The organism is Rhodococcus sp. 7Tela_A2 (assembly GCF_049311045.1).
In the GTDB taxonomy this organism is placed as follows: Bacteria; Actinomycetota; Actinomycetes; order Mycobacteriales; family Mycobacteriaceae; genus Rhodococcus.
Window position 1 is genome coordinate 57,672 of sequence record NZ_JAXION010000001.1, and the last position, 57,671, is coordinate 115,342.

General features: G+C 63.9%; 26 protein-coding genes and 2 pseudogenes (1 of these 28 only partly in view). 10 read left to right on the forward strand and 18 right to left on the reverse strand.

Annotated elements, in window-relative coordinates; translation table 11 throughout:
- Positions 1-69: 69 nt before the first annotated feature.
- From TVH25_RS00210 to TVH25_RS00255, 10 genes and pseudogenes are all read right to left on the reverse strand, one after another.
- Positions 70-1,006 (reverse strand): annotated as a pseudogene (locus TVH25_RS00210) (IS481 family transposase).
- Between the two features lie 74 nt (positions 1,007-1,080).
- Complete coding sequence (locus TVH25_RS00215; protein ID WP_422423060.1) at positions 1,081-3,324, reverse strand: 3'-5' exonuclease; 2,244 nt, start codon at positions 3,322-3,324, stop codon at positions 1,081-1,083.
- Positions 3,325-9,771: a DEAD/DEAH box helicase gene (locus tag TVH25_RS00220; protein ID WP_422423061.1), complete on the reverse strand. Its 6,447-nt coding sequence runs from the start codon at positions 9,769-9,771 to the stop codon at positions 3,325-3,327.
- An 83-nt stretch (positions 9,772-9,854) separates the two neighbouring features.
- Positions 9,855-10,511 carry a DUF6308 family protein gene (locus TVH25_RS00225; protein ID WP_422423062.1) on the reverse strand — a complete coding sequence of 219 codons (657 nt, stop codon included), beginning with the start codon at positions 10,509-10,511 and terminating at the stop codon, positions 9,855-9,857.
- A 5-nt stretch (positions 10,512-10,516) separates the two neighbouring features.
- On the reverse strand, positions 10,517-11,617 hold the full coding sequence (locus TVH25_RS00230; protein ID WP_422423063.1) for a hypothetical protein: 1,101 nt from the start codon (positions 11,615-11,617) through the stop codon (positions 10,517-10,519).
- Positions 11,614-13,755, reverse strand: a complete 2,142-nt coding sequence (locus TVH25_RS00235) for a hypothetical protein (RefSeq protein WP_422423064.1) — start codon at positions 13,753-13,755, stop codon at positions 11,614-11,616. The genes TVH25_RS00230 and TVH25_RS00235 overlap by 4 nt, the downstream gene beginning before the upstream one ends.
- Positions 13,746-15,293, reverse strand: a complete 1,548-nt coding sequence (locus TVH25_RS00240; RefSeq protein WP_422423065.1) for a competence protein CoiA family protein — start codon at positions 15,291-15,293, stop codon at positions 13,746-13,748. The genes TVH25_RS00235 and TVH25_RS00240 overlap by 10 nt, the downstream gene beginning before the upstream one ends.
- Positions 15,294-15,329: 36 nt before the next feature.
- Positions 15,330-17,174, reverse strand: coding sequence for a DUF262 domain-containing protein (locus TVH25_RS00245; RefSeq protein WP_422423066.1), 1,845 nt, complete (start codon positions 17,172-17,174; stop codon positions 15,330-15,332).
- A gap of 48 nt (positions 17,175-17,222) precedes the next feature.
- Positions 17,223-21,809, reverse strand: coding sequence for an Eco57I restriction-modification methylase domain-containing protein (locus tag TVH25_RS00250; protein WP_422423067.1), 4,587 nt, complete (start codon positions 21,807-21,809; stop codon positions 17,223-17,225).
- Positions 21,810-21,811: 2 nt separating this feature from the next.
- The gene (locus tag TVH25_RS00255) at positions 21,812-24,658 is read right to left on the reverse strand and encodes a helicase-related protein (protein ID WP_422423093.1); all 2,847 of its coding nucleotides are present in this window, start codon (positions 24,656-24,658) and stop codon (positions 21,812-21,814) included.
- 959 nt (positions 24,659-25,617) lie between these two features.
- Here TVH25_RS00255 and TVH25_RS00260 point away from each other — a divergent pair.
- From TVH25_RS00260 to TVH25_RS00270, 3 genes are all read left to right on the forward strand, one after another.
- On the forward strand, positions 25,618-29,031 hold the full coding sequence (locus TVH25_RS00260; RefSeq protein WP_422423068.1) for a hypothetical protein: 3,414 nt from the start codon (positions 25,618-25,620) through the stop codon (positions 29,029-29,031).
- A complete protein-coding gene (locus TVH25_RS00265) occupies positions 29,031-33,935 on the forward strand; it encodes a DEAD/DEAH box helicase (protein ID WP_422423069.1) in 4,905 nt (1,634 codons plus the stop codon). Before TVH25_RS00260 ends, TVH25_RS00265 begins: the two co-directional genes overlap by 1 nt.
- 64 nt (positions 33,936-33,999) lie before the next feature.
- The gene (locus tag TVH25_RS00270) at positions 34,000-37,440 is read left to right on the forward strand and encodes a hypothetical protein (protein ID WP_422423070.1); all 3,441 of its coding nucleotides are present in this window, start codon (positions 34,000-34,002) and stop codon (positions 37,438-37,440) included.
- Here the strand turns inward: TVH25_RS00270 and TVH25_RS00275 are convergent.
- Positions 37,437-37,787 carry a hypothetical protein gene (locus TVH25_RS00275; protein ID WP_397517129.1) on the reverse strand — a complete coding sequence of 117 codons (351 nt, stop codon included), beginning with the start codon at positions 37,785-37,787 and terminating at the stop codon, positions 37,437-37,439. The genes TVH25_RS00270 and TVH25_RS00275 overlap by 4 nt on opposite strands.
- Before the next feature lie 76 nt (positions 37,788-37,863).
- Here TVH25_RS00275 and TVH25_RS00280 point away from each other — a divergent pair, with 76 nt between their 5' ends.
- Positions 37,864-38,628, forward strand: coding sequence for a hypothetical protein (locus tag TVH25_RS00280; protein WP_397517130.1), 765 nt, complete (start codon positions 37,864-37,866; stop codon positions 38,626-38,628).
- Positions 38,629-39,270: 642 nt separating this feature from the next.
- On the opposite strand, the gene TVH25_RS00285 is transcribed toward TVH25_RS00280, so the two are convergent.
- Positions 39,271-45,285, reverse strand: a complete 6,015-nt coding sequence (locus tag TVH25_RS00285; RefSeq protein WP_422423071.1) for a DUF4011 domain-containing protein — start codon at positions 45,283-45,285, stop codon at positions 39,271-39,273.
- 154 nt (positions 45,286-45,439) lie between these two features.
- Here TVH25_RS00285 and TVH25_RS00290 point away from each other — a divergent pair, with 154 nt between their 5' ends.
- Positions 45,440-46,801, forward strand: a complete 1,362-nt coding sequence (locus TVH25_RS00290) for a T3SS (YopN, CesT) and YbjN peptide-binding chaperone 1 (protein WP_422423072.1) — start codon at positions 45,440-45,442, stop codon at positions 46,799-46,801.
- 37 nt (positions 46,802-46,838) lie between these two features.
- Here TVH25_RS00290 and TVH25_RS00295 read toward each other — a convergent pair whose 3' ends face one another.
- Entirely contained in the window at positions 46,839-47,708 is an 870-nt protein-coding gene (locus TVH25_RS00295; RefSeq protein ID WP_422423073.1) for a hypothetical protein, read from the reverse strand.
- A gap of 280 nt (positions 47,709-47,988) precedes the next feature.
- Between TVH25_RS00295 and TVH25_RS00300 the strand changes: the two genes are divergently transcribed.
- Positions 47,989-48,648 carry a hypothetical protein gene (locus tag TVH25_RS00300; RefSeq protein ID WP_422423074.1) on the forward strand — a complete coding sequence of 220 codons (660 nt, stop codon included), beginning with the start codon at positions 47,989-47,991 and terminating at the stop codon, positions 48,646-48,648.
- An 8-nt stretch (positions 48,649-48,656) separates the two neighbouring features.
- Here TVH25_RS00300 and TVH25_RS00305 read toward each other — a convergent pair whose 3' ends face one another.
- The gene (locus tag TVH25_RS00305; RefSeq protein ID WP_169652721.1) at positions 48,657-49,067 is read right to left on the reverse strand and encodes a hypothetical protein; all 411 of its coding nucleotides are present in this window, start codon (positions 49,065-49,067) and stop codon (positions 48,657-48,659) included.
- Positions 49,068-49,281: 214 nt separating this feature from the next.
- On the opposite strand from TVH25_RS00305, the gene TVH25_RS00310 reads away from it, so the two are divergent.
- Together TVH25_RS00310 and TVH25_RS00315 are read left to right on the forward strand one after the other, a co-directional pair.
- Positions 49,282-50,541 carry a hypothetical protein gene (locus TVH25_RS00310; protein ID WP_422423075.1) on the forward strand — a complete coding sequence of 420 codons (1,260 nt, stop codon included), beginning with the start codon at positions 49,282-49,284 and terminating at the stop codon, positions 50,539-50,541.
- Positions 50,528-53,341: an FtsW/RodA/SpoVE family cell cycle protein gene (locus TVH25_RS00315; RefSeq protein WP_422423076.1), complete on the forward strand. Its 2,814-nt coding sequence runs from the start codon at positions 50,528-50,530 to the stop codon at positions 53,339-53,341. Before TVH25_RS00310 ends, TVH25_RS00315 begins: the two co-directional genes overlap by 14 nt.
- Positions 53,342-53,361: 20 nt before the next feature.
- Here TVH25_RS00315 and TVH25_RS00320 read toward each other — a convergent pair whose 3' ends face one another.
- Together TVH25_RS00320 and TVH25_RS00325 are read right to left on the reverse strand one after the other, a co-directional pair.
- Positions 53,362-54,351, reverse strand: coding sequence for a rod shape-determining protein (locus TVH25_RS00320; protein WP_422423094.1), 990 nt, complete (start codon positions 54,349-54,351; stop codon positions 53,362-53,364).
- Between the two features lie 204 nt (positions 54,352-54,555).
- On the reverse strand, positions 54,556-55,107 hold the full coding sequence (locus TVH25_RS00325) for a helix-turn-helix domain-containing protein (RefSeq protein WP_422423077.1): 552 nt from the start codon (positions 55,105-55,107) through the stop codon (positions 54,556-54,558).
- Positions 55,108-55,189: 82 nt separating this feature from the next.
- On the opposite strand from TVH25_RS00325, the gene TVH25_RS00330 reads away from it, so the two are divergent.
- Together TVH25_RS00330 and TVH25_RS00335 are read left to right on the forward strand one after the other, a co-directional pair.
- A complete protein-coding gene (locus TVH25_RS00330; protein WP_169622394.1) occupies positions 55,190-55,549 on the forward strand; it encodes a hypothetical protein in 360 nt (119 codons plus the stop codon).
- Positions 55,550-55,686: 137 nt separating this feature from the next.
- Positions 55,687-55,873 (forward strand): annotated as a pseudogene (locus tag TVH25_RS00335) (MFS transporter); the annotation flags it as partial.
- On the opposite strand, the gene TVH25_RS00340 reads toward TVH25_RS00335, so the two are convergent.
- Positions 55,858-57,294 carry an NAD-dependent succinate-semialdehyde dehydrogenase gene (locus TVH25_RS00340; protein ID WP_422423078.1) on the reverse strand — a complete coding sequence of 479 codons (1,437 nt, stop codon included), beginning with the start codon at positions 57,292-57,294 and terminating at the stop codon, positions 55,858-55,860. The pseudogene TVH25_RS00335 and the gene TVH25_RS00340 overlap by 16 nt on opposite strands.
- Positions 57,291-57,671 carry the final stretch of a 4-aminobutyrate--2-oxoglutarate transaminase gene (gene gabT, locus TVH25_RS00345; RefSeq protein WP_422423079.1) on the reverse strand. The gene runs 999 nt beyond the window's last position, so only the last 381 of its 1,380 coding nucleotides appear in the window; the start codon falls outside the window, past its right edge — the gene reads right to left on this strand; its stop codon occupies positions 57,291-57,293. Before gabT ends, TVH25_RS00340 begins: the two co-directional genes overlap by 4 nt.

Below are 57,671 nucleotides of genomic sequence, written 5' to 3' on the forward strand. Positions count from 1 at the left end.
ATCCGTTTGATTCTGAATCGAAAATATGTCCCCTCCGTGTCGCTTCCGCCATGGGTGTCCCGTTTGCAACTAGGTGTATGAGCTCATGACGTTGGCGACGCCTGCGTGGAGTCGGACGATGGTGGCTGTTTCCGGCGGCAGTGTGAGGTCGATGGTAGTTGTGGACATTCCAGACCGCGAGGGCCTCGGAGCGGTGTTGCTCGGAGGTCCATTCGCGGGCGTAGAGAACCTCTCGGCGAGGATGCGGTTGTAGCGCTCGACCTTGCCGTTGTGGCGCGGGGTGTAGGGCCGGATGAACTGGTGCCACATCCCGGCGAGGGTCCGGGGCGAACACGGTCGAGCGGTAACAGGAACCGTTGTCGGTGACCACGCGAGTGAACCGGGCGATGCCGTGCACGGCGAAGAACGCTCGGGCCCGGTTGATGAAACCTACTGCCGTAACACCTTTCTCGTCCGGTAAAGCTTCGGCGTAGGCCAGACGGGAGAACCCGTCGACGATCGAATGCAGAAAGACGTAGCCGGTGCGGGTGCCGCGCTTCGTACCGCGATCGACGGTCTTGGCGCGCTCGCTGACCCGGACGTGGATACGCCAACCGCCGCCGTCGGGGATCCCGCCGACTTTCTTGATATCGACGTGCACCATGTGGCCGGGGTACCGGGCGACGATGGCGATCGCAGGTTTGTGGTTCTCGGCGCCGCTCGGGTCGAGGAAGCGCCGGCGGTTGATGCCCAGACGCACCAGCCATCGTCCGACGGTCGAGACCGACACCCGATGTCCCCCGGCGGCGAGTTCGCCAGCGATGCGGCGGGCGGTCCATTTCTTGTCTCGGCGCAGCTTCTCGATCGCGGTGACCAGCTCCGGTGCGAGGGTGGTGGCCTGGTGGTGCGGGACGCTCGTCCGGTCGAGCAGGCCGGCTTCGCGGCTGGTCCGGTACCGTTTCACCCACTTCGGCAGACACTGGCGGGAGATGCTCGCCTCGGCTATGACATCGCCAACTGTCGACAGACACCGCCAACCGCGGGCAGACTTGCTGGCCGCAGACCCTCAATGGAGCGCGGAGTCCCCACGTCGTTGTTGTGTCATTCGTTACCTACACGGAGCAGTGCTGAGCACTTGCCGCTCCAGGTCGCTACCAGTTCATCCCGCGCCCGGCTTGCCGCAACATATAGCAACGACCGTTCCCGAAGCAGCGCTTCGTCCTTCTCATCTTCCGGCACCAATCGGAGTGAGGCGAGAGACGGGACGTGGGCCTCGTCTACGCCGGCGAGGATGACGCGAGAGAATTCCATCCCCTTGGCTCGGTGCATGGTCAATACCTGAACGTGGCCGGAGGAGGGTTGGTTGTCTTCGAGCGCGCGGGCGTCGATGCCTCGTTCTCCGAGCGCACGGACGAACCGACCGCGCTCGTCCAATCCTCGGGTGAGCACGGCGATGGTTTCAGGTTCGATGCCGTCATCGATCCACTGTCGTACCTGTGCTGCTACTCTCTCGAGTTCTTCTGTCTGGGAAGAGCATTCGACCAGGCGTGGGTTGGGTCCGAGACGAGCGGAGCGATACTCGGTGGTGGATTCCTCACCCTGTTCAAGATCTTTGTATTCGGCGCCGGACAGAATCCCGACAGCGAAATGCAGGTTTTGCGCCGTGGTGCGGTAGTTCAGTGTCAACCGCCGGGACCGACCCACGATCTTGATGCCGAGCCGGCCGAGCACGACGGGCTGGCCGTAGATCCGCTGGTGGGAGTCCTCCGCGATGAACAGGTCGTTCGGCCCCTCGGGCACCAGTGCGCGCAGCAGCGCCCAATGTGTGGCGTGTAGGTCTTGGGCTTCGTCGACGATGACGTGGTCGGCGATATACCCGCGGCCTGCTTCGTGTTGTATGCGCAGGTGTTCGGCAGCTACTGCGAGCACCTCTGGGAAGCTGAGGGTGCCGTCCATGCGGCTGTGTCGCCGGTACCCTTCGATGAGCTTCCACACGGCAAGACGCTGCGGCCGGCTCAAACGAACTCCGCGCCCCGGCCTCGCTACTTTGGCGTACTGCTCGAGTGTGGTCACCTTGTTGGCGAGAACTACCGCGACGTATTCGTTTTCGAGGAAGTTCGGCGTGGACAGTTTGGCGTCGAGACCACTGTCGGTTGAATCGATGACCTCGCGCCACACCACGTCGGAGCGAGTGCGGGCATGGCCGAAGTGGTACGCCGCACCCAGGACGGCTTCACTGGCCGGACCTAGATCATCAGCCTGGTCCAGCACAGCCTTCGCGAGAGCGTCGACGCCCCGCACGTAGACCCCCGGTTTCCCGAGCTTGGGCGCGATAGGGATGTTGGGGTCGAGGAAGCGCAGGTCCGCTTCGATACCGAGAGCGAGGGTCTTGTTGTAGGTCGTAAGGATTATCCGCGCATCGGGGTTCTGCTTGCCAAGGTGCCGGGCGCGATGGATCGCTACGACGGTCTTGCCGGTGCCGGCTCCGCCGGACAAGCGGAACGACCCGCTTTGATCCTTCTCCGCGTAGGTCCGCTGCTCGGGATGCAGAAATGTGCGCCAAGCGCCGAAGTCGCCGCTCTCGATGACGCGGCGTAACTCCTCGTCGTCTTCGATGTAGGCGAACTGCATCTTCGAGGCGGGACGGTCGAGTGCCTCCAGGATCTGCTGATCCTCGTCGAGTGAGGAGTCGATCGGAGTCTCGGTGAATCCGTGCTTGGCACGGATCTCGTCGATGCTGATCCCGGTGATGAGTTCGAGCAGTGCGCTGCCCTCCCATTCCAGAGCCTTCTCTGCGATATGCAGGACGGCGTCCTCGTCGGGGGCGTCCATTGCGAGTTCCGCGATTGCCGGGTCGATACCGAGCTTGTCCGTGAGATCCGCGAGAGTGAAACCGAGACCGAGCAGATAGGGCGGGGTATCGGCGGATTTCGCAAGTGCCCGGTCGAGTTCGCCGGTGGGATCGGGCACGACCACACGCTTTTTACGGTCGGCTGTCCCGTCGAGTTCTCCGATGATGCCTTCGAGTGCGCCGTTGATGGGATTGACTCGAAGTGTGGAACGCCCGGCGAGGCTGATTGCTTCGTCGTGCGGCCAGGTGCCCATGTAGATGTACGTGGGGTCGCCGAATTGGTCCTCGACGCGGAAGAGAATCGCACGATAATGCAGATCGACCCGTCCGGTGCGGACCCGGGGATCAGCGGCGACCTGGAGTGGCTCGATATGCAATCCGGATGCGGTGTCGTCGGCGCTGAGCTTCTCGAAGAAGTCCATCACCTTGTTTTTGACGGACCGGTCGAGCTTCCGCATCGCTTTGTTGTTCGACGCGATGACCAAATTCGCCACTTATAGCACCCCGTTCGTTTTCAGCACTGCGACAATCTGTGCCGCGTCAGGTCGGCACAATGTCCACCCGGTGTCGGCCATCGTAGTTGCCTCGGTTCCAGATTCCTCGAGCAGCACACCGATACGGTGGCCCTCCCACGCGAGGTCGAGCACTTCGCCTTCCTCGGTCTCGTAACCGAGTTGAGGTAAAGGAACCCGTGGGTCGGTGGAGGCGATCGCTCTGATGAGAGTGCGTTCAGCTTCCGACACCGTCTCGTCGAGCAGCGATTGCCATTCGGGGGGCAGTGGCTGCTCATCGCCGGCTCCGATGGACACCGGCGCGGGAGAGGATTCGAGCAGTGACCGTGTAGTGATGCGGTGACGATCGGCGATACCCAGCCAGTTCGACAGGCGCAGCCATTCCTTCCAGGCGCGACCGTCGAGGTTGTCGAGGACGTCGTCGCGATCGTCGAGCGCGAGGACCGCGGTGGCCGACCGGTCAGCGCGTGAGGTGGCGGCGGCCACCGTAAGCGTGCCCTCTGCGAGCGACCAGCATACGTCCGCACCACTGTCGGTGAAGGGGCGGGAACCCTTCAGGGCGGCGAGAGCGGACTCCAGTATCGACTCGGCAGTCGAGCGAACGCGATTGTGGCTGCGGACGAACAGATACGGCAGTGCGCGGCCGAAGGCCTCCCACGACGCGATGTCCGGGTCGACCATGAACTCGAGCAGCTGCGTCACCGGATCCTTGGCGAGCAGCTTCAATAGTGCAGGCCGCACATGGAAGTGTGTCGTGACCACCTTGGCTGCGTTCTCGTCGAACCACGACGGGATCTGCTCGTCGCTGCTTTTGAAACGCTGCAGATCCTCGTGCCCGAAGGACCACACCATATAGCCGGACTCACGTAGCCCGGCGCGTTTGTGCGCGTCGTCAGCAACACGGTTGCAGCCGGGTGAGGCGTGGAAAGCGCGCCCGTCGGCGAATATCGCAATCGGCCGGATCGAGCTGTCGGTGGTTTGGAGCACAAAATCCGGTTTCACCGTGCCCAGCAGTACCTGCGGGACGAGCGACCAACGGCGAACCTTCTTGCCTTGGAGCGTGATGGTCGCAGACGGGCCGTAGGTGCCCGGTTTCTCGACGACGGCCGCACCCATGGATCGCAGCCGGCCGATGAAAGCGGTGTAGAAGTCCTTCTCCAGGAACGATTCGTCACTCGCGGGCGGTACCGGTGGCGCCTCCTCGGTGATATGGGCATTCCAATCGTCGAGGTCGGGTTCGGAGTGCGCTCCCACATCGAGGATGTCGTTGAGGACCTTCAGGGCGGTGGTACGCGAAACCTTGTCCAGTTCGTGCGGCGGAGCGAAAGGCAGCAGGCATCGGTGGCAGGCGAGGCGTTCCTCCCCGCGGCACGGACATTCGCGGACTACCTTTCGGGCAGCGGCGAGCATTGCGTGGACCTTCTCCGGGTCGGCGAACTCGGCGAGATAGCCGGTGCCGCCGGGCACGGTGTCGTGGATGAGCAGCGCGCGCCGGTCCGGGGCGCGCAGTGCGTCGCTGATGGTGGCGACGGCGAGGTGCTCGGGGGAACCGCCGATCACCTGTCGCAGACCCAGCAAGAGGGCGGCACTGAGACTCGGATGTGCGAAGTTGTCGTATTCGAGTTCGGGCGGCAGGTGCAGTAACACGCCCTGGGTGCGCAGGCTACGGGCCAGGGCGATCTCGCGGACGTCCTCGGCATCGGCCTTGCGGAGCCGGCACCAGGTGCGGTGCTCGTACGGGTCGTTGCGGCCCGCCGCCGTGTCGAGTTGCCCGCACGCCGCGCATACACGGAACAGGCCGGTTGCCGATTCCTCACCGGCGATGATGCGTTTCTTGCCCTGGGAGGTGCGCTTACCGAGGTTGAGCCACCGAATGTCGAGACGGCGCAGGTATTCTGCGCCGAACTCTCGACCCTGCACGAACCAGGCCCGGCCGACATGTGCAGGATCTATGTCCGCAGCGACCGCGACGTTGAACGGTTCGCGGTGCCGGTCGTCGCGGCTGTCGCTGATGGCGGCCTCGTCACGGCGCACCTCCGCAGACACCCTTTCCATCTCCACCACATGCAGGCGCTGGCTGACATCCGAGATTGCGGTGTTCTTGCAGCGGGGACAGGAGGGGACGAGCTTGGGCTCCGCACCTGCGGGGCTGATCCCGACCCATCCGCACTGCGGGCACACCTGCCACGTGTGGATGTTCGATTCGCCGGTGCCGAGGTCGACCGCGTCGATCTTGACCGCCAGGCCTTGGGCGTAGAAGGTTGCGCCGGGGGCGAGTTCGGTGAGTGCGATCCGCGAGCCACGCTGGTAACTCATCGAATCGCCCATGTAGGCAGAGCTGTCGGGGTCGATCCAGGAGACGCCGACGTCGAGGGTCACCGAGTCGTCGAGCAGGGTGTAGTTGGGAAGCACTCCGTACGCCTCGAGGACCGAAATCCAGTACTCGTCGGTGATCGAACGGATCTGAGAGGCCAACAGTTTCCGAGAACCCTGTGCGGTGCGCAGGGCACGCCTGTCGTCGTCCGTGGCGGCGGGAGAATCGGATCTGCGTTCGAGCTCGGGCATCTGCTGCTCGACCGCATTCTTGCGGGCGGTCAGCTCGGTGAGATCCCGGTTCCACCGGTGCACGGTGTGTCGCAGGTGTTGCACGAGGCCGCTGGGCTCGCCGGTATCGGCTGGAGTGGCCCAGGAGAGCAGGGCTGCCTCGGCGTCCTTGCTGAGCAGCCCGCCGAACTGATCGAGGAATTCGGTGGTCAGAACTGCAGAATGAGTGTCGGCGTGCTCGATGACGTCGGCCAACCAACTGCCGTCGTCGAAACTGCCGAGTGCGGCGCGGGCGTCCTTTGGCGCCACCTTCTGCGGGTCGCGGGCGAACCGGTCCAGGAGGTGCGCAACATATTGACGTTGCAGGATCTCCTCGGCGTTGAGGAACGTCGCCGGTGGACGCACCTCGCCCTGGATTACCGACAGCGGATCGAACAGTTTCGGCAGATGTTCACCGCGGCCGCGCACGTAGGCGAGGACGAGGGAGTTGCCGGTAAGGCGGCCGGCGCGGCCCACCCGCTGAAGGTACGACGACACCGACCGCGGCAGTGAGCCGAGCATGACGGTGGACAGGTCGCCGATGTCGATGCCCATCTCCAACGTCGGAGTGGCGACGAGCACGTTCGGAGCCTGAGGGTCGGCGCCGCCTTTCTTGAACGCCGTCTCGTATTCGAGCCGTGTCTCGGTGGGCAGCAGTGAGGTGTGTTCGCGCGCCACGACGCGCTTCATCTCCGACGAGTTGTACAGGTTGCGGTAGAAGTTCTCGTTCCGCGGCGCTCGGCGCAGGTTGCCCGGGCAGCGCACCAACAGGCACGGCGCGCCGTCCATCTCGTTGACGACGGTGGCGCTGCCGGGCGCGGGCGTCTGGCACACGTCGCACACCAGCAGGTGCTTCCGATTCTCGAGGTCCCCGAGGCGCGGAGCGCTGACCTGCACGGTGGTGGGCGCCAAGCCGTAGACGGTTGTGCCCGTTTCGGTGGTGACGGTTTCGAGCACCCTCTGCTCGGTGAGCAGTGCGAACAGTGCCTTCGCGAGAAACGCTCCGTCGTACGGTGAGACGTCCAGGCACCGCGACGCCCACCGTGCATACCAGGACGCCGGCGAGGTGATCGAATCGAAACCTTCGGGGAGCGAACGTGATCCGGATCCGAGCGCGGGGAAGGTCGGCGCGGGTCTGCCCTTGGGGAAGGCGGGCATGCCTTCACCCTTGGGGCGCCCGGTCCAGACGTGATACCGGTTGGCGTTCTTCTCCAGGTAGCGACGCAACCATTCGTGATGGATACCGCCCTGGGTGCGGATGCGTTCGACGGTGCCGCGCACCCACCTGGCCAGGGCCTCACGATCGAGGATCGGCGGATGGGCGGTGTCGCCCAAACTCATTTGATCGCCGCGAGGGTCGTCGAACATCGTGCGCTGCTCACCCGGCGCGAAACTCTCGGTGAGCTTCAACTGGACGTGCTCGGTGTTCTCGGCTGCGAGCCGGCCCAGGGTGGCGGCTCGACCCGGCGCCCCGAGATACACCTCGGCGACGACGCTGCCGGTCAGTTCGAGGGTGCGACCCGTGCGGGATTGCAGACCGAACTCGAGGTCGATGTCGAACTGCAGACGGCGCTTGGCCTTCTTTTCCGCCGCCCGGCGGGAGCTGTGGTGGGCACCGGCCTTCCAGAACGGGGAGAACTCGTCGCGGTCCACGATGTCCGGGGCGAGCAGCTGGTAGCGGCGGATCGGATCGTCGCCGGCGCGGGTAACCACGGCCTGAGCGAGCTCGGTCAGATCGAGCGGACCGGCAGACAATGCGCCGCGCAGCGTGGAGCGCAGGCTCAGGCTGTGGGAGCGGGCCTGTACGAATCCGGCCCGGTGCGCAGCGTCCTGGACGCTGTCCGTGAACATCAGCGCCTTCTTCTCGCCGGCGTCGAGATCCTTGTCCCCGAACAGATTCGACAGGGTAACCGACAGCTGGGTGGCAACGGCACTGCCGAGGAATCGGATACCGTCGTCGACGCCGCACGCGGGGCACACATCCTTCGTGGACTTCTCGTCCGCCTCGGGCCCGGTAAGTGTGAGAATCGGCAGCACCCGGCCCGCGAGCATGTCTGCGCTGTCCGATTCCGGTGCGGTGTCCAGAATGTCGCGATGATCGATGTGAAACCAGCGTAGCCCCTCCACGTCCCGATCTGCCTGGGCCTCGCTGTGTGCGGCGATCAGGGCACGAAAGCGAGAGGCGCCGGCGGCGTGGTCGGCGCGGATCGCCTCATCGGTGACGTCGAGGGCACTACCAGTGGGGCCGAGCCGCGCACCCCACCCCGATCGGCCACAGTTCCGGCAGAAGATCGCCGGCAGGTAGAGCTCGTGGTCGCCTTCGGTGTCGCCGTCGTCGGACCATCGGTAACCGGCGGTGGTGTGCACGACGCGATCGATGCGACTCAACTCGCGGATCCACAGGTGCACATCCACATTCAGTGCAGCACGACCTACCTCGGCGCGCACGTGGGACAGCAGCGCGAACAGGTAGTCAAGGAAGCGTTGCTGAGCGGTTGCGGCGCGGCGGGCATCACGCTCACGTGCGGACACGGGGAACACTCGGGTTGCGAGGTCGGCGAGGGAAATCGCGTCGGTGGCCTGCTCGAGGACGGTTGCGACCAGGCGGTGTCCCTTGAGCAGATCGAGCACCTCGTCGGGGCTGCTCATCACCTTCAGGTCGGCGTCGGTGAGGGCGCGATCGGCCTCGATGTCATCGGCGCGCTCATACAGTTCCGCGAGCACGGCGCGGGCGATGACGACGTTGTTGTCGCGGCCGGGGGTGTCCGCCGCGGCGGCCTTCGAGATGCGGTCGACGGCGTCGACGACCACCGGATCGACGGGGCGGTAGAGCCGGTCGAGGTCAGTACGACGGTCCGCGAGCCACTGCTCGGTCGTGGTGCGGGTTTCCCCGATCACCGCGTCCTCGTCGAATTTCTCCCCGAACACCGTCTGCGCGAAGCCGAGCATCGCAGTCGGATCGGTCTTCGAACCCAGGGTTGCGGAGGTGGCGACGGGCGTGAGCTTTCCGAGGGGTCGGGCGCGATCGGTATCGGTGACTTTCGAGTTCTCGGTCCAGTGGCTCTTGAGCGTCAGCCCGAGCCGGCGTAGTAGCATCGCGACGTCGGTGCCTTGCGCACCGTCGTAGGTGTGGAACTCGTCGAGGACGATGTACTGCAACGATTCCGCCGACAGGCGCCACAGCGGTGCATCGGCGGGACGCAACAGCAACTGGTCGAGCATCTTGTAGTTGGTGAGCAGGATGTCCGGCGGCGCATCCCGCATCAGGGTGCGGTCGGTGATGAGACCGTGCTCGGACACCCGGGTTCGTCCCCCGGCGGATTGCTGGCCCGTATAGAGACCAGCGGTGACACCACTGAGCTCGGAGTGCTCGGTGATGAGGGCGGCGAGCCGTTCGGCCTGGTCGTTGGCCAGCGCATTCATCGGGTACAGGATCAGTGCTTTGGTCCCGGTGAGGCCGGCCTTCTTCGCCCGCAACACATGGTCGAGGATCGGTATGAGGAACGCCTCGGTCTTACCGGATCCGGTGCCGGTCGTGACCATGGTCGGTTGCGGCCGAGTCTGGAACTTTGTCGATAAACGTTCGAACGCTCGAGCCTGATGACCGTAGGGTGTGAATCCGTCGGGCCACCAGTCGAGATGCATACCCCAGTTACCACTCGCCGGTGCGAATGGTAAGCGCAACCGCACGTAGGGGCCCTTGAACATGCCGTGGTCGGGATCGCCGATGAAGTCGGTCAGGGCGCCCTGAGCGTCCGGATCGGTCAGCGCGAATGTGGTGGCGAGATAATCGGTCAGCCCTTCGCACAGGTGTTCGGCCTGCAGTGTCGGCAGCAATGCCCCCATGACTCGCTCGCGATCCTTTCACGCTTCGATAATTCGTCTGCGACCCGATCATCGCACCTTCCGTGCGTTGATTTCCGCGTCCTCTACCGGTGCCCGGCCGGACCGGGCAGATGAGCGCGGCGGTTCTTGCCGTGCATCCACGCGATCATGTCGAGCACCCGAACGGTCGGGACGGTGCTCTCGAGGCCGGCCGCATCCCGAAGGGCAAGCAAGCGGGTGTGCAGCTGGGAGCCGTCGGCACGTAGTGCGCGGCGGGTCGGCTCGAGATAGGCGCGTTCGGTGCGAAGGACATCCGCAACCACGGAGTCGTAGATCGGATACAGCCGGGGACGTTTGCGCGCGATCAGCTTGGACGCGGTGGTGCGGCCCACACTCGGCACGGTGCGCAGAGCTTCATCCAACCGCCACACCGGTGATGCAGGGGTCATCTCGTCCTTTTCGTCGGCGAGGTCGCGGTCCGGGCCGACCGCGGTGAGCAGTGCGCCGAATTCCTCACGCCGCTCACCGAGCAGCATCCGCGCACCTTCACCCGAGACCCGGACCGACAACAGTGTCACCGCCACGAGATCGTCGGCAGTGAAGACATCGACGTCGCCGGTGCGTGTGCCGGTGGAATCCCATATATCCCATTGCACCCCTGTGCGTGTGTGGCCCCGGTCGTCCTTGCGACAGTACTGCCGGAGCAGGTTCACCGCGGCGGTGTCGTCGGCGTGTTGAAGTGCAGGAGGCAAAGTGAGCATGCCCGTCAGTTCCTCCTGGATACGCCGCGAGCGGTGGGCCGTGCTCTCCGCACCGAGCCGGTACTCCGGACGGGTGGGGAATCGGTCTTCAGCGTCACGCCGAGGTCGGTCAGGACTCGGCGGACGGTGCCGGCATGGCGGGTCAGCACCCACCCCCTGTCGGCCCGTGACTCCGCGAGCGCCGTCAGCACCCGTGTCTCGGCGTACGGCAGCGGACTCGTCGGTCGAAGTCGGATTTCGTGCTGCGTTTCCGCCCAACGGACCACGGTCGGGTTCCCGGCCTCGAGGTCCAGCCCGTACATGAGCCGGCGGACATCGTGCGGATCCTGTTCGCGCACGCCGACTACGATCCCCGCACGGAGCTCGGCGACGAAGAACTGCGTCCAGCCGCCGAGTGCGTCCACCCGCGCGAGATATCGTCCGTGAAGGCTCGGGTCGGCCTCGAACCAGCGCTCGGACTGGCGAGCGCCGGGATGTGCGTGGGCCGGCACGTAGAAGCGGAGGGCGGAAGCCTCGAGATCCTCCGGAACCGCATCGAGACTGTCGGTGAGAAGACTCTCGGTCCAGGCCCTCAACGAGCGGCGAGGCCGACGCACCCAGTCGTCGAAGCCGATGACCGGCAGACCCACGTCTGCTGCCCTGATATGTCCCGTCAGTATTCGCCTCGCACCGTCCGGAGCTACGGCGCTTCGCAACCTTGTGTCGAGGTGGCGCAGAGGTACACCGCTCACCAGCAGCTGGCTGTCCGGATCGGTCGCATCGAGTTGCACTATGCACCCGGGAACGGCCAGCCACTGGCCGCGGGGTAGTGGGGCAAGATCTCCGATCCCCGCGAGATCTTCGATCCTGCCTCTGAGTACGTTTCTGCGGGCGGCCGCATCGACGTCGCCGTCGTGGAGCGCCGCGTCGAGGCCGACGGTCCGGTCGAGTAGCGTTCGCGTCGATACCGGTGCACGACCTCCCGTCGACGCCCATGTCACGGCACGTAGCAGTTCGTAGCCGAGTTCGGCGGATGGAGTGCCCATGGGGAGGCCGAGCGCCCTACGCACGTGCTGTGCAGCAGATCCGGGAGGAAGCTCGTCGATACGCGGTGCTCCGGTGATCATGCGAACCGCCGCTGGAAACGTCGAGCGAGGTGATGAACTGCTCGGCGTCGCTTCGGATCCTTCGAGCCATCGAACTCGAGCGCGATGTCGATGGCATCGGTCAGTTCTGAGCCGGACAGACTCGAGGCCAGTGCCGGTACGAGTACGCACTCCACGAGTGAGGAGACGACTCCTCCGTCGTTCTGAAACTCCGCGAGTCCGGCAGCGAACCTGCGCGCGGTGCCGAGGACTCCCTCGTCGATCTCGCAGTAGTCGCCGAGCTTTGTCGCCATCTTGGAGATCGTCGACAGTATCCGGGGTGAAGCAGACGGCAACGGTGTCCGGTCGATGACCGTCGGTCGTACGCGCCGCAACGAGTCGGGCACCGCGTGCGGAACATCGATCGCCACCGCGAATCCCCAGATATCGGGGCTCAACTGAGCTGTCGTGGTGCCGGCAGCAGCGGTCGCTGCAACAACGATGTCCGGATGCGGTGTGACGAACGGTGTTCCGACGATCTGCCGCGCCGCGTGCGGAACGACGATGGTCCGATCGGGAGTCTGCAGCCACGGCAATAGGTAGGACTCGGTCGGTGCCTGGTTGAACGATTCGAGCACGAGCATGCCGGCACCACCAGCGCGCACACCTGCATCGGCACCCAGCAGCAGACCGGTATGCATCCGCGTCATCGCTGGATTGGACGACCGGATGCCGATGAGGTCGACAGGATGGAGGAAGTCGTGTGCAACGGAAAGGGTTGCCACCCGCGCGCCGAACGCTGCGGTGGCATATGCCGACAGCGCCGCAGAACCGCCGTTGCCTGCCACGATGGGAATGATCCCTGCGCGAGCCGCAGCATGAAGCCGGATCAGCGCGGTCGAGCCGACACCGACGGCGTCGGCAGCACCTTGGAGTACTTGCGTCACAGGCCGGTCCTGTGGAACCGGACGTGCCCGGACGGTCGTGAACGGGTTGGCCGTCGAGTAGGTAGGTCTCTCCGCCTTGCCACCGACGGTGGACCCCACTCCGAGCGCACGGAACAGGATCGAATCGCTGAGTAGATCGGTAGCGCCGTCGACCAGCACGGCGATGCGGTCGGTCACCGAGTCTTCGAGCGATTCGAGTTGGCGGGTGACAGCGTCCGCTGACTCGCTCAACTGCCGTCTCGCCTGATCGAGTTCGGAACGTATCCGAGTGCGTTCTGCCTGAAGAGCCGACACCTCCTCGCGCAACAGCTTCAGGGTCTGTCTCTCGGACTCGAGTTCTCCGTCGATCTCCTGACGAGCGGTCTCGATGGCTTTCTCCCGCACCTCGGCGATGCTGCGGTCGAGTTCCGGCTTGATGGCCGGATGCGCTCGAAGCGCCTCGGCGATGTCTTTCGCTTGCGTCCGTACCTCGTCGCTTTCCCTGCAGATCTTCAGGGCACGGGCGATGCGATCGAGTTTGTACTGTCGATCGTCGAGGCGGTCGCCTTCGCGCAGCGCATCCGCAGCTTTCTGCATCAGGGCTTTGGTCGCCAGGAAGCCTGGAGCGCCGGTCGACGACTTTGCGGCGATGGCAACCGCGTCACGCACGGCCGTTCTCAGGACCTCCGCGTCCGATCGGCAGTCGAGGTGCCCGGTAACCGGGGAGGTGGGAGCGCAGTAATACCGGCCGTTGGGCATCGGAAATATCGCGCTCTCCTCCTCGCGGTACGGAACACGTTCGAGTCGCACGGAGTCCGAGGGGATGAAGAACCGCGTCCCGTCGATTCTCGGGGTGAGTGGCCCCACGAGTAGTTCGTCCCGGCACCACGCATAGACGTCCTTACCGGCCTTGATTTCTTCGCTGACCTCTTGGAGATCGCTGGTCAGACGCTCGAGTGCCTCGTCGTACGAGAAGAGCCCGTACTCCAGCACCGGACACAGGAACTCAGCCTTCGATACTGCGAAGTGGTCCGGCTCGCCCTTTCCTTCGACAAGTTCGAACAACACGACCGAACCTGTGTGGATGTCGGGCCATGGTTGCCACCAGAAGACCTTGCCCCGAGTCGGGTAGTCGTCGGGATCCGCGGGTTTCCAGCCGGTGCCCATGTCGTCGTGGACGGGCGTGACGACGGCGAAGCGGTCGTTTCTGTAGTCGACCTGGCCGACGACGCGTGTACCGGGAATCACTGCCATGGGCCCACATTAGGCAATCGACGTATCCGGGTCGTAGCTGCCCTGCTCGTGCCGATCTGCCAGTGGGGAACACCTGGATTCGAATCGGTGTCCGACGAGAGAGCGTATGCGGCAGGCCAGTTGGATCGACGAGCGCGAACCGGCCGTGCACCGGCCTCTCCGTGAGGTGTCTGTCGCGGAAACTCGAGCCGGACGAACCCGAGATTCCCCGCCTCGATTTCGATGCCGGTCGCCGCGGCGAGCCGCTGACGGATCCACTCGGTCGCCGCGGTTGAATCGGCCGACCGAACTGATTCGGTGTAATCGTCGGGGAAATCTGCTGTGACGGAAAATCTGAGAGCCGGGATGTCGGTATGGAGGACGAATCCCACCTCGCGGGTCGCGAATTGGTGCGACGTGTAGGGGAGCAGAACACCATCGGCATGTCGTACGCACCAGACGGCAGCCTTAAGGTCGGGTTCGATATCACCTTCAGTGACGATGTCCACCCGGGCGACATCTCGCTCGGCGTCGGTCCGGAGGCGTAATGCGCCAGATTCAATGGCGGTGACGGCATGCGCGGGCGCCGATCCGGCGACCCGCCGGCGTCCCAGGCTCTTCGCATTCATCGTTGCGTACGATTCCGCGGCCAGAACACTCGCCTGAGGTGACGGCGCGACGACGATCGGATCTCCGAGGAGGAAGCGAGGCGCGCCGCCGGCACCGTACTCGATGGGCGGTGACACTATCCGTGTCTTTTCCCGGCGCTGCTCGACCGTGATTCCGAACTTGCCCAGCCATCGGTAGGCGGTGCTGTCGAAGGCTCGGGGCAGGCGAACAAGCCACGCATGCCACGTGCCTTCCGAAGTGGAGATCGTCGACAGGGAGTCGACGTCGAGCGCGCCGGGTGGAGCGCAACGAGCCGGGCCGACGAGCACCACACGGTCACCCCAGTGAACCGGTGTCGCCCAGTCGTATCGACGGAACGTTCCGCCGCGGTAGGGCACGAACAGCACCCCGTTCGGTGCGAGTCCGGTCAGGGTGCTTCGCCATCGATTCGGTCGGATACCCGGTGGCCACTGGCCGACCGTCCGGACTGTGGTGTGCTGCCGTGACGGTTCGACCGCGACGGTCGTGCGACCGGCCCCGGGCCACAGCGACTCTGCTCGCAGTTTCCGAGGACGTGAACCGGTCCGGTGCAGTTCGAGTCCGTCGAATGCGAGAACCGACGGCAAGGCGCGGCGACTCTCCGCTATGGACAGTGGTTCGAGGTCGAAGAACAACGCCCATCCGGTGCCGTCCTCATACAGGTGCAGAAGCAGAGGCGTACCGGCCTCGCTGTAGAACCCACCGGGCGGCCCGTAGTTGCCGGACCCGGGATGGTACTGCTCGCAGAGTGGCGTGCCCTCGCCCGGATTGTGCGCGAAGTGGGCGATCTTCTCCGTCCCGCTGCGTAGGTGCACCTGCCCACAGCAGCACGGGCACACGTAGGCTCGGCGTCGGCCGGCGTCGGCGGCCGGTACCAGCCGCTCTAGCGCCAGGTCGAAAGCGTGTTCCACAGTGGCGGTGAACCTTTCGCGCAGAAGACCGAAGGATCAGGAGACGTCTGAGTGCGTGTTCCAGATTTGTAGGGCCAGCTCGATGAGGAGTTCCGTCCGGGTATCGATCGACTTTGCATCCCAAGCGTCGAACTGGCGAAGTTGGGCGTTCAACGCGGTAACCGAGGTGTTCTTTCCGACGCTGCTCAACTGGGCGATGCTGCGCGTCAGGTAGTTGCCACTGTGCGTGTAGAGGGCTTTCTTCCCTTCGAACACATCGTTCCCGGCGACGATGTTGTGCGGTTTCTCCAGCAACGTGAGATTGCCGAGGCGGTTCACATACGACGCGTAGTCCTCGGCGTTGTTGAGCTTCCACTCGGTAAACAAATCCTTGCGCGGGGTCTGCGGGAGGATATGCTCGATCTCCAAATTCATGTAGGGGTCGAGAAGTCCGCGTGTCTTCACCCCGGCGTAGGCCATGTCCACGTGCTGGGTGAGCCGCGCGAGGAGATACCGAGACCGGTACTTCGGGATCGATCCGAGACGGTATCGGCGCAAGGCGTCGCGCAGTTCGTCCTGCCTGGCCGTCATGGTCGTCTGGAAGCGGACATCGATGAAACTGTTCAACGCGGAGCGCTGGGCACTGCTGTCGCTGATTGCTGCAATGTCGCGCAGTTCGTCGGCGCAGGCCGACAGGATCCACTCGAGTTCTTTGGTGGACGTACGGGTGAACACGTAGAAGAAGAGGAAGTTTTCGATCTGCGCAACGAGATGCTCGAAGTTGTCAGGGCGCAGACGAGCGCCCGCCAGCAAGAGGACGAAATGCTGAGTAAGTGCACTTCCGGTGAGATGCCGGAGGTTCGACAAAGCTGTGCTCGAGCCGCCCTGAGCGTTGCGTCCCTTATGGAAGGCGAGGTAGCGGTCGACATTGGTCGCCACGTTGTCGACGAAGTCGAAAGGCTTGGTGGAATAGCCGGCCAGCGCTGCATTGCTCTTGTCGGTGAACCACGAGTAGATCTGGTCCTCGCGAATGACTCCCTTGCCGTCCGCGCTACGGATCTTGTAATTCGCCATCACGAAATACCGCAAGAACCGGAGAGGCTTCTGCTTGTTCTGTTCGAGCGGTGTTGTGATGTCCTTCCACTTGTCCTTGAGCTTGCTGAAATCATCCGGCTTGACCTGCGCGAAAAGCAGATTCTTGAGAAGATCCATCGGGTTCAGGCCGATCCCGCGCTCATTGATCGTCTCGAAGATCTTCAGTGCGCTGCTGATGTCCGTCTGGATCTGAATGAAGATGACGTTGTTCGCCAGATGCCCCCAGAATCGAGCCACGTCGGCCGGTTCGGGGAAATTGTGATCGAGGTACTCGGAGATTGCGGCGAACACTTCCATGATGCGGGCGGCCGACCCGAATCGCTGGAAGCCCTTGTCTTCCAGGCTCGTCGACAGATCCGAGTCGGATCCGTCGAACGCGCGAAGGAAGTCGATCAACTCGGCCGCGTTCTCGTAGGAGGGCACCAGACGCATGCGCGACACCGTCATTCCTTGGATGTCGGTGTAACTCGATGCGAGCAGGCTTTCGAGCATCGGCTGCTGAGGCTGGTTGAGGAACCGTCGACGCAGCGCGCACAGGACGAGAAAAAAGGTCGTCATGCGTTGCTGGCCGTCGATTACATCGAGTTCGTCGCCCTGTAGACCGGAACCGCTGCGTGAGGGTGCCACCAGGATCGTGCCTACGAAGTACTGCTTGCCTTCGGCTTCGAGGCTTTCGCTGATGTCGTCCAGAAGCTGGGTCGCTTCGGTTGCCGTCCACACGTACTCGCGCTGATAGTCGGGGATCCGATAGAACGCCGCCTGCAGTGCGTTCACAATGGTGTAACTGTGCGTCTGGATGGGGCTCATTCGGTTCCTAAACTTCTGTGCGGTGAATTGCCGGCCGAGTGTGACAGATCAGTCCGACAAGAGCGAAGAGAAATGCTTGTGGGCGAGTTCCGTGTCGCGCTCGCGATCCACGCCGACGAACGGTTCGACGTACGTGACCCCGCCGACGGTGAGATCGACTGGCTTCAGAGAACCCTTCTTGCGGTACTCGGACGCCATCTTGCCGGGAAGTTGCCGGCCATTGGCGTCATAGAGGGCATCGCGCTCGTACTTCTGCAGCACCGGGAACTGGGTGCGGTAGATGGTCGTGAGTTCTTCTGCGGTGATTCCGAGCATGATCGCGACAATCGCGTCGATTTCCACGAGCGCCTGCCGGCGGTCTGCGGCACGGCGCAGGGGAGTAGCCCATTCCCATCTAGGCCCGATCATGCCGAGCGCGGCGCGGCCATCGTAGTCGATGCCGACGTGGGGCACCCACGAATCCTGTTGCCATTCCATCTCGTAGAGCTCTTCCCACAGTGGGGCGTAGGGGCGGGTGAGACAATTCAGACGTAGAGCGCGCAAGAGAAGTTGGGGCTCTAGGGAATGTTGGCGGATATGAGGGAACCGGCGAATTACATTCTGGGTGAGATCTGAAACCCCAGCCACTTTTGCGAAGAAATCGACTGGAATCGAGGCCCAGAATCCGGAGGCTGCAGCTGTATCCCGAATCGTTTCAAGACGTGCCGAAAGTACGAGGTGCATGTGGCATGGACCAGGAGGAATTATCGCTGGATGGACTGTGCGAACGGTTGCTGAATCGGCCATGCGGCGCCACGCGAGGCGGAAATAATTTGAGCTGGGTTCGCCGTGCCATTTCGGGTAGGCGGCGATGTACTCGTCGTACGGCTTGGCGACCTGGTAGTTGGTGCGGGGGATGAAGTCTTCGCCGACGGTGTCGAGGTCTACTTCTGTGTAGTCGCGGTTCGTGGTGCCAGTCGTGTTCGGTTGTTTGAAAAGCGGTGTGGCGACGGTGAGGTGCGGGCCCTGCAGGATGATGTCTTCCCAACGTTCGGGGACTGCGGAGGCGGACTCGAAGAACCCCAACTTGCGGTCGGCCGATTCATGCCAGCCTGCGGTCCAGTCGAAGTCGATGTCGCCGAGGCGGGGTGCGGCCGCGATCTTGTCGAGCACCTCGGCGCTGGCCCGGTTCACTGGGTACAACATCCGGGCCTCGGCGGCCGGAGTGCCGCGTTCGTCGATCAGGGCGGCCCAGGTGGCCAGCACATGGGAGTCCACCTCGACGATTCGATGCCGGTGTGGGGTTGTATTCCAATTACCGTCCGCGTCCTTGAGCCCAGGTTCGGCCCCTGAACCGTCATGAGCGAGTGAACGGGTCGCGGTGTCGGGATGGAAGAGAGACGACGCCTGTTTGAAGCGCGGTTCCTGCCGGGCCACACCGTAGACGTGGATCCCGTAGTGAATATGTCGATCGATTTCACTGAATAGATGTAACGCGTTGCGGAACTCCCAATGGCGCCGAAGTCGCCGATACGTCTCATGACGCAACGCCTTCGCCCGAAGTTCCGTGAAGTGACTGTCGGGATGGATAAGACCCACGGCTCCGTCCGGTGCCATCGTCCGCCACGTATGCTCCATGAAGCAGCGATACAGGTCGGGTTGCAGTCCCGCGAGTACCGGGCGATCGACGCCGGAACCTAGGTGTTCCTTCATCCCCGCCTGCCGGGCACGCTCGTCCAGGAATGCCCCCAGGGCGCTCGGCCAGCCAAGCGTCTCCTCGCGCTTGCTGCGCTTGAGCGCTTCGGCGGGCTTGTCGGTGAGCTGCCACCATGGGTCGAACTCGGCGAGAACCCCAGACTCGTCCCAGTCGGGCCGCACCCACGGCGGGTTACCAACCTGCAGGTCGAACCCGCCGCGAGCGAACACCGGCGCGAAGTCAAGCTCCCAGTGCAGGAAACCTTGTGCCTCGGTGATGGACTGAGCGACTGTCAGCCACGGGAATCCGTCGAGTGCCTTGTCGATTAGGAGGGATTGCGAGAACGTGCGGTCGGTGTCCTCGGCGACGTCGAGCTCACTCCAACTCAGATCGCCGGCGAGGCTGGTCTGGCCGTACTTCTCGAACTTCCCGGCTCTTGGCGGCACACCCAAGATCGCCTCGAGTCCGCCGACCCACTGATCCCAGTCGGGCGGCTCGATCTCCGTGGTCAGCGGCCACGACCAGAGCGCGCACCATGCATCCATTGCCCTCCGCAGGCGCCGGTATGCGCCGTTTTCGTCGTCCAGTACCTTCTCGATCTCCTCGCGGGTGATTGCCGGTGTGCGCTCTGGTTCGTCGGTGCCGAAGATGTGAATGTTGCGGCGAGCTTCCGACTCGGCGATCGTCAATCGGCGCAGCGTGAATCCCCACAGCGTTTCCACCCGCTGCGCCAGAGCTGACAGGCGCTTCTTGATCGCCGGGCTCGGATTCGATCGGATTCCGTTGCGCCACAAACGCAATTCTTCGCGTTTCGCAGGCGCATATGTCTTTGCTTCGACAGTGTCGACAACCGCTCCCCAGCCCTGTGACGGCAGCAGGAAGTGGTGAATGCCGGCACCGATTTCCTCACCCAGCGGCACATCCTTCGGTGAGGTGCTCAGCCAGGCCTTCTTGGTCAGCTGGGTCGTCGAATACACCGCGCGCCGGGCACCGATCAACGAATTGCCGCGGCGCAGGTGCAGACCGAACCAGGGTGCCTGCAGGCCGGCGACCATCGTGTCGAGCCATAGCGAGATTTCGGCCAGCTCCACGGCGGTGGCGTTGAGATCCACGCCGTAGACCTGGTGCAACGCGAGGTGCGCCTTCACCTTCTGGAGCTCGATGGGATACTGGTCGGCGTCGATCAGTGTGCCCAGATCCTCCTGCTTGCGCTTGAGGTACTCGGCAGCGAGTTGGCGCACGGCCTCGATCGCGAACGCGCCCGACCCGAGCGCGGGTTCGCAGATCGTCAACTGCAGGATCTCGTCCGGCGCGGTGCGGGTGCCGTTCTGATCGAACAGTTCAGCGAGGGCCTGCGACACGACGAAGCGGGTGAGCACTTCCGGGGTGTAGTACGAGGCAGACTGCTGACGCTCGCGGCCGGCGAGACGGAACACGAACGTGCCCTTGTGATGGATCACCGGCTTCAACTCGCCGGTCGCCTCGTCGAGGGCCTTCACGAAATCTGACTCGGACAGGTGGTCGGCCCGGTCCGCCGGCACCACCCACGAGCCCTTCTCCGGGTCACCGTTCTTCGCGACCTCGTACAGGTCTACCGCGGCGAAGAACCCGGTGTATGACATCAACCCCTCGTACACCGCACCGAGCTGGTTGATGCCCAGCTCCGCGTAGCTGATGAAGCCGCGGTCGGCACCCCTACGGCTCTTCGATTCCTTCGACAGCACCAGATGTTCGAGCACCTTCTGTGTGGCCTCGTTACCGAGACCCACGTCGTCGATCAGCGCGGTCGCCTCGCGCGAGAACAGATCTGCGCGCAGCGGGTTGAATTCGAGGCCAGGTGCTGGATCGTCGGAGAAATCTTCTGCGGCACGCGGGGTATGGCCGCGGTCGACGAGCCGGAACAACGTCGCCAGCGACTCGTACAGGTGGGTGCCGTTCTTCGCCTGTGGCGATACCAATTCCGTGAGGGTCAGCTCCCGCAGCCGGTCCAGGCCGTAGCCCTCGCCGTATTCGGGGACGCCGGCAGGCAACACCCGCATCTCCGGCGACGCCTCCGCGTACAGCAGGAAGAGGATGCGATACAGGAACCGCAGTGAATGCTTCGCAAGCTCCTGGCCGTCGATACCGTCGAGCGTCAACCCTTTGGCCGCGCGGCGACGCACCACCTCGTTGGCGATGATCTCGATGGACAGGCGGATGCCCTCGCGCAGATCCTTCGACACCCCGACCGTGTGCTTGACCGAATCCTCGAGCACGCCCGTCCACCAAATGTTGCCGTCGGCGTCCGGGGTGAGGGCTTGGCGGCCGAACATCGCTACCACACGGTCGATCTCGCCGCCGCGGGCATCGTGCCGTCGTTCGGTGACCACCAGCAGGTCCACGGCCAGGTAGCGGCCCTCCGCCCAGCGTTCGGCCTCGGCGAGCAGCAGCCACTGCCCGGCCTGTACGACGATGAATGCCGGGGGTTGGTCGGTGCGGAACGCGGCCGAGACGACCTTGGATACCGCCGCGATCTGCTTGGTCTCCTCGGTCGCGGGTTCAATCAGGCGGCCGGTGTCGGGATCGAGCAGGTCGTCGACGGAGTCCACCGGGTGTGCCTGCAGGAACAGCACACCGCTGACGCCGGGCAGCGCCGCCGCCGGGACATCCAGCTCAGCGCCCGCGCGCTCACCGTGAAACGTGGTCGGTTCGCCGGGGAATCCGAGGGCGCGTCGAGTCAGAGCGTGCGCGGCGGCCGCACCGTCGGGGTTCTCGGACAGGTAGGCCAGCAGGGTTTGGAGTTCCTGGCACGCGGCGAGGAAGGTCGCTCGCACCGTGGTGCGGTCCTCCTTGGCCTCGGCGTCCCAGACCTTGCGGAGCTCGAGCACCTTGCCCTGGAACGATTCCTTCACCGAATCGGTGGTGAAGTAGTGCTCGCTGATCCAGTCCTCGCCGATGACGATGGAATCGAAGGAAGCCACGACTACTGGACCTTTCCGGTGGTGCTTGCGGTGGGGATATCGGTGGGCACGATCGCCAGTAGCGGACGTACCAGCTGCTGGGTCGGCGCGAGCAGCTCGGCGAGCCGCTGCTCCTCGTGGATGCGGCGGGCGAGCTTGCGCACCTTGGTCTTCTGCACACCGACTACCTCGAGTTGCTCGGCCTCGCTGTGCCAGCGATTCGCGCGGCTCGTCCAGGTTTTCAGGCGCTGTTCGGCGGCGGTCTCATGCTCTCTGAGCACCACGTACATCGCCTTCTGCGCATGCGTGACCGCGGTCGGAATGAGAGCCCGGTAGCGGGCGGCGTCGGCGACCGGTCCGGGATTCGCCGAACCCGGCCGGAGACCGGTGTCCTCGGTGAGAAAGCCCAGATCCTCGCGCGTTTCGACCATGCAGAAGTCGGGGTTGTTCGGGTTGGGGAACTCCGCGGTGGAAAACACCCGCGAGATGAGCTGACCGCGCTTGTTCATCAAGGTGCCCATCAGCAGCACCGTCGGAACGTCCACCTCGCCGCGGATCACGAAGATCTGGTTGCGGCCGAGCGCGCTGAGTGCCCGGTCGCTGGCCCAGTCCAGCACCGGATGCAGCGGGCCGAGGAAATGCGCCTCCGGCCAGGTGGTGCCGTTGATGCCCTTGCCCTCCCGCGCGATCCGCAGCTGGGCATCGCCGACGGCAGGGGAGGTGGCCAGCTTCAGACGTTCGAGGACGCGGCCGTGCTGCAGATAGTTCTGCGGCAGCTGCCCGAGCCGCTGACGCAGATCGTTCGGGGGGACCAGTTCCGCAATCGAATGGGCCTTGTTGATCGTCCAGCCGACGCCCCCGCGTTCCGGCGTGCTGCCGGGCACGTCGTGGAACGCGGCGTGGAGTGCTTCGTCGAGGAAGGTGATGTCGTCCGGGTAGAGGCTCTGCCGCGGCGATTCCGGGAGCCGGGTCTCGGAATCGACGGCCGTGTCGAACTGCGCGAAGAACGCGTCCAGGTCATCGCCCTCGGCGACCTCGTCGACGCTGCGGATCTCTTCGTCGAGGCTGGACTTTTGTGCGAGGACGCTGCGGATCGCCGATTCCTCCTCGCTCACACTGTGTTTACCCATGAGAGACGCGACGTCCCCGAGGGTGGAATGCGCCTGATTCTCCCGCTCCAACAGGCGGGAGAGCACCCGCACGTCGCCGGAGAAGTCCGGGTCCGACGGTTCGAGGATCAGCGACGAGATCACCGGAGGATGCTTCTGCCCGTACCGGTCGATGCGGCCGTTGCGCTGCTCGATGCGGATCAGGCTCCACGGGATGTCGTAATGGATCAGATGGTGGCACTGCGCGTGCAGGTTCACACCCTCCGACGCCACATCGCCGGTCACCAACACCCGAATCGGTGAGGTTCCCAGCTTGAAGCTGTCGACGATCTCCTGCTGCTCGACGTCGGAGAGGCCGCCGTGCAGCATCGCGATGTTCTCGGGTTGGAGCTTCAGCATCTTAGGCAGGTGCTCGGTGAGCCAGCGGAGAGTGGCGACGCGCTCGGCGAACACCACCGCCCGCGTGCCGGACTTCGGTCCGACGCCGATCTCCTGGAGGCGGTCGACGAGAGCGGCGAACTTGCCTGCCTGCCCGCCCATGGCCTTGATGTTCAGTTGGTCGAGGGTGGCCAGGGCCTCCAACTCGATGCGCTGATCGGTGTCGTGCTCGGAGAGCTTGCCGCGGCGCTGCTTGATGGACTCGGCGAGAGCGGCAGGGGAAGACAGGAACGCCTTCGCCAATGTCCACGGGAACAGGCCCTTGGTGTCGCCGGAGTAAGGGGAGCGACCGGACTGCGGGTGCAGCCAGGTGTGCGAGAGTTCCGCGGCGACCGCGTCCTCGGCGGCGGAGGGCCGGACCAGGCGGTGCACCGGCTCGGCACGTTCGGCCCAGTCGCTGCCCACCTCGGCGGCGACTTCCGGGTGGTGCCGGTGCCTGCGGATCAGGAGTGTCTCCACGTCCTGCTTGGTGAACGTGCCGTCAGGTGCGACCACGGTCGGATCCAGCAGCCGCAGCAATTCCGCGAACGACTCCTCCTTGCCGTTGTGGGGGGTCGCCGACGCGAGGATCAGGGCCTCGGTGTTGGGGGCCAGCACCCGCGCGAGCTCGTTGTTCTGGGTGCCCACATTGGTGAGGTTGTGCGACTCGTCGATCACCACTGCGTCCCAGTGCTGGCGCGCGAGGTGCGCCTTGTAACGGGGACTCTTGAGTGTGTCGATCGAGATGATCGCCCGCTTGAAGTAGGTGAAGGGGTTCCGGGTGGCCGGCAGCTTCTGCCGCACCTTCTGGATACCCGCAGAGTCCAGCCGCACGAAGGGCAACGCGAACCGGCACCACAGCTCGTGCTGCATCTGTTCGAGCACGTGCTTCGGGGTGACGACGAGGATCCGCTCGCCGCGCCCGCGTCGCACCAGCTCCGACAGGATCATCCCGATCTCGAGGGTCTTACCGAGACCCACCGCGTCCGCTATGAGGATGCGCGGGCGGATGTGTTGAGGATCGAGGGCTTTTGCCACCGCCGTGCGCTGGTACGCGAGCGAATCGGCAAGCATGTGCGTCGACACAGTCAGCGATTGGTCACCGTAGGGGACGGGGGTCTTGCGGAGCAGCGCCTCGAGCCACAACCGGCTGTTGCGGTAGCCGGCGGAACCGTCGGCGACGACGTGCGCTTGCGCGGGGTCGAGGACCCGGATGTCATCCAGACTCGAGTAGAACGCCGCAGTGGTGTCGGCCACCAGTTCGGAAAGGCCGCGGACGCGGACCAGCCATCCGTCGGAGCCCTGCTCGGCCTGAGTGACCAGCCATTCCTCGTCTCGGACCACGACTATCGAGCCGGGCGCAACGTTGAGGTCCGCGGCCGGATCCAGCACGGACTGCTCAGCGGAATTCAACGTGGTCACGCGATTCCCCACTTTCTGGTGTGTTCGACGATCTGCGGCCCGTTGGGGAAACGGTGCCGGCACCGTCCATGGTGTCGTGTTGCTCAGGTCGGTAACGAGACGTGGTGATCTTCTCGCGCGGTCTGGCAGGTGCTCCCATTGGGGGCAGGTCGATCGTCGTTACAGGGTCATGCTCGTCAGGCCGGTACGATTCGCCGGAGGCCATGAGTTCAGCGAGTACGATTTCCCGGAGCGTTGTCGCGTTCCTCGGAATCCCGAGGTCCGCCGTTCGAGTTCGGGCGCCTTTCGGAAGTCCCCTCTTGTGGCGAGCCTCCCGCAGCGTTTCCGGGATCCGGCGACGAAGTTCCGTGCTCGTTCCGAGCCACGGTTCTCTACGCGTGGGCCACGCTTCGCGGAGGAATTCGACCGTGGGCCGGGCGCCGTCGACCGTTCGCAGCGCGTCGGTCGCGCCTACACCCGGATCGTCTCTGCCGAGTAGTTCCTTGTCCAGGTTATGAAAAAGGGATGGCGGTAGGTGCGACCACTTGACCTTGCAACTCGGCACCACAATCCTCGAGCTTCCACGTGAACGACGTCGGACTTCCGTCCGGCCTCACAACCCCTCGAGTCGAACGTAGTCCCTATCGCCGAAAGAGTAGGTGACGTTAGCTCGTCGCCCTGACGGCGGTGATATCGCAGAATCGGACCACACGATCGGGGTCGGACGGCGTCGACTCGGGCACCTCATTCACGCCGGTGGGCGGCACTTCACCGCTGTTGCCAAAGTGTGATGTATCAACTTTACGTTCTCGAACGAAACACCGGTTATATGGCCGGTTCGCGAGGTCTGTTCGATTGCATGCGCGGGGGTGCCGGAAGGTGCGTCAGGGAGTGGGGGATCTGTGAGCGGGGTGTCGTTCCGGCAGCAGTGGCTGTCCGACCAGGAATTCGAGATCACGCGCCGGTTGGAGAAGGCGTCCCTGGTCGTCGAGATCAATCTGGACGAGGACGAGATTCGTCGAACTCAGGAGATGTACGGTCGGCAGGCCGCAGAGATGTTGCGCCTCGCGGCGCCTCCGGAACAGGTGATCGCCAAGTACCCGGCGCTCACCCTCGCGATCCTCGTCGGCCAGGCAGCCCTCGGCTACGAGCAGCATCGGTACTGGGACGAGTTCTTTGCGCGTCTCGACCTGCCACGTGAGCAGTCCTTCGAGCAAGCCCTACGGAAGTCTCTGGATCGCTTGCTCACACGCTTCGGCCTGCGTAAGTTCCCGGAACTCAAGAGCGACTACGTGCAGTTGATGGCGTTGCATGCCGGGTTCCCGGTGTACTGCATGCGCGACATCATCGATCTCCTCGAAGAGCGCATGGTCGCAGGCACCGAGGTCACCGGTGCCACGGTCATCGAGTGGCTGCGCGAACCGGGAAAGAAACATCGGATGAACTCGCTCGATGTCCCCGTTCGCAACTTCATCCTCTACGGTGATCAGCTCGCCGTCGACATTCTCAATCGCATCATCGAGTTCGTCGGATTCACTGTGAACACCGAGGGGTGGGCAGCGTCGGATCTCGACCTGGAGACGTCCACCACCGGCCTGCCGACGCTGCTGCTCGACAAACTGATCGAGTTGCTGCGTGACCGTCCGTTCGGAAGTGGACCTCGTCCTGTCGTGGCTCGAATGCGACGGCGTCGCAAGCCGACCATTGCTTTTCTGCCGCTCGACCGGCAGGTTGTCGTCGAAGTGCCGTACCCGGATGTCGACCCTCAGGTGCCATGGCGTTTGTCGTTCGACGGCGTCACCAGGGAAGCGCTCGCCGAGCCTGGCTGGGGCGTGCGAGCTGACGAGGAACATCCACCCACTCCGGTGCCGGTGCCGGGTCCGGTTCGCGAAATCATGCTGCAGCATCAGCCCAGCGACGAATCCACCCAGATACCCGTTGTCGACAAGGACGACCCTCTGCTGGTCTTCGACACCGACGGACGGTGGATTCCCCGGCACTCCGCGCTCCCGCGCAGTTGTGTTCTCGCTCTGTACCCCAGCGACGCGCAGGTTGTCGACGTCGGTACCGGAATGACGCTCATGCCGACCTTCCCGGCCGACTCGCCGGTCGGTTGGACGGGCTGGTCTGCCGCTGAGCTCGACCTCTCCACCTCCGGTTCGATCGTGCTCACGCGACGGGGCACGCGAGCGCCTGGTGGGGTTCGCACCGTGCGTGATGCCGCGACGCCGACATTCGAACACGGGGTCGTCGTCGACGGACTGCAAACCCTCAACGGACTGACCGTGTATGGATCGCGCCCGGAAGTCACGTTGCCGGCCAACTCCGGCAAGCAGGCAGTCGTATGGCGGATCCGCGTGAAGCGCCCGGACACGTCGAGTTGGCTTGTCGATACCGAAGTTTCCGGCGCGGACGAGGAACTTGTAGTCGACCCGTTCGAACCGATAGAGGACGCTGTCCTCGGCATGTTCGACGTCCAGGTGTCGGGTCCAATCGGTAACGACCTGCGTCTGCAGGTATTCCTTGCCGAGGGCATCTCCGTCGAGTACACGAGGCCGTTCAGATTCCCCGCTACCGGCGGTCTGATCCCGGTGACCGCGCAGGTGTCGAGCGAATGGGACCTCGTGGTGCCCCATCCGCGCGTCGAGTTTGCGGCAGGTGACCGCGACAAGCTCATCACCGTGTCGCAGCGTGAACGCACGTACCGGTTGCGACTCACGCCGCCGCACGTCCAGATGCGAGCCGACCCGATGGGCGCCCCCGCACAGTGGCGCACTGCAGCCTCGGTCCTCACACCGGCCGAGCTCGATGAACATCGGCTCCTCGCATTGCATGTTCCGTTTGCGGAGGCCGCGGTTTTCCAGCTCGAGTCTCGCGATGGTGCGCTGATCAAGGACGTCACACCGGAAACACCGCACTACGATTACTTCCAGGTTCCCAGTCGTGTCTTCTTCGATGCCGCGCGAAACGCTGGGCAGTGCCGGATCGTCGCGCTCATCGACGACGAATACGGTCGCACGACGAAAGTGGTTCTGGTACACGTCCGGCCGGCGGCACTGTGCACCGGAATCGTCGTCCACGACGGGATGCTCATCCTCGAGAACCCGGCCGGCGAGGAGGATCTCGCGGTCAATCTGTGGGCTCGGACGGCGCCGTGGCGCCCGGTTCTGACCCTTCAGGTTGTCGAGGGTCGCGCGAAAATGCCCGAAACCCACGTCGACGCGGGGCCGTTGCTCGCCGAAGTATTCGTCGACGATCCATGGACCACGGTCACGCCGCCGTCCTGGCCGCAGAGTTCCGCACTCGAGGCGCACCAACCCGGCTGGATGCACGATCCGTCGCACGAACGTGACAACCTGTCGCGGTTCCTGGCAGGAGCCGGACCCGCGCCGGCAGACGCGGTGAGCATGCCCGAGGTGTGGTCCGCGCTCGCACTGCTCCCGCAGGACTCGGAAGACGTCCAGACACAACAACTTCGTTCCGCGCTCGGCCGTATCCTTACCGAGAATCCACGAGTAGCACTCGAGGCTTTGGGTAGCAGTACGATTCCGCAGCCCGAGATGATGTCGCTTCTCATCCGCACCGGTTTGGTGTACCGAAGCTACGCGGCGGATTTCACACTCAACGATCTGCACGCCAATCCCTGGGCCGGGTGCATGATCGAAATTGCCGACCTGCCTTCGCTGTACGAGCGTCGGCACGACGTCGACGCGGAACGCGCCGAGACGCTCGATTATCTCGAGGACAAGGGCGGCAGAACGCTGATCGAAGTCCTGTCCAGGGGGAGGTCCGCTGATCTCTACGGCGGTGTTTTCGAGAAGGACACCGTGCTGCTCGACAGGCTGCCCGGCTCGCAGGTCGAGGAGATCTTCGAGCATGCGCGCCTTGTGCCGGGAGCGCTTCTCGACGAGGACACCCGCGTCAGCGCCGTGATCGACGCATTCCACCATCGCGCGACGTGGATGGCGCAAGGATGGTCGCCCTCCTTTGCCTCCGCGACGGCCCGTTCACTCGACATCATCAGGCGTACCCGGGGGCAGATCTACCGCGAGGTGGCCGCTCGTAACGAAAAGCTCCAGGGCGTCGACACAGGACGACATCGATGGATGTTGTTGTCGCTGCAATCGCTGACCTTTGCGGTGCTCGCCCGTATGAAGGCCCACGGAATGCTTCGGCACTCACCTGTGACGGCCGACTTCGAAGAATCCTGGGCAGCCATGGCTCGACTATGCCCAGGACTGGTGATGACGGATCTGCTCATTGCCGAAGCCCTCGTAACCTACGCCCTCCACGGCGACCTGATCGGAGAAAACTGATGGCGGATCGTCTCGACCCCCTGCTCACCGCGCGGCAGATCGATGAGACGTACAAGCGGTATCTCAAAACACTACTGGGGCCGAGCGATCCCGCGATAGCGGCGGCTTTCGACGCAGCCATCGACGACACTCGTCTCCTGACGAAGGGGCCGCTGCTCGAACTCACCCCGCCGTACGCGCCGGGCAAGTCGATCCCCGAACTCATCGATGAAGGGATCTTGCGACCCGGATTGGCTGCCCTGTACAACAAGGCCCAAGACCTGCAGCGGCCGCTCTACCAACATCAGGAACGGGCCATCCGCAAGGTCACCGCGGGCCGGAACATCGTCGTCAGTACCGGTACCGGCTCAGGTAAAACCGAGAGTTTCCTGCTTCCGATCATCAATTCGTTGGTCGCCGAACGTGAGGCGGGCACGCTCGGCCCCGGCGTTCGCGCACTTCTTCTGTACCCGATGAACGCACTCGCCAATGATCAGCTCAAACGTCTGCGCGGAATGCTGAAAGACCTTCCCGACATCACGTTCGGCCGATATACAGGTGAGACCGAGCAGTACACCGACAAGGCAGAGAGTCTGTTCCAGGCCACAAACCCGGGCCAGGAGCGGTGTGCCAACGAACTGCTCAGCCGGGAGGAGATGCGAACCCATCCACCGCACATCCTTCTCACCAACTACGCAATGCTCGAATACCTCCTACTGCGGCCCGCAGACCTCGACCTCTTCGACGGGCCCTATGCCGGCACTTGGAAGTTCATTGCTCTCGACGAGGCCCACGTCTACGACGGTGCGCAGGGGTCCGAGGTCGCCCTACTGCTGCGTCGTCTGAGGCAGCGCGTCGCGCCCGAAACCTCCCTGCAGTGCATTGCCACGTCTGCCTCGCTCGACGGCGCGCCGGACGAGGCGATGACTTTCGCTCGCAACCTGTTCCAGGCGGACTTCGAGTTCGTGGAAGACGATCCTGCTCGTCAGGACCTGGTCACGCCGACACGCCTGGAACGGCGTGAGCCCGCCACCTGGCAGATGACTGACGACGAACTGACCGAGTGGTCCGGACAGGGTGCCGATCTGACCGAACTCGGGTCTCGATCGCCGGACGGTGACGCCGCCGAGGCGCTTCACACGGAGAAGACGATCGTGTCCCTGCGCGAAACCTTGGCCGAGGGGCCGCTCGACGCATTCGCGCTCGCAGATCGCCTGTGGCCCGGTGATCCACGTGCAGGCGACAAGCTGCAGGCACTTGTCACGCTCGGCTCCTCAGTGACGGACGCGAGTGGGAATCCCGTTCTGTCTGCTCGGTATCACATGTTTGTGCGAGCTACCGAGGGTGCCTACGTCAGCTTCGGTGACGACGAGCCGACAGTTCTGCTTGGTCGGCACGAGATCGATCCGACGACTGGCCGCGCGATGTTCGAATTCGGAACATGCCAGCGGTGCGGTGCCGTCCATCTGGCCGGTGACGTCTCCATCCGCAAGAACGGGAAGTTCTTCGTTCCCAGTGTCAAGGAAGATTCCTCGGTGAAGTGGTTGGTCCTCACCGACGCGCCGGACACCAGTGTGGACGAGGACGAGGAAACTTTGGGCGACAGCACCGCTACTTCTGAATCGGGTATCCGATACCTGTGCACGGGTTGCGGGCTGCTGAGCGACATGGAGGGTATGTGCCCGATCGGCGACTGCCCCGGCGGCGAATCTCGAAGAGTGCGTGAACATCGCGGAACCAAGAAGGTAATGAGCACATGCACGGAATGTGGGGGCAGCGCACGTCAGCTCATCCGTCGCTTACGGACGGATGTGAATGCCGCGCCGTCGGTAATCACCACAACCCTGTACCAGCATTTGCCGGCCGCGACCGACGAGACGGTCAAAGAGGTCGGTGAAGGTCGTAAGCTCCTGATGTTCTCGGACTCCCGCCAAGCCGCCGCATTCGCGGCACCGTATCTGGGACGAACGTACGGACGTCTTCTCGAGCGCCGGTATCTGACCATGGCGTTGCAGGACCGTAAATATGCCGACGACGACCTCACGGTCGAGGACCTCGCGTACATCGCGCAGAAGAAAGCCAAGGCGGCGCATCACTTCCCCCAGACTGCCGGACGCGTCGTGATGGAGAAGGCTGCGAACGAATGGGTCATGGGTGAACTCATGACCATGGACCACAAACAGTCCCTCGAAGGTCTGGGATTGATGCGCGTGGCGGTGTCGCGCGCCAACGTCACCGTGCCGCGGGGGCTCACTCAACTCGGACTGGAGGAGGACGAGGCGTGGGATCTCATCGACGAACTGCTCAAGACCGTTCGTATGCAGGGTGCGGTGAACCTCCTCGATGAAGTCGATATCCGCAGTGAACGTTTCGAACCCCGCAACATGCGAATCCGAATCACCCGTGTGGGGTCCAACCCGAAGAGCAAGGTGCTGTCCTGGCTTCCGAGTGGGCGCGCAAACGGGACGAACAACCGGGTCCGCTTCATGTCCAAGGTCTTGGCCGAACTCGGCAAGGGCATGGATTCGAGCAAGGTGCTCGACGGATGCTGGCGCTTTCTTCTCGAGAACGGGTTCGTCAAGCACGAGCCGGACAAGTTCGAAGCGGATGCCTATCAGATCGACCACACCAGGCTCGCCGTCCACAATGGGATGGACTGTGCCTGGCATCGATGCGACACGTGTCGACGCATCACCGCATTCAACGTCCGAGGGGTGTGTCCCAACAGCACTTGCACGGGGAAGCTTCTCGCGTATGAGGTTCCTCGGCTCGACCGTGACACCAACCACTACCGGAACATCTACGGCACTCTCAATCCTGCACCTCTGAGCTCGAAGGAGCACACCGCGCAATGGACGGCGCGGCAGGCGGCCGAGATTCAGCGAGAGTTCATCGATGGCAAAGTCAACGTTCTCTCATGCTCGACTACGTTCGAACTCGGCGTCGACGTCGGTGATCTGCAAGCCGTGGTGATGCGCAATATGCCTCCCAAGACAGCCAATTACGTGCAGCGAGCGGGACGCGCCGGCCGTCGAGCCGCCTCGGCAGCGCTCGTCTTGACCTACGCCAAACGCAGTTCACACGACCTGTCGAAGTTCCAGGACCCGAAATCCATGATTGCCGGCCAGATGCGGATCCCGTGGATCCCCATCGAGAACGAGCGAATCGGTCGCCGACATGCGCATTCTGTCGCATTGGCTGCCTACTTCCGGCACGGCGTCGAAGCCACCGGCAAGCCCTGGACGCAGGCGGGCCAGTTTTTCCGCGCGGAGACCGAGGGTGGTGTTTCTCCCGCAGCGATGGTGAAGGATTTCCTCACCCCGGTACCCGAGCAGATGCGGGAAGACCTTCGTCGGATTCTCCCGCCGGAGGTGCGGGAGCAGATCGGGGTCGACAACGACGAATGGGTCCAGTACCTCGCGGACCTGCTGGACAAGGTCGAGAAGGACGTGGAGAACGACTTCCAGACCTTCCGCGAATTGATCGAGGAAGCAAAGAACGCGGAACAGTTCGGGATCGCCGTACACCTGCAGAAGACGTTGCGCACCATCGACGAGCGCCAACTGCTCGGCTTCCTCGCAAACAAGAACATCCTGCCGAAGTACGGCTTCCCGGTAGACACCGTCGAACTCAGGACCCAACACTGTCAGGAACCGGTCGGGCGAAACCTCGAACTGTCCCGCGACCTGAGTCAGGCGATCTACGACTACGCGCCGGGCAACCAGATCGTGGCCGGCGGCAAAGTCTGGACTTCACGAGGAATCCACCGGGTGCCGAAGCGCGAACTCGAGCAGTTCGAGTACCGAGTGTGCCGGAACTGCGACAGGTTCGAAGCGGCACGCACTCTCGACGCGGGTGAAGTGTGTGGCGGGTGCCAGGAACCGTTCACATCGCTCAAACGGTTCGTCATTCCCGAGTACGGGTTCGTCGCGGACGCCAAGGCCAGCGATGTGGGAACAGCGCCTCCGGAACGCAAATGGAACGGTGCCAGCTACGTCGAGCACATCGGTGACGTCGTCGACACCTTCACCTGGAAGTCCACGGGCGGCATCACAGTCGAAGCCAAGGCCGGAGTTCGCGCTCGCATGGCGGTGATCTCCGAAGGCGAAGGCGCCGGTTTCATGCTCTGTAAATGGTGTGGCTGGGCCACGCCGCGTGCCGGTCGGAATACTCCGCGGAAACATGAGCGTCCCGCCACCGGAAAACCTTGTGACGGAACGTTCGACGTCGTCTCGCTCGCGCACCGTTACGAGACAGACGTCGCAGAGTTCACCTTCGGTGATGTCAGCTACGACAGAGAGAGCGAATCGCGCTGGCTGTCCGTGCTGTACGCGCTGTTGGAGGGGGCATCAAAAGTCCTCGAGATCAGCCGCGACGATATCGACGGAACACTGTCGTGGAGTAAGGACGGGCGACGAAGTATCGTCTTGTTCGACACGGTGCCCGCCGGCGCGGGAGCAGCCAAGAAGATCGCGGAGAACCTGGGAGCTGTCCTCGCCGGGGCAATCGAGCGACTCAACTCGTGCGATTGCGGTACAGAGACATCGTGCTACGGCTGTCTGCGGACTTATCGGAATGCGCGCTACCACGACAAGCTCAGCAGGGGTGGCGCTCTCGAGATCTTCGAGGAGATCTCCATCGCAGGTGGTATGTCGTCCCCATGGCAGGATGCACTCGCTCTCGTGGACACCGAGGCCAGACCCTTGTTGTCCCAGCTGGCGGAAGCTGAGGTGCCGGTGCCACAGATCGGCGTCGAAGTAGGCGACGGGTGGCTCGTCGAGATCTTCTGGGAGAGAGAAAAGATCGCGATTCTTACCGATGACGACGCCGACCGGGAGGCTTGGTTGCGGGACAACGACATCGACTTTTTCCGACTCGAGATGGTAGATACGGAGGACTTGATCGGAAAAGTAACGCGGAGCTGAAAACAGAAGCTCCGGCGCGTGAGTGTGATTCTGCGACGGGGAGACTTGTCTGAGCGGAGGAACGGTGCCGACACCATTCGGGCGTGACGAGATTTCGGCGCTCGACGAACTCGAAACATGGATGGGTGACGAGGAGCGCAGACTCCGTGTCTGTCTCGGCGAGGTCGATCTCGTCGTTCGTGCAGATCTCGACGAAGCCGAGGTGCAGCGGATCCAGGGCTTCTACGGAATCGCTGCGCAACGTCATCGGCGGAAAGGTCGAGCGATCAGACACTTCATCGATCGCTATCCTGCACTCACGATGACCGCGTTGGTCGGGCACGCCGCACTTGCTTACGAACACGGCCGGTACTGGGAGAGCTTCTGGGCAGAGCTCGGACTGCCGCGAACCCTTGCCTTCGAGAACGCGCTCCGGGAATGCGTCGAGTCGAACCTTCAACGTTTCGGCCTCGACGCATTCCCCTCGCTCCGAGGGCAATACGTGCAGACGCTCGGCGTGCACGCAGGCGTCCCCATCCACTGCATGGGAGCGCTCGTCGAGGTCGCTGACGAATATCTGCACCGGGGACGTCTTGCTTCAGGAGCCGGCCTTATGGACTGGATCGTGCGATCCGACAAGAACCCGCAGGTGCTGAAGCTTGCAAAGCCGGTCCGCAACTTCCTCATGCACGGAGGTTCGTTCGCGATCGAGGTTCTCGACTATCTCGTCAAGAACGTCGATCGAATGCTGGACGGCGGGACGCCGAACGCCATCGAACTCGACATCCGCACGATTCCACGGATTCTTCGTCAAGGTTTCGACGCAGCCCTCGAAGTCCACGCCTTCGGGAGGTCGGGCGGTGCAGGCGCAAGCTCAGCGGCACGCGGACGTCGTTCCCCTTCGGTCGTATTCACGCCTCTGGACGATCAGGTCGTTATCGAACTCCCCCCAACCGAGCTCGGTGAAGAGGAGAAGTGGCGTGTGTGGTACGACGGTGATATTGCGGTCGCGAGTCCTTCCGGCGAGTGGGGACTCGATTGGCGGGAGTGGGAGCCGACGCGACTGCCGATCCCGAAACCGGCACGGGAACTCGTCATCGAATGTAGCTCAGCCGAAGCTGCCTGGAGGGTTCCGCTCGTGCGCACGAACGATCCAATTCTCCTCTTCGATCGAGACGGCCGCTGGCTACGGAACCAAGCAGTGTTGCCAAAGGGGCAGATACTGGCGGTGTACCCGGAACATGCCCGCTTGGTGGATGAGGTCGCCGACGTCGATCTCCAGCCCTACGCAGTCTTTGGCTCCCCCGGGGGCTGGCGCGGGTGGCAAGTAGCTGCGGTAGACCTCTCCCCAGCGACGTCGTTGAGGGTAGTTACCGATGCCCGCAAAGGAATCTTGCGTGGCGTTCGAGTCATCGAGGTACCACGGCTAGAACTGGGCGCGCCGATCGTGGGCCTGACGACGGCAGCGGGGGTTCCCGTCTATGCCGTGAAGCCGCGACTTCGCCTTCCCGGGCGGGGGAACGGAGAGGACTCATCGTGGCGAGTTCAGGTCAGGAGGAGTATCGACCGAGGCCCCGTCACAGATTCGACTTACACGACGGGTGTGGATGCGCGCACCGTCGAACCATTCGCTGGGGTGCATGGTGATCTTGCGGGCCAGTTCGATATTGCAGTCACAGGGTCTGCGGGTTCCAGTCTGCGATATACGGTCTTCGTCCTCGAAGGCGTCGACGTAACGATAGATCGCTGGGTCCGTCCACCGGCTCTCGGCGGCTTAGAGCCGGTCACGGCACAAATACCTACGCGTAGCTCCATCCGGCCGGTTGAGACCTCGGTCGAATTCAGCGGAAGTGATATCAAGCGCAACATCAGGTTCACTGCAGCTGTCGTCACCCACGCGTTGGTGCTGACACCACCCTATGTTCGGATCCATGTCGGCTCGGTCGGGCACGCAATCCGGTGGCGGACGTCGGTGCCGATGCTGTTCCATGCCGATCTGGACGAACAATCCTTATTGGTACTGAGTGTGCCAGGCTGCTCTGCACTTCGACTGGAATTGGTCGGCAGGGACAGTACCGCGCTCAAATGGTATTGCCCTCGGAGGACCGGGGATGGCCACTTCGAAGCCGACCTACGAGTCTTCACGGACGTCGCACGTAGGGCCGGCGACTGTGTGCTGACAGCTGTCGCTGTCTCGGAAGACCAGAAAATCGTTCGATTCACGGCGGCACAGATCCGTCCGGTCGGGAGCTGTAGGGAAATCCGGATCGAGGACGAGAGTATGGTCTTCGACGGACTCCGGGTTGTTGACAATCTGGTGGCGAATGTTTGGTGGTCGACCGCTCCCTGGGCAGGCGCCCGGGAGATCCCGGTGACCGATGTCGTGGTCCCCCTTCCGAAAGACCTGATTGCGGCAGGCAAGCTCTTGGTACAGCTCCGCGTGTCCGACCCGTGGGTGCTCGATGAGCCGCCGCAGTGGCCGGACAACCGGGTCTTCGAGATCGACCAAGCCGGATACAGGCGTGATCGGAACAAAAACCGTGAACGTCTCTCGAAGTATCTTGCGCAAGGAGGAGGTCATCCGCCCCGCAGCCCACAGGTCATGCCTGAGATCTGGACGGTCCTGGCTCGGACGTTGCACGATCCAGGAGATGTCCTTCAGGGACAGATGCGCCGTGAGTTGCTCCGGGTCGTCTCGGAGAATCCACGAACGGCGTTGGAGTCGCTGGGCAACAGTACGATTCCTACCTCCCGGCTACCATCCCTAGTTGTTCATACGGAGCTTGCTCGGCAGAACTACGGTTCCACCGAGACCTCGAACGAGTTGCATTCCAACCCGTGGGTGGGATGCATGATCGAGATCTCCGACCTCCCGCCCTTGAGCGCGCGGAGACGCACAGCGCGTGGGGAGCGGCTTGACACCCTGAACTACTTGGAACAGCACGGCGGAGATCCGCTGATCACCGTTCTGGGTTGTGGCACATTGCCCTCGACCGGTCGACCGGAGCATGAAATCGTCAGCGACTTGGTTTCGCTAGGAGACGACGCATTGGACTACTTGGCCACCGAGATCCGTAGCGTGCCAGGGCCGATGCTTAGTCCGGAAGCCCGATGGTCCGCATACCTCGAAGCGTTCGACCAGCGAAGTATATGGACAGGTCCGGACTCGCCGCTGGGGCTGATTGTCGAAGCGCGACATTTGAGTGCTGATCTGGAAGAGCGCTCTCCTGCGCTGTACTCCGCGGTGAGCGAACGACTCGCCGTTTTCGCCGAGATCGGCGCAGATGCCGCATGGACCGCGGTCCCTGCTTTCAGCCTCGTGGCCGCAGGACTGGCCAGGTTGGAGGCCCATCAATTCGAACGGGAACTGCTCACCCCTGCCGTGCTCGAGCACTGGGGGAGGGTAGCAGTACACTGCCCGACCTTGGTAGCTACAGACCTTGTGTTCGCTGAAGCAGTCCTTACCTTCGAAGAATACGGAGACCTGGTCACCGATTCTCCGAGTAAGTGGGACGATCGCTTCTAGTCCTTGATTCCGAGTTCTCGAAGAAGTGACTGGAAAATTGGCGATTCGTCAGCCGGCCAGGCAATGTCTCCGTTGTCTCCAGAGCTGGGGAGTGCCGCCTTGGCAATGGGAAGAATATCCGGGAAGGCTTTGAGGAGAACCTCGATGAACTGCACGGCCATGTCGCGGTCGAGCTGAATAGATTGGCTGCTCTTGGGCTTGGACTGGCGGTAGTCCGAGCCGAAGGTGCTCAGGTGAATCAGACGGGTTCCGTCACCATCTTCAATGATGTTGTAGTAACAGTCCACCTCAGTCGGATGCGCCTGGACCTTCTGTGTGCCTGCGGCGATGGAGCGGATACGAGCCATGGCCGGAATTGTAGGCGATCCTTGAGATCATTCCAGCAGGGCTCCCTGGAGGCCAATGAATGCGGACACTAAAGTCATGCCCATGGCCGTAAGAGTTGACCTGTCTGCAATCACCCGATCTGCGGTCCTTTCCGCGATCGAAGAGTTCGACGAGCTCGGCCAAGAAGAGTTCTTGCGCACACGAGGGTACGCGGAAGCGCGGAACTTCCGATTAGTTTACCGCGGATGCTTCTACGACTCGAAAGCGATTGCCGGGGTCGCGCACGGGTATGCAACGGGGTATTTCTGCGACAGCTCGGAGTTTTCAGGTGGCCTCGCAACGGTTTCCGATCGTCTCACCGACCTTGGTTTCGTTGTAGACCACGGTGGCAAGCACGCCCGAGGGGGACTCTTGTGGGATCTTGAGACCACCCAGGTATTCAAGCGAGGTGGTCGAAGCGCTGCGTACAAGTTCGTGGTGCTCAGATGGGCAGTGGAACGTACTGATTCACACCCAGGGTTTGTTCGCTTTTCCAACGCTCGGAAGGAATTGGCGGAACTGTTGGCGCCCTTTGCGGTAGCTCAGTCTGCACCGAATCCTGCGGACCCGTGGGTTGCTCTGCGGGGGAGTTGGTGGACTCTCGAAGCGCGGGAGGGAATCGATGTGGCCGCAGCCGGACATCAGGTCCTGAGCGCGCTGGCCGCACGCGAGGATCTCCGTGCCGGTCTCTCGGAATCCGTGCGGTACCAACTCCGAGACACCGCCTGGCGTGAAGAGGCGACTGAGGTGCTCGACCGACGGATTGCGGAACTTTCAAGTCGAGCTCGCGCTCATGAGCTGATCAAGGCACTTCGTGTCTGAATGGACGCGCAAGCAGTCGCTTCATTGCCCGCGAGCAGAATATCGTCAGCGGTGTCTATTCAAACGTGATCGGTACAGGCGGTTTCGTGAAGCGGATTCTATTGGTGCTCCGGTGCCTCCCTCTCACGAACCGACCGGTAAGAATTTGACAAAGCCGGAGGTGTGTACCTTGCTGCGGCGATCCGCAGGCAGGTGTCACCCTCTTCGCGATCAGCTACGCGATGAACAGGAGCAGCACGGAGCATGGCGCTACGGCCGGCGGCGGACTGAACCACAGTGGGTACTCGAGCCGCTGCCATGGCGTAGTGCGGAACACGTTGATGCGGTCGTCAACAGCGGGTCCCGCGCTGACAGCCCACGCAGTGTTCCTTTCGAGCTTGTGAGTACTTCGGTCATCACGGCCCCCGCTCCCGCCATGCTTGGACAAAGGCACTCACCGTCCTGCCGCACTCTTCGTATGAAGCCATCCGCCTTCGTCGCGCTTTCCGCACTTAGGTGGCTTGACCCGTGGGAACGGCATTGCGTTCCACATGGGTGTATCCGCGTGCGCACACTGCACCGGGTCAGCGGGACGATGCACTGCCTCTGCCGCCGTGACCAGAGCGGGGACACCAGGCGTCGCACGAAGCGTTTCGATCGTGCTCAGCTACCGGACCGGATCACCGACCCCAGCTGAATCAAGCGCCCGCTCCAGAGGCCGAGGCTCAGACACTCCTCCAGGCTCTCACGGGTGGGTCCGGTTAGGCGACGCTGGTTAAAGATGGCCAGCGTTTCCCGGATCAGCGCCTCGACGCCGAGTTCTCGACCCGTGCAGGCGGCGTTCATCGCGTTAAGGATCGCCTCCGGCGCGATATCGCTGAGGGGGCGGGCGACGTGGTCGGGTGTCGCACGGAACCCGCGCCAGTTGCCCTGGTCGAGCTGGCGAGGCCACACGAAGGATCCGAGAGAAGTCGTTGAAATCAGCTCACCGGGCACACAATCGATTACATAGTCTCTACGCGCTGCGGATACCCTATCGAACCCGAATCGTCTCGCGATGTCTCGGGCCAACCGCTCCAGGAGAATCGGTCCTTCGATCTCCACCGTTTCGCGCACGGCGCCAGTGATGATCCGTCGTACCGATGCAGAGTTGACGCGATCGAGATCTTCGCGTTCTCCGAGCGGAGTGGTCGGGGCGCAGATATACGCAACGCCGCGGCCGTGCCAGTCGCGTTCGGTGGACGACGGTGCCAAATCCTCCTCGAAGTAAATCGTAGGGGTAGGCGTCGCGGCGACACTCGCGACGAGCTCGTGTCGTCCCTCCGTGACCCCATCGGGCACAAGCACCTGGTCGAGTTCGTCCTTGACGAAGGAGAGATCGGCCAGCACATCGAGGTTCTCGACGGGGACCTCTTCCGCGGCGCGAGCTTCCGCGTCTGCGATCTCGATGGCGCGTGCCTCCGCTTCCCTGGTGAGCTGGTCCTCGTACTGACGCCGTCGTTCACGCGCAGTATCGACAGCGGCGTCGATGCGATCGAGTACCGCTCCGGAGTTTTCGATCCATTCGGGAAGCCACACCCGAACCGACGAGCCCCAGTGCATCAGGGTCTCGAGCAAGCGGGGGGTGAGGTCGCGGTCGGACACGGTAGACCTGCCGGCCCATCGCGGGCCGTCCAGTATCACTGCGACCTGCCAATGATCGCAATCTGGTTCCCGCACAACGATATCGAGGACGAATTCGGACAAGCCGTAGTTTGTCGTGACCTCGTACCCGCGTTCGGTGAGGGCTGTGCAGATGCTTCGCTGGACGGCGTCGACATTGTCGTTGGTTTTCACCGACGGGCTCGGAGCGACCCGTTGCGCCGCCATCTCCAGGTAACCGCGCAGGTGCGCGAGTCCCACAGACTTTGTACGCGACAGATCGATATCGGACGGATCGAACGACGTGAAGATCACGACCTTTCGCCGCGCCCTCGTGATGGCGACATTGAAGCGCTTCTCGCCGCCTGCCCGACTGAGTGGCCCGAACTGGAGGGGGAGCTGTGTCTCGCCGGGCTTCTTCGAGAACGCCGTCGTGAAGAGGATGACGTCACGCTCGTCGCCCTGAACGTTTTCGAGGTTCTTGACGAAGATGCCGTCTTCCTTATCGGGTCGAAGCTGTTCCCGGACCAAGGGGTCGTCGCTTGCTTCCAAGAGGTCCTGAACAAGGACGCGCTGCTGGAGGTTGAAGGTGACCACCCCGATGCTCTGACCCGCAAGACGCGGGGTGGCAAGCCGAGTCCGAATCTCGTCGACGATCGCTTCGGCCTCGACCCGATTGGTCCGGTACCCCTCTTTGCGGTTCTCGCGGTTGAAATGACCTCCGACGCGTCGCCATTCGACACCTGCGGTGGAGTCACCTCCAGGCGACGGAAGACTGGCGAGCCGGCCTTCGTAGTACTTCTGGTTCGAAAAATTGATGAGCGTCTCGTCCTGACTGCGGTAATGCCACGAGAGCCACAGGCGCGGTACTCCGGACTCGACACACTCGGTGAGGATGCTCTCGAGATCCTCCGGTGCGATCGTTCCGTCCTCGTCCGCCTCGTCATCGTCCACGGCGCTGACCTGGCCGAACGTCGACGGAGGCATCTGCTGCGAGTCCCCGACGATGACCGCTGCGCGGCCCCGGCCGAGCGCACCGATTGCCTGCGCGACAGTCACCTGAGACGCCTCGTCGAACACGACCAGGTCGAATGTCGCCGAACCGGGCGGGATGAACTGCGCCAACGACGTCGGGCTGACGAAGACGCACGGCGTCGCCGCCAGGATGTGGTGTGAGTACCGCGACATGAGGTTGCGGAAGGACGCGCCACCGCGTTTGCGTTCGAGTGCGCGGCGCAATTCGCCGACCTCGCCCTGGAGCGCCCCTGCCTGGAACGGCCGACGAGACAACAACGCGGCCGGCAGTGCCTTGACCTGCTCGGCGCGCAGCGCGTCAGCGCTACGCACGAAATCCGAGATCTCGCCGTCCCGCAGAGCGGTCGTGAAGTTGGCGACGCCTGTGGTGCGTCGCCGCTCCTCGAGCGAAGCACGTGCTGCGCCGCGAATGAAAGAGACCGGCGCTTCGGCGGCGGGAACCCGTCCGGTGAGAAGGGCTTCGACGAAGTCGTGCAGTTCTGCGCTACGCAGGGGTTCGAGATATGCGGACATGCGCGACCACGCGAAGAAACGCTGAGAACCGCCGTACTGGGCCTCTTCTCGGACGGCGCGGCTGTCCCGCTGCCATGCCGTGAGCCAGTGGTCACCGTTTGTCCACCGAGCTACATCGGCATCGGTGGTCCCGAGGGATGAACGCAAGGTCACCCATGCGCCGGCAACTTCGTCGAGTGCACGAATCTCCCGATCCGTCAGAAATCCGACGGACTCGAGATCGTTCCACAAACCCGGTGACTCGTCGACGAAACCAATTGTGTCATCGATGTATTCGAGCACCGGGCGCAGCTCGTCGGCGCAGGTGGGAGTCAGCGGATTCCAGGTGGGCGGAGCGAAAGGACCGAGGAGATCTCGGACGGCGGTACGCAGGTGTGCGACCTGTTCGCGGGCGACGGGGATCATCCGCAGTAGCGGAAGCACGGCTTGGGGTGCGAGGTCGGCATCCGGGTTGGCGAACGGTGCGAGGCTCCGCTGGAACTGCTCGGCCTTCTTCTTCTTGCCGAAGATGCCCTTGGCGCACTCTTCCGCCTCGGTGATGAAGAAGTCGACATCGCCGGACTCGAGGAACATCGGAACGAATGTGCGTAGTACCGGCGCGCAATTCTGTTGTGTCCGGGAGATATCGACGAACAGCGCTTCACGTGCCGCAGCGAATTGGGGGCTACGCATCCAGACGAGTGTCTCGGTGTCGGGCACGTGACGTCCGAGTTGTCGACGGGCCTGGGGGAGCAGCGCCACGATGTCCTCCGGCGCCTGCACCCGTTCGAGAAGCGTGCGCGTACGAGAATTCGTCAGTGCCGCATCGACCGCATCCGCGAAACGGAGCACAGCGAGGGACACGTGCTGTTCCTCGATCCCCTGCGGCACGGATCCGGCTAGTGACCAGGGGGAACCTGGGCGTATTTCGAGGGGCTGGGCCGCACGCGAGAAGAGCTCGAGCGTGTCCCGAATGGCGGCCCAGGGTTGACCCGGCCGCGCAACGTACCAGCTGGGGATCGGAGCAGTCGGTCCGTCGCCGACCTCGAGAACCGACTCGAATGCACGCCACAACGAATGATCGACGCCGTTGCGGCTGTGGATCTTGTGAGGGTATTCGGCGAGAGGCACCAGCTTCGACCTGAATTCGGCGACCTTCGCGTCCCAATTGTGCGAGTTGTAGTAGATGTTGTTGTCGATCGCAGCCTTGAGCTGTTCACGAATGGCACTCTGACTCTGGCTCTTGCCGTGAAGATCGAGCGTGAAGTTGGTCAGGCCGACCTTCGACACGCGCTTCTTGACAACGTCCAGCGCCGCCTGCTTCTCCGCTACGAACAAGACGGTCTTGCCGCGTTCGAGAGCGTGCGCAATGAGATTGGTAATCGTCTGGGATTTACCGGTTCCGGGAGGACCTTCGATTACGAAGGTGCGCCCGGACGCAGCCAGCGCCACCGCCCGCAGCTGGGATCCATCTGCAGGGATGGGGACGGGCACGGACGCCTCGTCCACCTCCACGCTGTCGAGGCTCTCGTTACCCTGCGGGTCGCGGAACGACTCGCCGGCGTGGTGCGTGAGGTGCTGGACGATCGGGCTCTGCTCGAGGACGTCCCAGTGTTCGTTGAGGTCCTTCCACATTCCGAAGGTGCCGAATTGGCAGATCGCAACGGTGGCAACCTCATCGACCCGTAGGTCGACGTTGTTCTCGACGAGAGCTGCGCGGATGCCCCGGAGCGCGTGAGCGATGTCGAGGCCGCTGTCGTCCAGCTTCGGGGACTCGAGAGCTTCGATCGACACGTTGTGCTTGAGGCGAAGCCACTCGACGAGGCAATAGTTGGGGGACGCGACTTCGGTGGTGTCGACGGTGATCTGGAACGGCTTCCGACCGGCGCCGCCGACGATGCGGATGGGGAGCAAGAAGAGGGGAGCGCGGGCCTCCGCACCGGTCGATGTGCGGTGGATGAGCGCGCCGAGCGTCAGGTACAGGTTCGCGCTACCCGTCTCCTCGAGCATTGTTCGTGCTGTGCGAGCGAGTTCCTTGAACCGCTTGGCGCACAGGTCACGTGAAACCGCGCCGTACATCCGTCGGTCATCCGCGAGATAGGACAGGAGCACCTCGGATGAGATCTCGGATGCGCGCCGCGCGCCCTGCAATTCGTGAATCGACGCAAGGTCATCATTGGGAGTGAGGGTGATGGAGTCGCCGGAGTGGATGATGTCGTCGAGAAGCGGGAGTCCGTCCTGAGGCACGTGAAGATCGATTACCTGCGCGGACGGCTTCAAGTTCAAGAGACGGTTTCGAGTACTCAGATCGAGCAGAGCGCGCTTCCACTTCCGAACCCGCGCGGGCGCATGGTCCGTAGTGTCCAGGACGACATCGTCAGTAGTGCCGCGGGCCTTCAGTTCGTCGGGTAGTGCGAGGACGACGTTGTGAAGGTCGACCGGCCGGGGTTGGGTCTTGGGCGCAACGTCGTTGCTGGAAAGCAACGGACGGATACCGCTCTTCCTGGCAGCGACGACATCGACAACACCGCATAGGGTGTCAGGAGACGCAAAGTACTCCCGGGCACGCTTTATCGCCCCCTTGAAGTCTCCTGCGTCGGTCTGGTCGTAGTAGACGGCATCCACGGCGACGGCTTTGCCGGACTCGACGAGATTGACGAGTGCGTTCGGTTCCAAGATTGTGGGGAGTGGAAGCGACGCATCGTCGGTGAGAAACCCGGTGAAGGCATGTCCGGCGACGAGCCAGAGCAAGGGGCGGAGACCAGCCGCTTCGAGGCACGCGGCGTAGGTAACCGCCAGGTCGATACAGGTGCCGAAGCTTTGTTCGAGAACCTGAGCCGTGGTGCGAACCTTCTGTCCGGTTCGTTCGAATGAGGCAGGAGGATCGATGTATCGGATCCCTCGGGACCTCAGCGATTCGTAGATGGCAGTGGCGATGAGCGCGGACCGTTCCGGGCCGTTCTGGTATCCCTCGAGTGACGAACTGCCAGTATTCCTGCGTAGTAGTTCGGCCGCATCGCTGAGGACAGACTGCACAGCGGACGTATTGGGCTGAACGAATGCAGCCAGGGTGTCGTAGAAGATCGGGGCGTTGAACCACTCGTTGTGCGCGAGGACCTGGATCGGGATCGTCAGATGAAGGTCCGGTGCCCACATCCTCGACACGGTCACCGCAATGGTCGCCGGATGCGCTTCTTCCAGCGCACGCAAATAGGGGACTGCAGGGGCGAAATCCGCGAAGTGGTCCCAGTAAGCGTCGGTGCCGTCGAGGAGTTCGCCGTCGTACGTTCGAGTCCAGGCCGGTGCGAGCTCCTCACCGTTGCCGAACAGGCGGACCGTCACGGTTGTGTCGACCGCCGGCTGGCCGGATGCGTTCGTAACGCGCAGGTCCGAGATCAAGGGCACCGAGTTGTGGACCAGGGCCAGGTTGACCGCCGGCTGGGTAAGCATCCGGACGACGAGCCCGGACTGCTCGACCGTGCTTTCTTTCCACAACGAGTCTTGTTTCACAGCTTCACTCCACCTTTTCGGAACGACCAGACGTATATCAGCCGAAACCGACACATCGCCCACATCCTCCTATCGGATCAGAGCGGAAAAATGTGACACCCGTCCGTTGACGCTGGTCGGCGACGTTTCGCGCAAGAGTGCATACTCACTCGCCATGACCGGATCACGCACCGAAGACATCCTGCTGCCCAAGCGCCGTGTGTATGCCGCCGAAACGTGGGAGGAGCAGCGTCGGGATGCCTGGTCCTCTTTCACGACTTGGTTCCGAGAAGAGATCTGGGACCTCGAGGGTTCCGCGTCGATCACGCTCGAAGCGGAGCTCGGCGTGCGGACGGTAGGAGTGGAGATCGAGTCGAGGTCGGGCAGACCGTCGCGCGTGGCCGTGCCTATCCGGTTGCTCAACGAACAAGAACTCGAAAGGATACGTGCCTCGTCTCAGTGGGAAGAGAAGCCGATACGGGTGTCGGCTGCCGACCCCTCGGAGCGTGTCGAGTTCCGCTTGAAATCGGCCAGTGGAGTCTTCGCTCGGCGCGAGGTGTCAGAACTCTTCGAGCACGTATTCGCGCTTCCCCATCCCAATGGGACCGTGGTGAGGATTATCGATCACACAACTGGACGCGTCCGCAACCGTCGTTTCGAACATCGAACCGTTCCGCTGGGGCGGGAGACTCGTCAATATTCGCTCATGACCGAGAGCGAATTGAACACCGCTGTGATCGTGCAGGACCGAAGTGAGCTCGGGAAGCTGGTATTTCGATCGCTGAAGAGGATGTTCGACGACCGCGTGAGGTTGGTGCGCCCTGAATCCTGGGAGATTCCATTGGGATCGCAGATGGTGCGGGTGATGGTAGGGCCGTCATATCCTCGAGTTCTGATCATTGTGCCAAAAATGGCTCGCCCGTTCGGTTTTGCGGAGTTTCCCGAACGACGAGTGGAAATGTTGGTGAGAACCTCGTATCTGCGTTTCGTAGATGACGGAGAGCGACTTTCCGTCATTGTCGATGTTCCCGCTCATCCATTTGTGCCGCGACACCTGGACGACGCGATCGGGCAATTGAAGGACTTCATCGACCGCTGTAAGGAGGAGTACGGTGCGGGGAAAGAAGGTCGGGCGAGATACCAAACCATTTATCAGGGTGGGTCGCGGAAGGCCGAAGAGAAGGTCAGGAAGGAAGATGAGAGCGAGTCCTTCCCTCCCGCTCTCGCAGCTCTGACCCACCTGGACGAGGACGGAACGAAGGTGCTCGAACCCATCAGGGTTGCGCATGTATGCAAACACGATCGGGATGCCATCCTCGAGTACCTCCGCCTGGTGAAGGAACAGGAGTTGGAATGGTTGGCGTCTGCTGATGAAGCGACCGCGTCAGGGGACATCGACGAGGCTGCGTCGTGCAACCACGAAGCAGCGGCCTGGGAAAACACCTACCAAAACCTACGAGCGGCTCTCGAGGTTACGGTGTTGCCCGGGAGCGGAGCGGCCTGCAAGGACTGCGCCGCAATGGCCGACAAGTCGTGAGGAGCCGTTGCGGTTGCCGACGACGCATTCACACCGTTCACGCGCAATAGTCACAACGCCCGCTACGGGGAAGGGCAGTGTGATGCTGCGGGCACAGTTCGATCTTCTCGGGACGAGCTGCCGCAGCCTTACGCGCTGCCACTTCGCGTGACGCGGTGACCTGTGGCGGGAGCGTAGGAGTGCCTCCGTTCGAAGGCAGATCGGTGCTGAAAGCGCGGTAGCACCTGAGGCGGGCTTCGGACGCGTGATGATCGAGGTCGTCCGGAATGGGCTCACCTGCTGTCTCGAGGACGAACCGGTACCCGTCGCCGACCGTCTGACTCTGGGTGACACACAGAGAAGTGAGCGGCGGTTCGCCCCCACGAGCACATTCTTCGACGACAACTGCTAGTACCTTGCCGATCCAATTGCGCATCTGCGACTTCGTCCGAATGCCCGAGACTTCCTGGACCTTTTCCGCCAGATCCTTGTAGGTGACGAAGTCGTTGTAGCGGGTAGCGGTCTCCAGCAGGACGTCGTGCGCGACCCTTCCCCACTCAGCGATCGCATCGCGGAAGGACACAGCAGATCCGTCGGATACACGCCAGGTGCCCGGTGTCGTTGTGGGAGCGGGCTCGACCTGGTCGATCTCGTCAGGAGTGCTCACGGGCTCGTCGGTCGAAAGATCCGTGTTCGAGACGGCCCGGGGCGTGTAGGTGCTCGTGGCGAAGCCGAACTTGCGGAGCTGAGCCAACGCATGGTGGGTATTGAACGCGGAGCGCGGCTGCCCTGTGATCAAGTGGTACGCCTGTTTCGGAGGATAGAGAACACCGTCGATGTCTGCCCAGTGTTCCTGGAGAGGTTCGGGGGCAGCCTTCCGGATAAATGCGGCGGTGGTTTCGATGTCCGAATCGGGCGTATCACTCATGTGCCCCATTAGAGCGCGTAGTGCCGACAGTCTTCGCTTCGACCCCGCCAGGTGCGTGAATTCTCGGGACTCACAGCGCCAGATGCACTCTCGCACGATCCGAAAAGGTGTCAGATATGGAGTATTGTCCGCTGGTCGACTGTTCTGTCGGCGGTCGAATCAATACGGGCATAGGGGCACCTTGAACGCCGACAACAGCGTGCTGGAATCGATCATTCATTGCGAGATCCTGGCTCGATGCAAGGCCGGTGAGGACTTGCCGTGCTCGAAGGTCGTTTCCGTGCAGGATGTGCCTCTGTCCGAGCACCAGGTACCCGAACCGTGGACAGGGCATCTCGACAGAGCTCGCTTGATCTTCGTCAGTAGCAATCCCTCGATCGACCCGCGCGAGGCGTATCCGAGTTGGGGAGACGATATCGCCGGATCCGTTCGATACTTCACCGACCGGTTCGACGGAGGGCACGGGCAGATCCGTGACGGTATCTACAGTCCGTTGCCGGAGGGCGGATGGTCCGGCGCGGTCCGTTTTTGGGCAGCGGTAAGGCAACGGGCGTTCGAGCTGATTCCCGGAGCCACTCCCGGGGTCGACTATGCGCTCACGGAGGTCGTGCACTGCAAGAGCACGAATGAGATCGGTGTGGCGGAGGCGCGTCATACGTGTGCGACGAAGCACCTTCCCACCGTGTTGGCGGCTGCGACGGAAGCGCGAGTCGTTGCGGTGATCGGTGTGCACGCCGCCCGTGAGGTCTCGCGTCTGTTCGACCTGGGCCTCGACGGGAACAGCAGGTACGCGGAGCTCGATCAGGATGGCAGCCGCCGCGTATTCGTCTACCTGGATCATCCGTCGAGCTGGGGAAAGAAGAAGCGTTTCGCTATGGCTCTGACGCATGACGAGCTCGACCGAGTGCGCATGGCGCTCGCAGACAGCACTCTCGAGTAGGATCGCGGTCACGCCGGCGACGGACTCCGACCCGTGCGTACCACCAACAGCCCCGCCGCCACCATCACCTGTCCCACCATCAAGGCTGCCGGCAGCGCGATGAGTTCCCACCCGGTCGAGGCGAACCCGAAAGCCCACACCAGGATGGCCGCGGCCAGAGCCACTGTGGTCACCTGTCCGAGCGCCATGAGGACTGTCGCCCTCCCTCGAGTGCGTCGCCGGAGAACGCAGGCGGTCCCGACGATGGCTCCGGCGAGAGAACAGGGCAATCCGACCAATGTCGGCAGCACCACCAGCAGTTCGAGACCACGGCCGCCGACTTCGACCACTCCCGACGCGACCAGCTGAGGCACCACGTAGATCAGGACCGCAACCGTGCACAACACCGAGGTGATCGAGACGGTCAGGAGCATCTTCATGCAGGGAAGGTAACGGACGAGGGGATCCGTTCGAGGATGCCCCGGACGGACCGCAGAGTTTCGGTCGAAAGCCGCCGCAACCGAGGGGCGAATGGCACAGAATGGAGCGGTAACCAATAGCAGGCAAGTGGGAAAGGTGCTTGCAGGATCCATCGTCCACCCCGCTTCTCGGCGCTTGAAAGATGCTGGGGGACTAGCAGTTTCAGGATGTGCGATGATCGAGGCACTCGTGGGGATCCACGCGACGGATGGTGAGCCCGACCAGGCTCGGTCCGGACTGCCGACGCGAACCGAGGACGATCCAGGTGGCGCCGGCGTCTCCCTGGAGAGGCTGCTCGCGATCGCGAAGCTGACCCCTGCGCAGGCGGCCGTGCTCGTCACCGATGTGGTCGATCAGGTCGGGTCGGAACACGAGCCGGGGCGTTCTCGGGCGAGTTTTCGAGCAAATGCCGTGACGGTGTCCGACAGCGGGCACCTCACGATCGAGCGCGGCGGGAACGCGGGATCCCGGGACGAGGTCCGTGATGCGCTCGCGGTCCTACTTCGAGAGGTCGCGGCGAACTGTCGCAGCGCCGCATTTGCGGACCGGCTGGACGAATCGATCGCCGAGGCGTCGGACCCGGTCGTCCTCGCGCAGCTCGTGCGTAGCACTGTCGCAACAGAATTCGGTCCGGACGAGGTGGAGGCGACGCGGCGTCAGCTCGCCGCGCTCGTCTCTGCGGTGCTGGGACGTGCCCGTCCGGAGGGTCGAGCGCACGAACGGCCGGACGCGCCGGATCAGCCGCCCCCGGCCGCCGGGTCCTCTCTTGCCTCGACCGGCTGGCAGCCACCCACAGGGAAGATCTGGCATCGCAGGAGAAGGCGACCGTCGTGGCGCCGAGGTCTGCTCGCTCTGCTCGCCCTCCTCGTACTCGCCGGGATGGTGTGGGTGGCTCCGAAAGCATGGTCGGAGCTGCGGCAGGGATGGAACACCCTCCTCGACCCGGGGGAGTCGTCGATGGACGATCAGATCAGTCCGGTTTCGCCGCCGCCCCCGGCGCCCGACGCCGCATCCCCTCCGGCCGAGCCGGGGTCCACCGAGCCGGGCCCCGTCCCCGTCGATCTTCCGGGTGAAGCCGGACCGATCACCCGGATGGTCGCGAGCTTTGCCAACGGTGCCTGTGAGCCGGGGCGATCGTGCAACCTGCGGGTGGACGTCGGCGTCGATCCCGCAGCGAATGTCGGTGCGGTGACCTGGAATCTGACCGTCTACGACAGATGTACGGGTGCTGTCGGTCCCGGTGGTGCGGTCACGGTGCCGGTACCGCCCGGCACGCAGGAGGCCTACGGCGTCGGTCGCGTCGATCTGCCACCGGGTTCTGCCCTGGCGGTCGCCGCGGTCAGCACGGCTCCCGCTGCCGCCGCGTCGGAGCCGCTGTACGTGCCCACCGAGAACGTCACCTGCCCGCCGGGAGGCTCTGGTGCAGGCGGATAGGCGCCGATCCGATCCCTGGCTCGTCGCTGCGGCAGTCGTCCTGGTCGCTCTCGGCGTGCTCAACATGTGGACGACGGGAATGACGGCACCGGCAGTGCGTCACGCGGTTCTCGCCGGCGTGGGCCTCGGCGCCATGTGGGCGACCTCGCGAATGCGGATCGCTACCCTGAGCCGTTTCGGCTGGATCCTGTACATCGTCTCGGTTGTCCTGCTGGTGGCGGTGCCGCTGATCGGTATCGCGACGATGGGCGCGCAGCGCTGGCTGAATCTCGGCGTGTTCACCCTGCAACCCTCCGAGATCGCCAAGCTCGCCCTGGTTCTGGTGCCCGCATCGATACTGGCTCGTGACTACACGGTCCGCAGGTTCCTGGCGGTCCTGGCGGTTGCGTGTGTGCCGATCGCGCTGGTCGCACTGCAACCCGACCTGTCGACGGCCGTGGTTCTCGTTTTCACCGTGGTGCTCATGCTGATCCTGGCCCGGGTGCCGATGCGGTCACTGCTCCCGCTGTTCGCGCTCGGCGTCGCCTCGCTACCGCTGGCGTTGCTGTTCCTCCGCCCGTACCAACTCGATCGGATCAACGTCTTCCTCTCGCGCGACGCGGATCCGCAGGGTTCCGGCTGGGCTGCCTGGCAGGCGGACATCGCGATCGGCAGCGCGGGATGGTGGGGGCTCGGCCGGGAACCGGACTACGGCCTCCGGGCCACCTACTTGCCGGAATCCGAGCACGACCTGGCCTTCGCGAGCTTGGTGTACGGATGGGGTCTGGTCGCCGGGCTGGCCGTCGTGCTGGCTGTCGTGGTCATCGTGTGGCGCGCCGTCCTCGCTGCCCGACACGCACGGACGAGGGAAGCGGCACTCGTCGCGGCAGGTGTCGCCGGACTGTTCGGAATTCACACGGTGGTCTCGGTCGCCCAGAGTCTGTCGCTGCTGCCGCACACCGGCATGCCCATCCCCTTGTTCAGTTACGGGGGCACCGCCTCGATCGTCGGATTCGTCTCTCTCGGCCTGGTGCTCGCGGTGCGGCGCGACGGCGTGACGCGTTCGCTGTGGGCCACCGAATCCAGGAAGCGACGGCTCCCTCGGGGAGTGTCGACGAGCGCGGTGGCGGTGACCGCGTCGCTCGTCGCGATGTCGATGTTCGCCTGGCAACTCCAGACCGCTCACGGCGGCGATCTGCGGGCCACCAGCGACACGCAGATGCTGCGCTGTCTCCGACTGCCCGCCGAACGAGGTGACATTCTCGACCGAAACGGTGTTCCGGTCGCGGTCAATGTCGCCGAATACTCCGTTGCGGTGGTTCCGCGGATGTTCGCCGACGGTGACCCTGGGGTACGCGACGAACTCGCCGCACTCCTCGCCGTCACGCCTGACGCACTCGCGGACGACCTGACGAGCGCGGAAGAGGAGATGCAGCTCGTGCTCGGACGCGTCGGGGCCGAGCAGGCCCGGCGAATCGTGGATGCCCAGTTGCCCTGGGTGCTCGTGTATCCGACCGGACGCAGGCAGTATCCCCAGGGGGAGTCGCTGGCGTCCGTCCTCGGGTACGTCGGGACCGCGGACGAGCAGGGCATGCAGTACTGGCCGAACCTCCCGCTCGGAGCGCGGGTGGGCAAGGCGGGACTCGAGATGCAGTACGACGCGTTGCTCCGCGGCGTCGACGGCCGGCAGTGCATGTACGTCGATCCGTCCGGGCGTCCGGTAGGCACAGGGGAGAGGGTGGACCCGGTGCGGGGTCACGACCTGCGGTTGCACCTCGACCTCGGCTTGCAACAGGCCGCGACCGATGCGCTCGCACAGGCGATGCGCACCAGCGGAGGCGACCTCGGTGCCGCAGTCGTGATGGATGCCCGCACCGGTGGGGTGCTGGCACTGGCAAGTGTTCCCGGCTACGACAACAACGTCTTCGAACCACCGGTCGACCCGGTCGCTCTCGCGGCGCAAACCGAGGGCACGGGGCCGGGGCGGATGCTCAACCACGCCGCGCAGACCGCCGTGCCTCCGGGCTCGACATTCAAGATCGTTACCGCCGCGGCGAATGCGGCGTCGCACGTGTTGTCGCCGGACACCGTGCTCGCGGGCGGCGCCTCCTATGCCTACGGAGGGCACACTTTTGCGAACTGGCAGCCCATGGGCGGGAACAGTCTGCTGGGGGCCATCCAGTGGTCGGACAACGTCTACTTCTATCAGCTCGCCGACCTCCTCGGTCCCGAGCGCATAGCGACGACCGCGGGTGAACTGGGTGCCGGCTCGCCGACGGGCATCGATCTGCCCAACGAGTCCGCGGGTTTCCTCGGGACACCGGAGAACGTCAGCGACATCGGTGGGGCCTGGTATCCGGGGTCGACCCTGTTGATGGGAATCGGTCAGGGCACCGTGAGCTCGACCCCGTTGCAGGTGGCGCGTTGGACGTCGGGCATCGCCTCCGGCGCGATGGTGACGCCCCAACTCGCGGCGTCCTACGGGCCGGCGGAGGGTGTGCCCGTTCCGACAGAGGCCCCGCATCGACTGTCGTTCGCGGACGAACTCGGACCTGTGCGAGCGGGGATGCGGGCATCGGCCACAGCCGGTACCGCCGGTCAGCTCGCGAGCCTGCCTGTGCCGGCCGGGGCGAAGACCGGTACCGCCGAGGACCCCTCGGCCCCCGGGAAGGGCCTCAATGCCTGGTTTTCCGCGGTGGCACCCTTCGATGCACCCGAGGTCGTGGTGACTGCACTCGTGCGGGGCGGCGGATTCGGTTCGGCGACATCAGGTCCGGTCGTCAAGACTCTGCTCGAGCGCTATCTCGCCCAGACCCGCTGACCAACCAGACCCGCTGAACATCAGGCGCTGTAGGCGGCGACCACCTCGGGGTGGTCCATGCAGGCGGTCGCGCCTTCCGCAACGCACGTGAGAGGACGCTCCGCGGCCTTCACGGGAAGGCCGAAGGCTTCTTCGAGCAGTTGCGGCAGACTGCGAAGCATCGATCCACCACCGATCGCCAGCATGCCTTCGGCCATCACGTCACCGATGGCCCGCGCCGGTAGGTCGTCGAGGCACGCGGACAGCGTCTGCACGATGCTCGTCATGGTGGGGCGCACCGCATCCATGATCTCCTCGGTTTCGAGAGTGACCAGCCGGACCCGGCCGGTCGCGGCGTCGCGGCCCTCCACCACGAGCGGCTGCTCCTCGGCGACCTCGGGCGCTCCCACCTTGGCCCGCTCCGCTGTGAATTCGCCGACGACGAGTTCGTGTTCCGCGCGCAGGTAGCGGAGTATCGCCCTGTTCAAGTCGTTTCCCGCAATTCGGCAACTGCGGTGCGACAGGACACCGCCGTAACAGAGTGCAGTGACTTCCGAAGTGCCGCCGCCGATATCGACGACGAGATGGGTCGACGGCTCGAGCGGGTTGAGACCGCAACCGAGCGCGCCGGCCACCGGTTCCGGCACCAGACCGACCTTCCGAAGACCCGCCTCGTGCGCGACTTCGAACATCGCGCGACGCTCGAGCGGGGTCGCGCCGGCGGGAACCGCGACGACACCCGTCGGCCGTGTACCGAACCGGCGGCGGGGGGCGGCCCGCTCGAGAACGGCACTGACAAACGTCCGAGCCGTCCCGAGATCCACGATGACACCGTCACGTATCGGGTGAATCGCCGTGATTCCGGAAGGAATGCGGTCGACGAGGTCACTCGCATCATGGCCGATCGTGAGCGCTTTGTGGGGCTCCCTCGTCCGAACCATCAACAGCGACGGTTCGTTCAGGACTATGCCGTCTTCGGGAGTGCCGACGACAGTGTTGGCTGTTCCGAGATCGATACCGAATCCACGCACGTCGGCCTCCGAGCGGATCACCCGCGAGAGTGTTCAGATGCTGGTCAGCGGCATCCGAAGATGTCGAATAAGAGCAAGGTTACCGCTGTCGAATTCGCCTCGGCGCGTTGTTCGCCGGAATAGGTGACATGGACTGTCGCAGAGTGCCCTGCTCGTCGTGGATGACCGGATACGGGAATGCGCAGCTCCGCCTTCGGCGGTAGGCTACTTCTCTTCGGGAGCGACGGGCGGGGGAGCGGGAATCACCGCGGTGGTCAGATCGACGCGCATCCGGTCGCCGTCGGCATCCGTTCGGTAGGGGGCAAGGATCTCGCCGAGTCGCGCCTGGATTTCCGCAAGATCGTCGGTGGTGACGTAGAGCGGAGTGGTTCCGAAACCCAGATAGTGTCGGAGCTGCCGATCGTCGTTCTCGACGAACGTGTCGAAACTCTTGCCGAGTGATCCGAGGAAGGCGAGAAAGGCATTCCGTAGTCCGGCTTCGTCCATGGCGGCGAGCTCGTCGTGTCCGACATGGGCCATACGCTCGCCGAGCGCGAGGGTGCGTTCGATGGTGCCGCGTACGCGGCGTTCGTCGACGACGGTGACGATCTCGGCGTCGATCAGGGCCGCGATGTGCCGATAGAGCGTGGCCTGGGTGACGTCGGGGAGTTCGGCCCGGAGTTGTGCGGTGGTCAGCCGGCGCCCGCCGAGTTGCTGCACGATCCGCAGGCGAACGGGATGCAGCACCACCTCGGCAATCGGTGAGGTCTTTCCCATCGGCACCCTTCCTGCATCATTATCAGTCTGATAATGTTCTCAGTACTACATCGAGCTTACCGTCGACGGGAGACCTGACGTTATGGCGACATCGACCTTTCGAGACAACGCCCTTCATCTCTCCTTCTCCTGGTGGGAGGCGATCATGGTCCGCCGGAGCACGATGGAGGTGCCGTTGTCGGAGATCTCGAGCGTCGAGGTTCTGCCGGGCTGGACGTCCGAAATTCTCGGCATCAGATCGGGATTGGTGATCTCCGGATATCTGAAAGTGGGCACCTTCCGGCATCCGCGCGGCACCCGGCGCCTGGTCGCGATGAAGCGCGGATATCCGGTGCTGCGCATCGGGGTGCGCCGGGCCGGCACCGAGTTCGACGAGCTTCTACTGAGTTCTCCGAATGCGTACGCACTCGCGAACGCCGTGGACCCGGCCGGGGCTCACTGACCACCGACGCTGTCCGGCTCAGCCGGCGGTTTCGGCGAGCAATACCTGTGCTGCCTGCCTGACGCGTCTTCGTTGCCGTCGCTTACGGCCGTAACCAGCGCGGAGTGCTCGGGTTCGAAGCCGAGCCCCGTGGCTCGATCGTGTTGCTCGTCCTCGGACCCCGCACCTTCCCGATGGAGGACCTTGATCACCCCGCGCTCACGTACCCACGGTTCGGCCGCACTGTCGGGCTTCACCCAGGGCGTGGGTCACACCGCGGCCCGCCTCGGTCCGCTGCTGTCTGCCGTCTTCCAAGACCTCACCTCGGGCTACAGCGCGACGTACTTGGTCTCGAGATACTCCTCTATCCCTTCCGTACCGCCCTCACGCCCGAAGCCCGATTCCTTGACCCCGCCGAAAGGTGCTGCGACGTCGGAGATGACGCCTCGGTTGACGCCGACCATCCCGGCGTTCAGCGCCGACGCGACGCGCAGCGCACGGTCGAGATCGCGGGTGTAGAAGTACGCGGCGAGGCCGTACTCGGTGTCGTTCGCCGCAGCGACCGCCTCCTCCTCGGTGTCGAACGTTGTGATGGCGACGACCGGGCCGAAGATCTCTTCCCGCAGCACACGGGCGTCGGCGGGCACCTGGTCGAGGACGGTCGGGGGGTAGAAGGTGCCCGGTCCGTCGGGGACGACGCCGCCGGCGAGGAGACCCGCCCCGCGTGCCACCGCATCGAGAACCAGCTCGTGCACTCGATAGCGCTGTACGGAGGTGATGAGCGGCCCGAGGTCGGTACCGTCATCGAGGCCGTGCCCCATGCGAAGCGCCGTCATCCGCGTGACCAGCGTATCGGTGAACTGCTGCGCCACTTGGGAAGCCACGTAGAAGCGGTTTGCGGCGGTGCACGCTTCGCCACCGTTCCGCATCTTCGCTGCCATGGCACCGTCGACGGCGGCGTCGATGTCGGCGTCGTCGAAGACGAGGAATGGTGCGTTACCACCTAGTTCCATGGAAGTGCGCAGCAGGCGCTCGGCAGACTGGCGGACCAGTAGCTTCCCGACACCGGTGGAGCCGGTGAAGGTGATCTTCCGCAGGCGCGGATCGGTGATCAGAGGTTCGGTCAGCGCGGCAGCGTCCGACGCCGGCAGGATCGACAGCACCCCTTCAGGGAGGCCGGCGTCGGCGAAGACCTGCCCGAGCAGCAGCATCGTCAACGGAGTTTCGGCAGCGGGTTTGACGATGATTGTGCAGCCCGCCGCAAGTGCCGGGCCGATCTTGCGAGTTGCCATAGCCAACGGGAAGTTCCACGGAGTCACCGCGAGGACCGGGCCGACCGGTTCTTTGGTGACGAGGATGCGGCCGTTGCCGCCGGGCGACGTCGTGGTGCGCCCACCGATACGTACGGCCTCCTCGGCGTTCCACCTCAGGAACTCGGCACCGTAGTTCACCTCACCGTGCGCCTCTGCGAGGGTCTTGCCCATTTCCAGGGTGATCGTGCGGGCGAAGTCGTCCGCTCGTTGCTTCACGAGTTCGAATGCGGTGCGGAGGATGTCGCTGCGCACACGAGGCGGTGTGGCCGCCCACGCGGCCTGCGCCTCTGCGGCGAGATCGAGCGCGCGCAGACCGTCCGCCGCAGACGCATCGGCGACCTCGGCGAGCACCTCACCGGTGGCGGGATCCTCGACCGGGAATGTCGCGCCGGTGGACGCGTCGGCGAGGGTGCCGCCGAGCCACAGTCGGGTCGGGGCGCCGAGCGCGGTCACTGCGGTGTTCCCACGAGTGCGCCGGCGACGGCACGCACCGCGTCGGCGAGGACGTCGAGGCCCTCGACGAGCAGTTCGTCGGAGATCACGAGCGGCGGCAGCAGCCGGATGACGTTGCCGTACGTACCGCACGTGAGCACGATGACGCCGTCGGCGAGGGCACGCGCGGCGATCTCCGAGGCGGCCTCGGGATCGGGTTCGCGAGTACCGGGACGAACCAGTTCGACGGCGAGCATCGCCCCGCGGCCACGAACCTCGCCGATGACGTCCATGTCGTCGGCGAGACTACGCAGCTTTTCGGTGGCGATCTGTTCGATGCGTCGGGCCCGACCACACAGGTCGAGTTCTTCCATGCGAGCGAGAGTGGCGAGCGCGGC

Coding starts and splice junctions, on each gene's coding strand:
- TVH25_RS00235 (WP_422423064.1), bottom strand. CDS start 13,755: ATGGCAGTGATTCCCGGTACACGCGTCGTCGGCCAGGTCGACTACAGA.
- TVH25_RS00310 (WP_422423075.1), top strand. CDS start 49,282: ATGATCGAGGCACTCGTGGGGATCCACGCGACGGATGGTGAGCCCGAC.
- TVH25_RS00265 (WP_422423069.1), top strand. CDS start 29,031: ATGGCGGATCGTCTCGACCCCCTGCTCACCGCGCGGCAGATCGATGAG.
- TVH25_RS00225 (WP_422423062.1), bottom strand. CDS start 10,511: ATGCTCACTTTGCCTCCTGCACTTCAACACGCCGACGACACCGCCGCG.
- TVH25_RS00295 (WP_422423073.1), bottom strand. CDS start 47,708: ATGAGTGATACGCCCGATTCGGACATCGAAACCACCGCCGCATTTATC.
- TVH25_RS00245 (WP_422423066.1), bottom strand. CDS start 17,174: ATGAGCCCCATCCAGACGCACAGTTACACCATTGTGAACGCACTGCAG.
- TVH25_RS00305 (WP_169652721.1), bottom strand. CDS start 49,067: ATGAAGATGCTCCTGACCGTCTCGATCACCTCGGTGTTGTGCACGGTT.
- TVH25_RS00280 (WP_397517130.1), top strand. CDS start 37,864: ATGCCCATGGCCGTAAGAGTTGACCTGTCTGCAATCACCCGATCTGCG.
- TVH25_RS00275 (WP_397517129.1), bottom strand. CDS start 37,787: ATGGCTCGTATCCGCTCCATCGCCGCAGGCACACAGAAGGTCCAGGCG.
- TVH25_RS00325 (WP_422423077.1), bottom strand. CDS start 55,107: ATGGGAAAGACCTCACCGATTGCCGAGGTGGTGCTGCATCCCGTTCGC.
- TVH25_RS00290 (WP_422423072.1), top strand. CDS start 45,440: ATGACCGGATCACGCACCGAAGACATCCTGCTGCCCAAGCGCCGTGTG.
- TVH25_RS00330 (WP_169622394.1), top strand. CDS start 55,190: ATGGCGACATCGACCTTTCGAGACAACGCCCTTCATCTCTCCTTCTCC.
- TVH25_RS00220 (WP_422423061.1), bottom strand. CDS start 9,771: ATGGGGGCATTGCTGCCGACACTGCAGGCCGAACACCTGTGCGAAGGG.
- TVH25_RS00230 (WP_422423063.1), bottom strand. CDS start 11,617: ATGATCACCGGAGCACCGCGTATCGACGAGCTTCCTCCCGGATCTGCT.